Origin of the sequence: Flavobacterium sp., assembly GCF_046155325.1 — a bacterium.
Classification (GTDB): domain Bacteria; phylum Bacteroidota; class Bacteroidia; order Flavobacteriales; family Flavobacteriaceae; genus Flavobacterium.
In genome coordinates, this window is record NZ_JBJXDQ010000123.1 from 1 (window position 1) to 49,831 (window position 49,831).

Sequence of the window (49,831 nt, forward strand, 5' to 3'; positions counted from 1 at the left end):
ACCGAAGCAATCGGGTTGTAGATTAGGAGTTAGAAGTTGTTTTATATGACAATAAATTGGAATGGGCACAGAATGCAATTCTGCGCTATCCATAACGAGAGGGTTTTTATATCCGAGCGATCTGGGTGGTGCTGTAATTCAGGAAGGTGTTTGGGATCAAGCTGGCCCAAATAACGTACAAGCTATTAGGTTTAGTAGTTATGGCAGTATTATAGGTGCTTTGTATTTTAAAAAATAAATACTCTTAAAGCAATAGGTCTTGTAGCAACTAAAAAAAAATAGTTTTTATTTAATTATACCTAAGAAACTCATCCAATATTAACAATTTTGGCATTTAATAACGGTTTAGAAAATTACAAATATTTAGTCAGTTAGAAAATCAAGTTTTTTAGAAAAAAATAAAATTTAATTTTGATGATACTAAATTCATGCAAAACGAAATAATAGCTTTGCTAAAAATAACTGAAAATTTAAGAGACAAATACAAACTTGGTTTTCCTTTAGATGGTCGGTTGGTTGGAGACATTGGGGAAGCATTAGTAAAAAAATATTTTAATGTTGATCTACATCCGCAAAACAATCCTTGTTATGATTGTTATGAAATAGATACCAAGCGTCAAATACAAGTAAAAGCAAGTATGAAATATAATTTTTCATATTCGTTTAAATTCAATCCGGAGTATTTTATAGCAGTTCACATCAATGAAGATGCCACTTTAGAAGTTATCTATAATGGACCAGGTCAATTGATAAAAGATTACATAATTGATAGGGGCTTAAAAGACTATAATAAAACTTGGTATCCTTTGAGTATTGGAGTTTTAAAAAAGCTCAATGAAAAAGTTTTAGAAGACCAAAAAATAAAAACAAGAATAGGTTAATATAATTTATAAGGTAACAATCATAAAATTAAATATTTTGTCAAGTATATGACTTCGTTTACTTGACATATATAATAATTATATATCTTTGTCATCTAATTATAGAGCATGACTATTTCAAGAAAAATAGAAGACAAAGTTAAAAACCTGCCAATAGGTACTACATTCACCTATCAGACACTTTCTGTTAAGGCTGATGAGTATGCCGCTACTGCAAAAGCATTAGAGCGTTTAATAAAAAAAGAGGTGATAAAACGGGTTTCAACTGGAGTATTCTATAAACCCAAGCAAACCATTTTTGGCGAACTAATGCCCAGAGAAGAAGAACTATTAAAAAACTATTTATTCGATAACGACAAAAGAATTGCCTACATAACAGGTTTAAGTTTATACAACAAACTAGGTTTAACAACCCAAGTGCCAAAAACAATTAAAATCGCCAGTCGGGATAAACGAATTTTTGCTTCCATAGGAAATATAAAAGGTAAACCGGTTAAAAGTTATATTGATGTTTCGGATAAAAACTACTACATATTAGAAATTTTAGATGCACTAAAAGATTTTAAGCAAATCCCTGATATGGATAAAAAATCAGGATTATTACTTTTAGCAGATAGAATCAAAAAATGGGAGAAAAAAGATAAAACGTTACTAATAAAATACGGTCTAAAATACCCACCTCGGGTTCGTGCTATCTTAGGGGCAATACTAGAAAATTTTATAACTTCTGAAGACGTAAAACCATTAAAGGAGAGCCTGAATCCGTTGTCTCAGTATGAATACAATATTGCAGAAACTATTTTACCCAATGCAAAAAACTGGAATATAATATGACACTACACGAAAATAAAGAACTTTACAATGATGCTATACTGGCAACAGCGCAGCAAAAAGGAATTCCAGAAATTTATATTGAAAAAGATTACTGGGTTACATTAGCTCTCAACCGTATTTTCACAGCAGATATTGGGAAAGAAGCCGTCTTCAAAGGAGGAACAGCACTATCAAAATGCTACAACATTATTGAACGCTTTTCAGAAGATATTGATATGGTTATTCTAAGAAATAATACAGAAACAGGCAATCAGTTAAAAGCCAAAATCAAGAAAATTTCCAATATAGTAGCGGAAACTTTACCCGAAATAGAAGTCGATGGAATTACCAATAAAATGGGAATGATTCGAAAAACGGCACACAGCTATCAAAAAACCTTTGAGGGTGCATTTGGTCAAGTACGTGATATTATTATTGTAGAATCTACTTGGCTAGGTAGTTTTGAGCCATACACTACAGCAACAGTTTCTTCTTTTGTTACCGAAATGATGAAGGCTAATAATCAAGAAGCATTAATTGAAGAATACAAACTTAATCCTTTTGAAGTGCAGGTATTAAGTCTGGTACGCACGCTCTGTGAAAAAATTATGAGCTTAATGCGATTTTCATTTACCAATGACCCAATTACCGATTTGAATAATAAAATCCGTCACGTATATGACATTGATAAATTACTGGATAATAAAGAAGTCAATACTTTTTTTAATTCTCCTGGACTTGATAAGCTCTTACTAATAGTGGCAAATGATGATGTAATAAGCTTTAAGAACAATAATAGTTGGCTTGATAATCATCCTGCTACAGCAATGATTTATGCAGATATTGAAAATACATGGAGCCAAATGCGAAATACCTATAATACTACTTTTAAGGAACTAGTCTATGGAGAATTACCCACTGAAGAAAAAATGACTAGAACTTTAAAAACAGTCTACGATAGAATTGTATCCGTAAATTGGATAATTAACAAATAACAATATACTTGTGCGTACCATTTTGATTTATAAAATAGTAATCTATTTTATAAATTTCATTAAGTAAATTCAATGTTGATTCAGAACTATTTGATGCTACTTGGGAAGAGTGCCTTTTAAATTTAGTACCAAGCTGGTCACAAAAAGGTACCAAGCTAGAAAGTCTTGATTGGCCTAAAAATCAGCCTATCGATAAAGAAGAAATTAAAAAAGTACCAACCTAATCCACAAAAAAATTAGGTACATAATTGCTATTTTATCATTAGTTGCCGAGCCTCTATCATTAGATGACATTATGAATGCTGCTGGCTATACAAACAAAAAAACATTCAGAGACAATTATCTAAAACCATTAGAGCAATTATAATGGATTGAAAAAACAAACCCTAAAATTCCAACAGCACCAGACCAAAAATATAGACTAACAATAAGTGGTAAAATGTTTTTAGGAAATCAAGAATAAATAATAATAATCTCATTCAGCTATCCAATAACTGTCATTGTGAGGAGGAATCGACGAAACAATCTCAAGTATTCCTAAACTCAAATATTTGTTTGCTTCCTTTCGCTAATTACGTTTTCAATAGCGAGAGAAATCTTTTTCGTTCGGTGGTAAATAGGACGTTTTAAATTTCAAATGGCACTCCTTTGCCAACACTCCAAAAAAAATCACTGGCACAGTTTTTAGAAAAAACACATACGCTTCGCAACTTGCGCCAGTAATTTTTTTTCCCAAGCTTACCCGATGGCTCGGATATATATAATCATCTAATGTTCGATAGCGCAGAATTGCATTCTGTGCCCAAAAACGAGAGCAAAAAAATATGAAAATAACCGAACCAATCGGGTTGTAGATTAGGAGTTAGAAGTTGTTTTATATGACAATAAATTGGAATGGGCACAGAATGCAATTCTGCGCTATCCATAACGAGAGGGTTTTTATATCCGAGCGATCTGGGTAAAGGGATAATACAAAGTATTAAAGTTCCATCTATTCCAGCAGAAGCTATTCATTTAGCAATGACTTTTTAATTGTAATGTTATTTATATGTGTAATACCAACAGACTCATAAAAACTACTCAATGAAGCATCGAAAGATATATTTAACTCGAATTAGAAGCAAAGGCAACAGGTAAGGTTGTTTTGACTTATTGCCGTTTTCGGTTAATCGAAAGTTTTTTCACGAACTGACGTTGGAAGTAATAGCAAAAAAAATCGAAATTCACATTTATTCCGTCCTAAATTTATATATTTGTACGTATAAACATTTTACCTTATGAATACTAAACTCACATTAAAGCTTGACCAAGAGATAATTGAAAAAGCTAAACATTATGCGTCTGAAAAAAAATTAAGCTTATCTCGAATTATAGAAAATTACCTTAATTCTTTGACTTCAGATAAAACAAATAATGACATACAAATTTCGCCGTTCGTAAAAAGTCTTTCATCAGGAATTAAAATTCCAGCTGATTATGATTATAAAAAAGATCGTGCTGATTATTTAGAACAAAAATACAAATGAGCAGGATATTTTTAGATACCAACGTAATATTAGATTTGTTGGGAGAAAGAGTTCCTTTTTTTGATTCTATTGCTAAGGTTGCTACCTTGGCTGACCAAAAAAAGCTTACTCTAATTGTCTCACCTCTTTCATTCACGACTATAGATTATGTTTTGAATAAATATGAAACTGCCAAATCTGTTCTGAATAAACTTCGAAAATTTAAAATAATCTGTGAGGTCTGTGAGGTTAACGAAGAAACAATTGACAAAGCGTTGAATTCGAATTTCAAAGATTTTGAAGATGCTGTTCAATATTTTACTGCTTTACAATCTAACTGCTCAATAATTATAACTAGAAACGGAAAAGATTTTAAGAATTCTACAATTCCAATTATGACAGCTGAGGAATATTTAAGTAGCCTTATATAATTTGAAAAATAATTATTAAATCATGAGTTGTCCTGAAAAAGGTTGACTCGATAAATACAAATCCCCACCATCTCAAAGCGGCGGAACGTCAAACTGTTTAAAAACCTCAACAAAAACCTCAACAAAAATAGAACTAATTAGTTTTTACAGAAGCATTAAATAATGACAATTGATGAAATATCTCTTACTTTTACTAACCGTTAGCTTATTCAACAAATCAAACATGGACGAGATTTATAATTTTTCAATTGATACTAATGTTAAAGAATGGCGCGTTGTCAACGATGGTGTTATGGGTGGCGTTTCTTCAAGTTCCTTGAGGCTTTCTGCTGCTGGACATGGGCAATTTTCAGGTCATGTGTCACTGGCAAACAACGGCGGGTTTGCCTCGATGCATTGGAACAAATCCATACCACTTACCCAAGAAAAAAAGTATATCGTTTTGCGTGTCAAAGGCGATGGAAAGTCTTATGAATTACGTTTAAAGGGGGCAGTTTCTCAGTCTGAGTCTTATGTACACCCATTTGCTACTTCAACAGAATGGGAAACTATCAAGTTACCCATCGCCGCATTTTATCCTCAATTCAGAGGGCGCAAATTAGATATCCTAAATTTTAATTTTGAGAGTATTGAACAATTGAGTTTTTTGATAGCTAACAAACAAGAAGAAGATTTCGAATTGCTCATTGATTGGATTGGTTTGGAGTAATACTATTTTGGTTTTAAAACCATTTAGTGTAAACTTCAAGCAAGCTCGAAATCACTCCTTAACAAGCTTAACCGTAACCGTAGTTGTATCTTTTATTCTTAGAAAATAAACCCCATTAGGCAAAGCCGATACATCTTGTTTTTCGATCATCGAACCGCTATAAATCAACTGTCCAAAACTAGAATACAGTTCGTACTGTTCGTTTCCAGAAGTGGATTTTAATTGTATGGTTGAGTGAAACGGATTAGGAAATACTAGATTTTTATTTTCTTCAAAACTTTCGGTATTTAAATATAGAGCGTTGCAATAAGTAGCAGCCCCAACTAAAGTTGTCATTTCGTTGCAAAGTGCTGTGTAATTTGCCGTTTGCTCAGTATTCAAACTTCTAGTAAGCAAGTTGTTACTTTCGTTTGGGTCCGTGGTTAGGTTGAAAAATTTCTCGGTACCATTATCAAATTTAAGCAGTTTATAATCTGTGTTTCGCATCGTTTTACCATCACCCGCAACAGGGGTAACCTTAAAAATTTCGGTAAATGCAGTTGATCTTGAACTTGTGGCTGTGTTTAAAAGAATAGGCATTAAACTTTTGCTATCTACTATTGTTGAAGAAATTTGACTTTGCCAGTTGGTGTCACCAAAAAGTTCTAAAACCGTAGCAAATATATCGACTGAATTTACCAAGGCAGTACTAATCCTGTTTGGGTTGACAACGTCTGGGCCAGAAATTATAAACGGAACGCTAACCCCACCCTGATAAATGCTTCCTTTTGATGGATTTGTTTGTGCAACATTAGTATCATCGCCATTATCGCCAATAAAAATTATGGTAGTATTATTCCATTTTCCAGAACTGATTAAATAGTCAAAAAATCGTCCAATTTCGGTGTCCATAGCTTCAGTCATTGCCTGAAAATAAGGAACCGGATTTGCATTAATATCGGTTTGAGTTCCTGATAAATTATTGAGATTGGCAAACAAACTAGTAGGAGGCAAATGATATGGCGTATGTGGCGCATTGAATGCCAGTTGCAAATAAAATGGTTTTGTCGACGGCTGGCTACTCAAATACGAAATGGCATTATTTACATTCTCGGTAGTGGCATAGTTGGTACAGGTTGTTTTAGTGCCATTGGTTATTTTTGTCCAGTTGAAAAATGCATCAATAGTTTGTCCTAAACCTCCGGTAAGGCTCCCTTCAAAATGATCAAAACCTAGAGTAATAGGATAATTATAGGCAGTAGACGCGAATGAAGTCAAGTGCCATTTTCCGATACAGGCTTTTGAAATTCCACCAGGCGAATACAGATTTAATACTTTCGGAATTGTATTTTCGGTTAGGTTTAATTTTGGATTGTTGCCATCAACCACATCGCCAACACCTGTTCTAAAACTATACCTTCCGGTTAATATACCAGCACGAGTAGGCGAACACAAAGGGTTAGACCACATGTTGTTAAAAAGAACGCCTCGGGCTAAAAGCCGTTTTACATTGGGTAATTTCACCACTTTAGGCGAATGATCAGAGTACATATCGCAGTAATCTTTGCCTAAATCATCGGCGATAATTAAAATTACATTTTTTTGAGCGTAATTGGAAAAACTTATTAGAGAAAATAAGAAGACCGTTGTTATTTTTCTAAGCATTTCTGGTAGTGATTTTAAATCTATTCAGAATAAATTGCGTTTTTGACTACTAACCGATACAAAGGTTTAATCAAATATAAAACTAACAATTCAATTTTTAGATTTTTTAAGTAATAAACTTAATGACAATTACAGTCGTCACCGCAGTTTTTGTCTGATTTTTTCTTTTTGAGAAAGAATTTTTTAAACAAAAAAGCAATTGCAATTCCAAGTGCACTAAAGCTTAATATTTCTTGGTACATAGTTATTAATTTTAAAAATAAATGCCGCCGCCAATGCCAATTAAATTATAAACTGGTGATGCAATCTTTAATCGATTATAACTCAAACTTCCAAAAAAGTTTTTGCGAAAGTATTTCCCTTTCAATTCCAAACTATTTGCTGGATTCTGATTTATTGACGACCATTTTGTATCTATAGAAACACTTACATTATGCTGCAAAAAATAGGTCGCATTGACTCCATAAGAAAACCCAGCTTTGTCAACACCACTTCCTACATAACTGGCGCCAAAAGTCCAGCCTAAATTAAAATTGGGTAAGCGAACCCGATCATACGCCAAATTGAAATAGAATAATGAAATGCGATCCGTTTGATTGGTAAATAAATTTTTGTCAAATAGTTCAAAATAATCAGTTTTGAAATATATTTTTTTAGATGGTCTTATGGTTACTTCCAAGTGATTACCGTCAAATGAATTCCCTCCTGAAAGATACTGATTTTCTAGATCAAGTCTGAAATTTTTGGTCCTCAAAGAATCAGTCTTAGAATAATTTCCTCTGCCATTTTGAGAAAAAGGATGCGAATTGAGATTATAGCCTAAATGATTTTCGGTTGTGTAATCACCAACCAATCCATATTTAAAAACGCCAAAGGTGACATACCCAAAAAGTTCTAAGAATAAACCAATGTTATCGGAATCAGTAAAACTAGAATTTGAATCGGTTGATTTTCCAACAATTTTTGAACTTTTGGATTTGGTTGAGTTTAATTCATTTTTAGATTTATCGATGGCTTGAGCATTCAATGCTAAATTACTCAAAAATAACAAAATTAAGAAAAGACAGATTTTTTTCATTACAGTTTGCATTCAATAATTACGCTAAAATTATTTTAAAACCTGAAAAGCAATCAAAGCTACTAGATATGCAAATCCGCTCATGAAAATCAACTGTCCCAAAGGCCATTTCCAAGAATTGGTTTCTTTTTTCGTGACGGCAAGTGTACTGGCACATTGCATCGCAAAAGCATAAAATAACAATAAGGATATTCCCGAAGCAAAATTAAATATTTTTTCGCCAGTTTGGGGATTAACCTCTGCAGCCATTTTATTTTTTATAGTATCATCGTTATCATTATTTCCCACGCTATAAATCGTAGCCAATGTCCCCACAAAAACCTCTCTTGCCGCAAACGAACTGATGATAGCAATACCAATTTTCCAATCGTAACCCAAAGGTGATATTACAGGCTCAATTGTTTTTCCCATCACGCCAATAAAGGAGTTTTCTAATTTAAAGGCTGCAATTTTATTGTTTAAATCCGCATCAGAAACTGTACTGTTTGCTGTTTTAGACTTGATGATACTTTCGGCGTTATTGAATTCTTTGCCAGGGCCATACGAAGCCATAAACCATAAAACAATAGAAATAGATAGGATAATTTTACCCGCTCCAAAAACAAAATCTTTCGTTTTTTCGATAACATTTATCGAAACGTTTTTGAACATTGGTAATTTATAATTGGGCATTTCGACCACAAAAAAAGTTTTGCAATTGAGTTTAAGGGCCTTGTTCAGGATATAAGCTGATAAAATGGCCATACCAAAACCCAAAAGATACAACAGCATCAAGGTCATTCCCTGCATATTGATGATTCCTAAAACGCGCTCATCAGGAATTACTAACCCAATGATAATGGCATAAACCGGCAATCTAGCCGAGCAAGTAGTAAATGGTGTAACCAAAATAGTAATTAATCGTTCTTTCCAGTTTTCGATATTTCGGGTCGCCATAATCGCAGGAATAGCACAGGCGGTTCCAGAAATTAAAGGCACAACACTTTTGCCCGAAAGACCAAATTTTCGCATGATTTTATCCATCAAAAAAACCACCCGACTCATATACCCACTTTCTTCGAGAATGGAAATAAACAAGAATAAAAAGGCGATTTGGGGAATAAAAATCAATATTCCACCAATGCCAGGAATAATTCCCTGCGAAATTAAATTGGTAAAACTACCTGCGGGTAACTTTTCGTTTGCAAAGGAACTTAATTGAGCAAAAGCTGTATCGATATAATCCATAGGGATTTTTGACCATTCAAAAATAGATTGGAAAATTCCGAATAAGATGAAAAAGAAAATCACATATCCCCAAAATTTATGGGTTAGAATTCGATCGAGTTTACTTCTGAAATCTTTGGCAATAGAGAGATCGATTTTTTGACCTTCTTTGAGTACTTCATTAATAAACTGATAGCGTTTGATAGTTTCTTTTTGTTGTAAGCGTTTTAAATCAGAATGCGATTTGGTATAGGTTCCCCGAATTTCATTTCGCTCTAAATTCAAGAAATTCACATCCTGTGTGATGACTAACCATAATTTATACAATAGTTGATTAGGAAATGTTTTTTTGAGATTGGCAAAATAATCCTCGTCAATACTAGAAGCGTTTACACAAGGCTCTTTTGAGAGGGATTTATAATTGATGATGAGTTGCTTTAAAGCTTCGATTCCAACTCCTTTTCGAGAACTGATTAAAGCAATTTTAGTCTTCAAATGGTATTCGAGATGCGGAATATCTAATGAAATTCCTTTGTATTGCATTCTGTCCGACATATTAATGACCAAAATAGTCGGGATTTCTAAGTCTTTTATTTGGGTGAAAAGCAATAAATTTCGCTTCAAATTTTCGACTTCGGAAACCACTAATGCTACATCGGGAAAGAGTTTGTCGTTTTTGTTGAGTAATAATTCAATTACCACACTTTCGTCAATAGAACTAGCATTTAGGCTGTAAGTTCCGGGTAAATCTAAGATATTGGCTTTTATGGTATTCGATAATTTGCAAAAACCTATTTTCTTTTCAACAGTAATCCCTGGATAATTTCCCACCTGTTGGTTCAAACCCGTAAGTTGGTTAAATACCGATGTTTTTCCAGTATTTGGATTTCCTATTAATGCAACATTGATATTTTCCTTACTCATTACAAGGTCCTTTTTTTCATTGTCGCCGATTTTTTTTGGTTAATCATTTCGATTTCGATTTCTCGGGCAGTTTCCATCCGAATGGCAAGGTGTGAGCCATTGATGTTTAAATACAAAGGATCACCAAAGGGTGCAATTTGAATTAATTCGACCGTGTTTCCGGGCAAACAACCCATTTCGAGTAATTTTAATGGAATCGATTCAACATCAAAATCTTTGATTATCGCTAAATCTCCTTTTTTTAGGCTGGCTATGGTAGGTTGCAAATCTTATTTAGATTGAATTAAGATTACAAAAGTACAGATAAAAAAGAAATATTGAATGACTATTATCAGGTTTACTATTTTATTTTATCCTCACAAAGCCACTTAATATCCTCGATTAATCGGGTGATTTCTTCTTTTTTTGTACCGTCATAAAAACCGCGAACTCTTTTTTTGGTGTCAACCAATACAAAGTTTTCGGTGTGCACCATATCATACAATTCGTCTGGTTTCCCTTGTTTTACGGCCAAAAATGATTTTCGAGCCATGGCATAAATCGCTTTTTTGTCGCCTGTAACTAAGTTCCATTTAGTATCATTTACCCCATTTAATTTGGCGTATTCTTTCAAAACCGAAACACTATCCACATCGGGCATCACGGTAAACGAAAGTATTTTTACCTTTGGATTATCCAGAAATGCTTTTTGTACATCGACTAGATTCGTGGTCATTTTTGGGCAAATCGAGCCACAAGTGGTGAAGAAAAAATCGGCTACATAAACCTTATCCTCATAGTCTTTTTGAGTAATTATTTTACCATTTTGATTGGTAAAAGAAAAATCAGCAATAGTATGGTATTTGCTTTTGTATTGCATGGTCGAATCAACCAATTCCGGATTGACATCGGCAGGATTAAAAATAGGCAACGACTTTGCTGGTTTTAATGCTCTGTAAAACAAGAAAATTGTAATAGCAGAAAAAGCCAACAGTCCAATAAAAAATTTTCGGTATTTGTATAAAAGCGAGCGCATAGATTTTTTTTGAGATACAAAATAACAAGATTTAAAGCGATTTTAAAGACAATATTATCTTAAATTTTCTCCCTCTGTTTTAGCCTTTCGGATAGAGTAGTTTACCAAATACAATCCGCATAAAGTAATGATTCCGCCTACAGCAATGAAGAAAGTTAAAGGTTCACCAAAAATAAGTGTACCAAACAATACTGCTACAATAGGATTTATATAAGCATAAATACTACTTATTTCTGGCGGCAATTTTTGCAACGCATAGATAAACGCAATATATGTAAATACCGAACCCACGATGACTAAATACCCAATCGCCCACCAGGAGTGAGCTGGAATAGTAGTGATGCTTACACCAGTATCAGTAGCTTCGGTAATCATTAATATAAAGGTACTCGAAATTACCATTTGCAATCCTAGACCCAAATAAGGATTAAAACTTGCCGCCTTTTTTTTTGTATACAAAGAGCCAAAAGCCCAAGTAATGGTTGAAAATAACGAAAGGAAAATGCCAAATCTAAAATCAGGATTTATAAAATCAGCCAAATGCTCGTAGAAAATAAAACAAATCCCTCCAAAACTTACCATCATCCCCAAAATAGACAATCGGTTTATTTTTTCGCCTCTAAAAAGCATAATTATCACAATCCAAAGCGGAAATATAGCACCAATAATAGCCCCCAAACCGCTACTGATATATTTTACACCCCAAGTACTCAATCCGTTGCTAAACACAAAATTTAGAACACTTAGGATCAATATGGTTTTCCATTGTTTTCCTTTGGGCCAAGGTGTTTTTTTGAACAAAAAATAAGAAACATATATAATTCCGCCAATGCCTTGTCTGATTCCAGCCAATTGAAAAGCAGGCATGTGTTTGACCCCTTCTTTTGAGGCTATCCAAGTAGTGCCCCAAAAAAAACTTACCCAACATAAGGCGAGAATAGGCAATCCAATACTGTTAATTTTGGATAAAAAGGCATTTTGAATTCGGGCTCTCACGTTATAAATTGGGTTTTGAAAAGGTATATCCTAAAATATTTTCGATTTTTGAGCTCAAAATTATTTTGCCAAAAATACGAAAATGACTTTTGTTTTAAATTAAATTAACACAATCTTATTTCAAAAGGGTTCATCTTTATAAATATGATATCTTTGTGAGTAAACCTAAATATTCTAAAAAATTAAAAAAATTTTTATGAAAAGACTAGTTTTTTTGACTTCTGCAATTCTTGGACTTTCATCATCTCAAGCGCAAATTGCTCCGGCGAAAAAAGATCTTGGTATTAATGTGTCGTTTATGGATACAAAAGTAAAACCAAATGATGATTTTTTCCGATTTGTAAATGGTACATGGCTTGACAAAACTGAAATTCCTGCTGACAAGACCAGTTGGGGAAGTTTTAATGAATTGCGTCAAAAAACGGATAAAGATGCTTTAGAGATTTTGGCGGAAGCCTCAAAAAATCCCAAATACAAATCCAATACTGATCAAGGGAAAGCCATAAATTTGTATAAAACCATTATGGATACTGTCGGTAGAAACAAGCAAGGATTGTCGCCACTAAAACCGTATTTAGCAAAAATTAATGCTGTAAAAAATACCAAGGATTTACAGGCATTGATGATTGAAATGGATCCTATTGGAGGCATTGGGTTTTTTGGTATTGGTATTGGTTCAGATGCCAAAAACAGCAACAGAAACGTGATAAATGTTGGTCCCGGAAGTGTAGGTTTGCCAGACCGTGATTATTATGTATCAGACGACAAGGATTCTAAAGAAAAGAGAGATAAATATGTTTTGCATGTCGCTAAAATGCTTCAATTATTGGGTGAAAAACCAGCTCAAGCAAAAGTAGATGCAGATAAAATATTGGCATTAGAAACTGTAATGTCGAAACCAAGATTTGATAGAGTGGAAAGAAGAGACCGACGAAAATCATACAATCCGATGACGGTTGCTGATTTGCAAAAACTGACTCCTTCTGTTGATTGGAAAATTTATATGACGAAAATTGGTTTAACAAAAGCAGATTCGCTGATTGTTTCGCAACCTAAATATATGGCTGCTTTGGAAACTATTTTCAAAGAAAATAAAGTAGAGGACTGGAAGGCTTATATGCGTTGGACTTTGTTAAGTAGATCATCAGGGAGATTGTCAACTTCTCTTGAAACTGCGAACTGGGAGTTTTATGGCAAAGCACTCACGGGAGCCTTACAACAAAGACCACGTGACGAAAGTGCTTTGCAAGTAATTAACGGTGCTACAGGCGAAGCATTGGGGAAATTATATGTAGAGAAAAAATTTCCGGCTGAGGCTAAAGCCAAAGCGGAAAAAATGATTAAGAATGTCTTTCTAGCTTTCGAAAATCGAATCAATAATTTGCCTTGGATGTCAGCAGAAACAAGAGTTAGTGCCATTGCAAAATTACATAAATCCCAAATTAAAATTGGTTATCCCGACAAATGGAAAGATTATTCAGCCTTGACTTTAAAGAGTCCAGAAGAAGGAGGAACTTTTTTTGAAAATTCAATGAATATTTCGCGTTGGAGAAACAAACAAGATATCGACAAACTCTATAAGCCTGTCGATAAAACAGAATGGGGAATGTCGCCACAAACGGTAAATGCATATTACAATCCTTCTTATAATGAAATAGTATTTCCAGCGGCAATTTTGCAACCGCCATTTTATAACTACCAAGCGGATGAAGCGGTAAATTATGGTGGAATTGGAGCCGTGATTGGTCACGAAATCTCCCATGGATTTGACGATTCAGGAGCACGATATGATGCTGATGGAAACCTGAAAGATTGGTGGACAGCAGAGGACCAAAAACAATTTGCAGCTTTGACCGGAGCACTTGCTGATCAATACAGTGCTTTGCAACCTTTGCCAGGAACTTTCGTTGACGGAAAATTCACTTTAGGCGAAAACATTGGTGATTTAGGTGGAATAAATGCCGCTTACGATGGATTACAACTTTATTTAAAGGAAAATGGCAACCCAGGATTAATCGATGGGTATACGCCAGAACAACGTTTCTTTATTTCTTGGGCCACAGTTTGGAGAACAAAAATGCGTGACGAAACGATAAAAAGCAGCGTAAAAACCGATCCGCATTCGCCAGGAATGTATCGTGCTTATGTGCCGTTGCAAAATGTAGATTCCTTTTATGAAGCATTTAATCTCAAACCGGGAGACGGAATGTATCTTGCTCCTGAAAAACGTGTGAAAATCTGGTAGAAAAAACAATTTATACTCGTTATTTCAGGAGGTGATTTTTGTAAGGCATAGATGAAGACAATAGAGATTAGGTCTAAACCAACTAACCCAGCACAAGGCGAGAATAGGCAATCCAACACCGTTAATTTTGGATAAAAAAGCATTTTTGGTTTTGGCAATCACGCTATAAATTGGGTTTTAAAAAGGAATATCCTAAAACTGTTTCGACTTTGGCACTCAAAATTGTTTTGCCAAAAGTAGGACTTTCCAAATTAAACTGAGGCAATTCAAGTCCTAAATCAATCGCTTTTTGGGTGTAATATTCCTCTCGACTTGGGTGGAAAGGTGCCACAGCATTAAAGGTTTCGCCCCACACTTCTAACTCCCGAAGTTTCGGGACAGTGTGACAAATAATCTCCAGAATGATGCCTATACAATCCACTTGATGAATCAAATTGATGGGTGCTTTTGGATTTTCGAGGTTTCTTTTTCCAGCCAAAAACGGAATCGGATGGCGGTCGTCGCCAATTAAACCTCCAAAACGTAAAATAGTAGTTTTAAAGTTGGAATTGCTTTGCAAAAGTTGTTCGACCTGCACTAATTGTTTGCCGCTTTCGGTTTCAGGATTCAAAGTAGAATCTTCTGTCACACTGAGCGCAGTCGAAGTGTCGCCATACACCGATGTTGAACTGACAAACAAGACTTTTTCGATAGCCGATTTTTCTATAAATGGGATTATATTTTTAATCTTTTCAACGAATGTCTTCCTGAGCGCAGTCGAAGGATCAGCTCCTGAACCACGAAGTTTGGGCGGAATATCAATAATCAAAATCTCGGAATTTTCTAGAAAACCGTTTAGGTCCCCTTCGGTTTTATCTTCGGAAAGCGCAATTAAATAAGGCTGAATTCCAGCGTTTTCTAATATTGAAAGTTTATCTGTAGAAGTAGTCGAACCCTTTACCGAAAAACCTTTTTCTATCAAGCCTTTCGCCAAAGGCAATCCCAACCAACCGCAACCCAAGATACTTATTTGTTTCATATTTGTTTTTTGTCTTTTTTCTTCTTTTTGCCACAGATTAAAACGGATTTTTAAATGCGGTCACAATTTGTGACTGCATAATCGATTCAATAAAATAACAAATCTGTGAGCATCCGTATAATCTGTCTCATCCGTGCCCCATTTTTACTATTTCAGAACGTCTAGCGGATCGATAAAAATTTTCAAATTCCCTTTTTGACCAGCATATAATAATCCCCTTCTAAAAGGCGATAGCCTTGATCGTAAACAAAATGGTAGGTGTTTCCGGTATTGGTATTTAAAATAGAAGTAAAAAATTCAAAATCGAAACCCTTACTCAATAGTTTTGATTTGGTAGTTTTTGACTTTTCCTCAGGATTCAATTCGGAAAGAATGCGGTAATTCTTGCGCAACTTGTTATTGACATTGCGCATAAAATTGGTGCTGTCTTTGTTTATTTTGTTGTTATAGGCGTTGCGGCAACCGTCGCTACAAAATTTTTTGTCTTCGCGACCTACAATTTTATCGCCACATTCTAAGCAGGTTTTGTTCATGGTTTTGTTTTCTTAAAATTTACCTTTGTGTAATATTGCTTGTTCAATGTGCGCCAAATGATGGTTACAATGCCAAGCATAAATCCCAATTACCTCGTCCAAAGAGGATATTTTGTTGTTTGCGGGATGAATAAATTTTTTCTTTAATTCTTTTTCTTTAAAGCTCTTTAAAAGCAAAGTCCATCGAGAATGTAAGCCTTCAATTATTTGAATAGATGGGAAAATATGTTCTGAATTGCCATCTGAGAGTTCGGCCCATTTTGCTTCCTCGTAGGGTTTTATTGTTGGAGTGTCTTCGGTCAAAGCGAGTTTAAATCGAATAAAACTATTGATGTGACTGTCGGCGCAATGATGCACCACTTGTTTTATAGTCCAGCCTTTTGGACGGTATTTCCAGTTTAATTCTTCTACGGAAAGGGTTTTGGTTATTTCTTTTATTTTAGATGGAAAATTTTCAATGACTTCAATCCAGATCTTTATATCATTTTCTGATATTGAATCTGGCTTTTTAAATTTACCTATAGGAAATTTTAGTTTTTCTAGATTAAAATCGTTTTCCATCATTTCTTTGTTAATTCTTTATAATCCAATCAAATATATAAAAAATTTTCCATTTACAAACGGTTACAATTAGTTACAACCGAAAGTAAGTAGTTATCTACCGAATAAAATTTTAGAGTCATCGCATCTTTGCCCTGTTGATTTGAACGAGTCATTCAACAAAACATATACTAACAATTTAAATATTACACGCCATGAATGCATTAAAAAACAGAGTACAGTTAATTGGACACGTAGGACAAGATCCAGAAATCAAAAATCTTGATGGAGGAAAAAAAGTAGCTAATTTTACTATCGCCACAAACGACAGTTACAAAAACGAAAATGGAGAAAAAGTAGAACAAACCGAATGGCACAAAGTGGTTGCCTGGGGAAAAACGGCCGAAATAATCGAAAAATACGTTACTAAAGGGAAAGAAATTGCCATTGAAGGCAAACTAACCCATAGAAGTTATGATGATAAAAATGGTGAAAAACGATACATCACCGAAGTGGTAGCCAATGATGTGCTTTTGTTAGGAAAGTAAAATTATTGATTAATTTACAATCGCAGTTTGCAACATTATTTTGTTTGTAAACTGCGATTTTTTTATTTATTCAATTTTACAAGTGATAAAACTTCTGTAATATTTGCAAAGGAATAAAAGTTGTCATGTTCGATCTTGTGATCAATTCTTTCGTGGGCCCAAGTGGTATGAAACGGAATATGAACGGCGTGTCCGCCAATAGCCAAAACTGGCAAAACATCTGATTTCAGCGAGTTGCCAATCATAAAAAACTCTTCTGCTTGAATATCCAAGCGTTTAATCAAATCTGAATAATCTTTTTCTTGCTTGTCTGCCATCACTTCGATATGGTGAAAATAATGTCCCAAACCAGAATTATGTAATTTTCGGCGTTGGTCTAATAAATCGCCTTTTGTGGCAACAACCAACTTATAATTTCCATGTAATGCTTTTAATGTTTCTTCCACGCCGTCTAATAAAATTATCGGTTTATCGAGTAATTCCTTCCCGTATTCGATAATTTTTTGGATGACCTCAACAGAAATAGTGTTGTTCGAAATTCGCATCGCCGCCTCAATCATCGAAAGAATGTAGGCTTTGATACCGTAACCGTAGATTTCTAAATTGTCGATTTCGATTTTAAAAAGTTCTTGCGAAATTCCTTGATGCGACAAATAATCTTCCATCAAACCACAGAATTTTTGTTCCGTTTCTAGAAAATAGGTTTCGTTGACAAACAAAGTGTCATCGGCGTCGAAAGCAATTACTTTGAGGTTCATTTTAATATTTTTTAAACACGAATTTCACAAATTTTCACAAATTAAATCTGTGAAAATTTGTGAAATTTGTGTTATATAATTTTTTTTAATTTATCGTCTCTCCATTCGCAACTCCATCCGCATCTGGATTTACAAAAACCAATTTTCCTTCTGTATTGTTGGTCATCAAAATCATTCCCTGACTTTCCACGCCACGAAGGTTTCTTGGGGCTAAATTAATTAAAACCGTCACACGTTTTCCGATGATTTCCTCAGGCGAAAAACTCTCCGCAATTCCAGAAACGATGGTGCGAACATCAAGTCCAGTATCGACTTTCAAAATTAAAAGTTTATTTGCTTTTGGCATTTTCTCAGCTTCTAGAATCGTTCCAACACGCAAATCCATTTTGGCAAAATCATCAAACTGAATTAATTCTTTTTGTGGTTCCATAATTTTATTTTCAGCTTTGTTAGCAGTTTTTGTAGCTTCTAATTTGTCCATTTGTTTTTGAATTTCTTCGTCTTCAATTTTGGCGAAAAGCAATTCGGCCTCGCCAATTTTGTGTCCCGAAGGAATCAATTCAGAATTTTCGGAAACTGTTTTCCAATCAATTTTACTCTCTATTTTCAGAATTCTTGAAAGTTTAGTGGCTGTAAAAGGCAAGAACGGTTCGCAAAGAGAACTCAATGCTGCTGCAATTTGCAAGGCTACATACATCTGTGTTTGCACGCGTTCTGGATTGTCTTTTATTACTTTCCAAGGCTCTTCGTCAGCCAAATATTTATTCCCCAAACGGGCAACATTCATCAATTCGCCCAAAGCTTCACGGAATCTATATCGTTCTACAGAACTTGAAATAACTGCAGGATAGGCTTTTAATTCGGTTAAAACCTCGTTATCATAATCACTAAAGTTGTAATTTCTACCAGTAGCTTGCTCCCCCTTTGGGGGCTGGGGGGCTGGAACAATTCCCTCGTAATATTTATTGGTTAAAACCACTACGCGATTTATAAAATTACCAAAAATAGCCACTAATTCATTATTATTTCTCGCCTGAAAATCTTTCCAAGTAAAATCATTATCCTTAGTTTCTGGTGCATTCGATGTCAAAGAATAGCGCAAAACATCTTGCTGATTTGGGAATTCTTCTAAATATTCGTGCAACCAAACGGCCCAGTTTTTAGACGTAGATAATTTATTTCCTTCCAAGTTCAAAAACTCGTTTGCTGGAACATTATCGGGTAAAATATAACTTCCTTCAGCCTTTAACATCGCTGGAAAAATGATGCAATGAAAAACAATATTGTCTTTCCCGATGAAATGAACCAGTTTTGTATCCTGATCTTTCCAGTACGGCTCCCAATCTTTTCCTTCTCTTGCAGCCCATTCTTTCGATGAAGAAATATAGCCAATCGGCGCATCAAACCACACATATAATTTTTTTCCTTCGGCACCTTCAACCGGAACATCAATTCCCCAATCAAGGTCACGGGTTACGGCGCGAGGTTCTAAACCGCCGTCAATCCACGATTTTACTTGTCCGTAAACATTGGGTTTCCAGTCATTTTTATGTCCAATGAGAATCCATTCTCTCAAAAATTCATCGTATCTATCCAAAGGCAAAAACCAGTGTTTCGTCGATTTCATTACTGGAATTTCTCCCGTAATGGTTGATTTTGGATTAATCAAATCGGTAGCGTTTAATGTAGAACCACATTTTTCACATTGATCGCCATAGGCTTCTTCGTGTCCGCATTTTGGACAAGTCCCAACAACAAAACGATCTGCCAAAAATTGATCTGCTTTGGCATCATACAATTGCTCGGTCACTTCTTCGATAAAATCGCCTTTGTCGTATAATGTTCTAAAAAATTCCGAAGCGGTATCGTGGTGAATTTTAGCCGAAGTTCTAGAATAATTATCGAATGAAATTCCAAAATCCGAGAACGATTTTCGGATAATTCCATCATATTTATCGATTACTTCCTGAGGCGTAACCCCTTCTTTCTTGGCTTTCATCGAAATCGCCACACCATGTTCGTCGCTTCCGCAAACAAACAAAACGTCTCTTCCTTGCAATCTTAAATATCTGGAATAAATATCCGAAGGCACGTAAACACCTGCTAAGTGGCCAATGTGAATGGGTCCGTTTGTATAAGGCAATGCAGCCGTAATGGTATATCTTTTTGGATTCTGTAACATAATAGAATTTAATGAGCTGCAAAAATAAGATTTTTTATGGTAGGGACAAGTCGCGACTTGTCCGTACTTAAGTGAAAAATTCGTTTTGTGATTTTTATTTGGAGCTATTTCCCGCTATCCGTTACAATCTTTTGCTTTTTAAAGAAAAAAGCAAAAGGATTTCCACTGCTATCGGGGCTAGGGTATTTGTAGTTTCAATGGGGTTTCATTTTAATTTAATCCGTCTCTTTGTTTATATTTGTAAACAATAAATTATTGTAAAATATGCCAAAAGGACCTGACAAAAACACTAAAAATAAGGCTTTACATACCAAATTACTAAAACGAAAAAACTCTAAAATTCAAGAAGAGAAAAAAGAAAAAGCATTACGTTTAAAAGCTTTAGTAACAAAAATAAATCAGAAAAAGAGCAGTGACGATTTAAAAAAATAGGATTCCTAGATTGGTTAGTGAAGACTTTAAAACATAAAAAATTTACCTCAATGTGACAAAGTCCAAATATATTTTACAATCTTTGACCTTTAAAAACATTAATATGAGCAAAACAAAACTAACGATCAATAAAAACGGATCAATAAAAGTAGAAGGTGATTTTGAAATAATGGATCAAGATGGCAATGTTTATGGCCTAGAAGGAAGAACAGCATTGGGACTTTGTCGTTGTGGATTATCATCCAACAAACCATTTTGCGATGGTTCGCACCGTAATAATTTTGAATGTGATTCAAAAGCATTTGACTTACCACCATTGAAATCTAAATAAAGAAAAGGGTTCAACTTATATTTTAAAAGCTACATTTTAATTGATGTAGCTTTTTTATTTACTCGAATTTTTTGAAGCTTCCAGCCTTCAAAAGACTGGAAGCTTTGGAATCGAAATCTTAAAAACTTTGTCTCAATAGTATCAAACATTTACTTAAATTTGCGTTCTTTAAAGAGTTAAAAAAAAATCAGGATATGTTACAAATTGCATTTATTAGAGAAAATCAAGAAAAAGTAATCACCGCTTTGGCAAAAAGAAATATCGATGCCACCGCCGTTGTTCAAGAAGTGGTAGAACTAGACGAACGACGTCGCGCTACGCAAGTGGCTTTGGACGAAATTTTATCCGAATCTAATAAATTGTCCAAGGACATTGGAGAATTGATGAAAGGCGGCGAAAAATCAAAAGCCGCTATTCTCAAAGAAAAAACAGTGCTGCTCAAAGAAAAAAGCAAAGCTTTAGCTGAAAAAGCGGATATTCTTGCTGCAGAACTTCTAGAAAAACTATATACTTTACCTAATCTTCCCGCCGATATCGTGCCTTTTGGAAAAACTCCAGAGGAAAACCTGAACGTTTTCGAAGAAGGCGAAATTCCAGCTTTGCACGAAGGCGCGCAACCGCACTGGGATTTGGTAAAAAAATACGACATTATTGATTTCGAATTAGGCAATAAAATAACAGGTGCAGGATTTCCGGTTTACAAAGGAAAAGGAGCCAAATTACAGCGTGCCTTAATCAATTATTTTTTGGATAAAAATACAGCTGCAGGTTACAACGAAGTTCAAGTTCCGCACATGGTCAACGAAGCTTCGGCTTATGGAACGGGACAATTGCCGGACAAAGAAGGGCAAATGTACCACGACGCCACCGATGATTTGTACTTGATTCCAACAGCAGAAGTTCCGGTAACGAATTTGTTTCGGGATGTAATTTTAAGCGAAAACGAATTGCCTGTTTTAACCACCGCTTACACGCCTTGTTTCCGTCGGGAAGCGGGTTCTTATGGCGCTCACGTTCGGGGTCTGAACCGTTTGCACCAGTTTGACAAAGTCGAAATCGTGCGAGTGGAACATCCTGATAAGTCTTATGAAGCCTTGGAAGGAATGGTAGCTCACGTAAAAAGTATTTTGCAAGAATTGAAATTACCTTACCGAATATTGCGTCTTTGTGGTGGCGATATGGGTTTCACATCCGCTTTGACCTATGATTTCGAAGTGTATTCTACAGCACAAGAGCGTTGGTTAGAAATCAGTTCGGTTTCTAATTTTGAGACCTTTCAAGCGAATCGTTTGAAATTACGTTTCAAAGATAAAGACGGAAAAAACCAATTGGCACACACACTAAACGGAAGTTCATTGGCTTTGCCAAGAGTTCTAGCCGGAATTTTAGAAAATTACCAAACCGCGGAAGGCATTGTAATTCCTGAGGTTTTGCGAAGCTATTGCGGGTTTGATATTATTGACTAAATAATTAAACATATAAGTCATATAAGTTGGTCTGAGATTTTTTAAGACTGTTTTAAAAAACTTATATGACTTATATGGTTGATAAAACAAAGAATCAATGAAAAAACTCTTTCTACATATCGCCCTGTTTTCCTCCTTAGTTTGTTTCTCGCAAAATGAGCAATTGGCGCAATATTATTTTGACAAAGGCGATTTCGAAAAAGCCAAGATTAGTTTCGAAGAATTATTAAAATCATCTCCTCAAAACCCGCAGTATTTTCAAAAAACTATTGAGTGTTACCAGCAATTACAGCAATTTGGCATTGCCGAAAAAGCCATTCAATCACGACTAGTCAAATACAAACAAGCCAATCTTTTGGTCGAATTGGGGTATAATTTTCAGTTGCAAAAAAATGAAATTGCCGCCAAAAAGCAGTACGAGGAAGCCATAGAAATGATTAAAAAAAATCCAAACGAGGTGTATAACATTTCAAATATTTTCGAAAGAAAAGTGTTGTTAGATTATGCTTTAAAGTCTTACCAAACGGCAGTTCAACTAGTGCCAACTTTTAATTTTAATTATCAAATCGCCTTGCTTTATGGCCAACTCGGAAAAATGGAAATGATGATTTCTACTTTCCTAAACGAGGCTTTTGCTAATCCACAAAATTCAATACAAATTCAAACTCAACTAGCTCGATTTATTACTGACGATGGCGATGCTAATTTTAATGAAGCCCTAAGGAAAGAACTTATTTTAAGAACCCAAAAAAGTCAAGATATCTTTTGGAACCAATATTTGAGTTGGTTTTATGTACAACAAAAGGAATTTAGTAAAGCCTTTATTCAAGAAAAATCCATATACAAACGCAATCCCGAAACTCTTGATGGCTTTGTCAATTTAGGTGATCTTGCTATTGAGGAAGGAGACAATGAAATAGCCAAAGAAATTTTTGAATTTATACTCGAAAACACGAAAGACCTAGATTTGATTATTCAATCACAAAGCTATTTGATGAAAATGAAAATAGAAAAGGCTTCTGAAAAAGATTTTTCGGCTATCAATTCGGAATTAACCAATTTATTGAAGCAATATGAAGTATCTCAGTTAACACTATCATTGCAACTGATTCAGGCGCATTTTGTTGCATTTAATTTAAAAAAAGCTGAGGAAGGAAAAAGTATTATTACGAAGGCACTCGAGTTACAATTGAATGATTATGAAGTTGCAAAAACCAAAATGGAATTAGCAGATATATTACTTTTAGACGAAAAGTACAATCAGGCTTTACTCTATTATTCCCAAATTGAAGAGAATTTAAAAAACGACGTTGTGGCTCATGAAGCGAGTTTAAAAGCGGCTAAAACCAGTTATTTTCAAGGTGATTTTGTTTGGGCTTTAAAGCAGTTTAAGGAGTTGAAAGCGGCAAGTACTCAATTGATTGCTAATGATGCGTTAGAATATTTTTTATTAATTAATGACAATACCGTTGCCGATTCAACTCAAACTGCCTTGAAACAATTTGCCAAAGGCGATTTTTTGTTATATCAAAACAGAAATCAAGAAGCGATTGTCCAGTTTCAAGCAATTTTGAAAAGCTTTAAAACTAAAGAAATTGAAGCGGTAACGATGTTGCGTTTAGGAAAAATATACGAAAATAGGGGAGAAACTGCTTTGGCTTTAAGCCAATATCAAAGCATAATTACACAACATAGTGACGGAATTTATATTGACGAAGCCCTATTTTTTTCGGCAGAAATATACATTAAATTGCAACAAGCCGAATTGGCAAAACCACTTTATGAGAAAATAATCTTTAATCATCAAGATAGTATTTATTTTATTGAAGCTCGAAAGAAATATAGGCAATTGCGAGGCGATATAGCCCCCTAACCCCCGAAGGGGGAATTTCGAGTTGGTATTTATGGTGAATTGTTAATAAAAAATAAATTTAATCTTTAACCCTACTTACCCCTAGTAGGATTTCCCCCTTCGGGGGTTAGGGGGCTGATATGATTATTTACAACGTAACCACTAATATACACGAAAGCGTTCATGACCAATGGATGATTTGGATGCAACATAAACACATACCAGAAGTTTTAGCTACTGGAAAATTCTCTTCGGCTCGCATGGTTAGAGTTTTAATAGAAGAAGAAATGGGAGGGACAACCTATTCGGTTCAATATACAACCGATAGTAAAGCGACGTTAGAGCAATATTATCAAGAAGATGCACCAAAATTGCGAAAGGAAGGAGCTAAATTGTTTGGAGAAAAAATGCTTACATTTAGAACCGAGTTGGAAGTGATTTCGGAATATTAAAAAGTGTACCGTTGGGAAATAATTAGCCACAAATAACACGGATTGAACAGATTTGAACAGATCTTTAATATTGATATTCAGAAAAAAATCCGTGACGATTAGTAAAATCTGCTTCATCTGTGTTCCATTTGAATACAACATTAAAATTATAGAAAACAATAAATAACTTTTGCGCCTTCGCGGCTTTGCGGTTAAAAAAATAGTATGGAAAAAGTAAAAGCAAAAAAGCACCTCGGGCAACATTTTCTAAAAGATGAAAGCATCGCTAAGGCTATTGCAGACACTTTGAATCTTGAAGGCTATGAAGAAGTTTTAGAAATTGGGCCAGGGATGGGGGTTTTGACAAAGTATTTGTTAGACAAGCCCATTACGACTTATGTAATTGAAATCGACTCTGAATCGGTCGATTATCTGAACGAAAATTATCCAAAATTACATGAAAAAATAATCTCAAAAGATTTCTTAAAATACAATATAAAAGAGATTTTTGAGGATAGACAATTTGGCATAATTGGAAATTTTCCATACAATATTTCGACACAAATTGTATTTAAAACATTAGAATATAAAGACCAAATTCCAGAATTCGCAGGGATGTTCCAGAAAGAAGTTGCCGAAAGAATTTGCGAAAAGAAAGGAACCAAAGCCTATGGTATTCTCTCTGTTTTAGTGCAAGCTTTTTATGAAGCTGAATATCTTTTTACAGTAGACGAAAACGTGTTTATTCCGCCACCCAAAGTAAAATCTGGGGTGTTACGATTAAGGAGAAAGCATGATTACAGTTTGCCTTGCGGTGAAAAGCTCTTTTTTACGGTGGTAAAAACTGCTTTTCAACAACGAAGAAAAACATTGAGAAATAGTTTAAAAACATTAAATTTGTCCGATAATTTGAGAGAAGATGAAATTTTTAATCTTCGACCCGAACAACTTAGTGTTCAACAATTTATAGCATTGACCCAAAAAATAGAAGCCGATGGAGTTTAAAATCAGCAAGAATTTTTTTAAGGAATTAAAGAAATTCATTAAAGCCAAAAACAAAGTAGAATTAGATATTTTACTTAAGGATATGCACCATGCTGATATTGCTGAAATTCTTGAAAAACTGAATTTTAGAAATGCTATTTATCTATTTAAAGTATTAGATTCTGAGAAAACAGCCGAAGTTTTACTAGAACTGGACGAAGATTTAAGGGAAAAAATATTAAACCGACTTTCGCCAAAAGAAATCGCAGAAGAGCTTGACGAGCTTGAGACTAATGATGCTGCCGATATTATTGCAGAACTTTCCCAGAGTTTAAAACAGGAGGTAATTTCTGAGCTTCAAGATGAAGAACACGCCAAAGACATTGTTGATTTGTTGCGTTATCCTGAGAATACTGCTGGAGGTTTAATGCACAAAGAGCTAGTAAAAGTCAATGAAAACTGGAATGTATTGAATTGCATGAAAGAAATGAGAATTCAAGCAAAAAACATTTCAAGGGTACATTCGATATATGTAGTTGATGACGAAAATCTTTTATTAGGAAGACTCTCTTTAAAAGATTTATTGACAACATCCACAAAAACACCCATTAGAGAAGTTTATATTAAAAAATTGAATTTTGTAAATATCGAAACCGAAGATGTAGAGGTGGCTCGTATTATGCAAAAATATGATCTTGAGGCCATTCCCGTAATTGATGAGTTAGGTCGATTAGTAGGTCGAATTACCATTGATGATATTGTGGATGTAATCAAAGATGAAGCAAACGAGGATTACCAATTAGCGGCAGGTATCTCACAAGATGTAGAAGCCGATGACAGTATTATGGAGCTTACTAAAGCACGTTTACCATGGTTGGTTTTGGCACTTTTAGGAGGTTTTGTTTCGGTAAAAGTGCTTGGATTATTTGGCGGTGCCATGGAACAACACGGTAATCTTTTCTTTTTCACACCGCTTATTGCCGCGATGGCAGGAAATGTTGGCGTACAATCGTCGGCAATTATTGTGCAAGGTTTGGCCAACGGAACCCTAAGTGGTTCTTTGTTCAATAGATTAATAAAAGAAGTATCGCTCAGTTTATTTAACGGAGTCATTTTGGCAAGTATTTTATTCTTAGGAAGTCATTTTCTCTTAAACGTAGAGTTTATTATAGGTATTATTGTTACTATTGCCTTAGTTTCGGTAATTATTATCGCATCCCTTATAGGAACATTTGTACCATTATTGCTGGATAAATTCGATATAGATCCCGCATTGGCAACAGGCCCTTTTATTACCACAAGCAATGATATTTTTGGTATTCTTATTTATTTTACAATAGCAAGATTTATTTTAGGATTTTAAAAAAGCAAAAAATGAAAGTACACATCATCGGAGGAGGAAACCTTGGCGTTTCAATAGCATTAGGATTAGCTAAGTTTTCGAAGGACAATCAAATTACAATAACCCGAAGAAACACTTCGACTATCCTACATTTAGAAAAATTAGGGATTACGGTTTCAACGGATAATAAACACCAAATCCAAGAAGCAGATATTATCATACTGACTATAAAACCGTATCAAGTTACCACAGTTTTAACCGAAATTTTACCAGTAGTTACTAATAAAATTATTGCTTCTGGAGTAAGTGGGTTGTCTATTGAAGCCTTACAAAGCAAGATAGGAGAATCGAATAGTGCCATCAGGATCATGCCTAATATTGCTTCTCAATTTGGGGCATCAGCAACCTGTATTGCATTTAACGAAAAAGATAAAGACAATGCTCAAAAAGTAGTTACCTTGTTTCAAGATTTAGGGACAGCTCCCATTATTGACGAAAAATTAATGGATGCTGCTACAGTTTTGGCAGCTAGTGGAACTGCTTTTGCCTTGCGCTATATTCGGGCTTCGATGCAAGCCGGAATCGAAATAGGATTTGATTGGCAAACGGCATTAGCTATTTCTGCACAAACCGTAAAAGGGGCAGCCGAAATGATTCTAGAAGAAAACATTCATCCTGAACAACTAATTGACCGGGTAACCACACCTCAAGGCTGTACTATTGCTGGTTTGAACGAAATGGAAACACACGGTTTCAGTTCTTCATTAGTTCGTGGAATTAAAGCCGCTTTAAAGAAAATCAAGGGGTAAATAATATTTAGATTGCAGTTTTTAGTTTACAGTTTGCATATCCTCTTAAAATGAATAATCTCATATTTACAAACACAAAATCTGAAATCTGAAATCTGAAATCTGAAATCTTTATTTTGAACACCACCATAAAAATCCTCCATATCGATAGCAATCATCCATTATTAATGGAGCAATTGCAACATGCAGGATTTACCAACCACGAGGATTTTACTTCTTCGAAAGAAGTAATCGAAGCCAAAATTCATGATTATCAAGGCATTGTTATTCGAAGTCGATTCAAAATTGACAAAACCTTTTTAGACAAAGCTACCAATTTGAAATTCATTGCCCGAGTGGGTGCGGGTTTAGAAAGTATCGATTGCGATTATGCTTTATCCAAAAATATCCAACTTATTGCTGCTCCAGAGGGCAATCGTAATGCTGTGGCTGAACATACTTTAGGGATGATTTTATCTCTTTTTAATAATTTGAATTTAGCTGATAATGAAATAAAATCAGGATATTGGAATCGAGAAAGCAACCGTGGTCACGAACTCAACGGGAAAACCGTGAGCATCATTGGTTATGGAAATATGGGAAAATCCTTTGCCAAAAAACTGAAAGGTTTTGAGGTTGAAGTATTGTGTTATGATATTCAGGAAAACGTTGGCGATAGCAATGCTCGACAAGTTTCCCTCGAAGAATTACAACAAAAAACCGATGTTTTGAGTTTGCATATTCCTTGTACACCAGAAACAGATAAAATGATTAATACTGATTTTATCAATGCTTTTGCCAAATCTTTTTGGATAATTAATACTTCGAGAGGGAATAATGTTGTAACAGCCGATTTAGTTACTGCTCTAAAATCGGGCAAAATTCTTGGTGCTGGTTTAGATGTATTGGAATATGAAAAATTATCTTTTGAAAACCTATTTGTGTCATCCCGAGAGCAGTCGAGGGAACTTCCAGAGGCTTTTCAATATTTATTAGATGCTAAAAAGGTGATTCTGAGTCCGCATATTGCAGGTTGGACATTTGAAAGCCACGAACGATTGGCGCAAGTAATCGCGGATAAGATTAAAGAAAAATACAATAATTAGTTCTTTAATGCTTCCAGCCTTTTAAAGGCTGGAAGCATTACTATTAGTCACCTTCTTTTTCAGCTAATTTTCGTTCTAGTTCAGCCTGAAATTCTTCCATTACGGGTTTTACGGTACTCTCAGGAATATCGGCTATTCGAATGTACATTAACCCATCGACTGCGTTATTAAATAAAGGATCTACATTAAAAGCAACTACTCGTGCGTTTTGTTTGATGTATTTTTTGATTAATACAGGCAAACGCAAGTTACCAGGCTCTAGTTCGTCAATGATTTTATCAAACTTATTCAAATCAGCTTCGGCTTCATCAAATATAAAGTCTTTATCGGCATCTTTTAGTTTTACTTTGAACGCTTTCTTAGGATGAATATACTGCGCAATATAAGGGTCATAAAAGTTGGATTTCATGAATTCTATCATCAAGGACTTTGAAAAATCAGAAAATTGATTGCTAATACTAACTCCGCCGAGTAAGAATTTGTGTTCGGGATAACGCAGCGTAATGTGAATAATCCCTTTCCATAATAAGAAAAGAGGCATGGGCTTTTGTTGGTATTCTTTGATGATAAAGGCACGCCCCATTTCGATTGAGCGCTCAAGCATATCATGCAATTCTGTCTCAAATCTAAAAAGATCATTCAAATAAAAACCTTCTATTCCATATTTCGGAAAAATTTCAGAACCCAAACCCATTCTATAGGCACCAGCCACTTTTTTTGCATTATCATCCCATAAAAACATGTGGCGATAATGCTTGTCGAAGCTGTCAATATCAATTGATTCATTGGTTCCTTCGCCAACTTCTCTAAAAGTAATTTCACGCAAACGTCCTATCTCATGGAGTATATTGGGTATTTCAATTGCTTTGGCAAAAAACACCTCATAGTTCTTACTTTGCAATAATCTGCTATCGTTTTCTCGCAAAGCATTTATTTCATTAAGCATGTTGTCTTGGCATGCCGCAGTAACAATTTCTTTTGGGTTTTTAGGAAGTTTTAAAGTAGGTGTTTGTAGAAATGGCGTTTCTTTTTCGAAAGGATTCGCTAGCATATAGGTTTTCTTTCTTAAAAATTCTGAATAGTCATCAATTGTTACATATTCATTTTGTTCCGCTACCGAAATTGCTTTTCCAATTCGAACCTTCACAACTCTATTTTTCTGACTAAAAACTTCCGAAGGTAATTTAGCAGTTCGCATTGTATCTCCAATTTTAGAAAGCATATAAAACAACCAACTATTTTTAGCATGAAAATAAATTGGAACAACGGGAACTTGAGCCTTTCTAATTACTTTTATAGCCCCTTCTTCCCATGCTTTGTCTACAACCAGTTTGCCGTCTTTGTAGGTTGAAACTTCGCCTGCAGGAAACATTCCTAGTGGTTTTCCGTCACATAAATGCCTTAGGGTTTCCTTGATTCCAACCACACTAGATTTGGCATCTTTGTGATTTTCGAAAGGATTTACAGGCATAATGTATTTTTTGACGGGCTCAATTCTGTGCAAAAGAAAATTAGCAATAATTTTGAAATTAGGTTCTCTTTCGAGCATCAATTTCAATAACAAAACTCCATCTATTCCCCCTAGAGGATGATTGGAAATTGTGATATATGCTCCTTCTTTAGGCAAACGTTTTAAGTCTTCTTCGGGAATTTCGAACTTGATTTGTAAGTCGTCTAATATACCATTCAAAAAATCTAAATCTTTTAAATGTTTGTTTCGATTATATACTTTGTTTAAAGTTGAAATTTTAAGTACTTTCATAAGCATCCAGCCCAAAAAAGTACCCAAAACGCCATATTTGTCAGCTTTAATTACTTTTGCAACTTCTTTTGCGGTTACTAAACCCATTTATTTTTGTTTATTGAACATAAACAAAGATAGCAAAAAACTCCATTTTCTTTCTTTTAAAGCTATCTATCTTTATTCTTTTTTATTACATTTGAAACACAAAAAAATAAGAATGAAAATCATTTCCTATAATGTAAACGGAATTCGTGCTGCTATTTCTAAAGGTTTAATAACCTGGATGCAACAAGTAAATCCGGATGTAATTTGCCTTCAAGAAATAAAGGCTACCCCTGAACAAATCCCACTTTTAGATTTCGAATTAGCCGGTTACCCATTTCATTATTGGTTTCCAGCCACAAAAAAAGGCTACAGTGGTGTTGCGATTTTGTCAAAAACCGAGCCTAATAAAGTGGTTTACGGAACAGGTATCGAACACATGGATTTTGAAGGAAGAAATATTCGTGTTGATTTCGAAACCTGTTCTGTGATGAGTTTGTATTTGCCATCAGGTACAAACAGTGAAAGATTAGACCATAAGTTCATGTACATGGATGACTTTCAAGATTACATAAACGGACTTAAAAAAGAAATTCCAAACCTCGTGATTTGTGGCGATTACAATATTTGCCATGAGGCTATAGACATTCACGACCCCATTAGAAATAAAAAAGTTTCAGGGTTTTTGCCCGAAGAAAGAGCTTGGCTAGACGTCTTTTTGAATAATGGATTTATTGATAGTTTTCGCTTCTTGAATAAGGAACCTAATAATTATACTTGGTGGACAATGCGATTCCCTTCGGCACGACTAGAAAACAAAGGCTGGCGTATCGATTATTGTTTAGTTAGTGAACCTTTAAAACAAAAAATAAAAAGAGCCGTTATATTGCCAGAAGCCAAACACTCTGACCATTGTCCGATTTTGGTAGAAATTGAATAAATAAACTATGTCCGGGCAGAGACCCATAGGTATTAGCAAAATAACAGCCACATATTCACAGATTTTTAATTTTTTTTTAATCTGTGAATATGTGGCAAAAAAAGCGGATGCAAAGCCTCGAGGAATTAACCCTAAAGAGATTAAAACTAATCCATCTTTGATTTTAAAACCCAGAATGGTTTGAAAATTAATAACAAAAAAAATTAAAAATGATAAAAAAAATTTCCCTTGCACTACTAATTCTAGCACTTTCGACGTCTTGTGTTTCTAAAAAAATATACAATGATTTAGAGAAAAAATATGCCGAATTAAAAAAAGATTACAGAAGCATCGAAGATGAAAATGCCGATTTACTTAAAGCTAAAACAGCTTTAGAATTGGATAAAACAGCTTTAAATTTAGATTTAGAAAAATTAAAATCTGAAATCAACAAATGGCAATCGGATTTTGATGCCGCCACCAAAAAACAGGATGCTTTACAAGATGCTTATGCTGCGTTAGAAAAAAACAGTAATGAGGCTTTGAAAGCTAATTTGGCTAAAAATAGAGAGTTGTTAGAACAATTAGAAGCCAAAGAAAAATCATTAGCTATAGAACAAGAGCGATTAAACGCAAGTAGCAAAAGACTAAACGAATTAGAAGATTTGATTGCTGCTAAGGAAACTAGCATGCGAAAACTAAAAGAAACACTTTCGAACGCTTTGAATGGTTTTGAAGGAAAAGGCTTGACAGTGGAACAAAAAAACGGAAAAGTATACGTGTCTATGGAAAACAAATTGCTTTTCAAATCAGGTAGTTGGGCGGTAAGTTCCGAAGGAAAAAATGCCGTTGTAGAAGTAGGTAAAGTATTGGGCGATAACCCCGACATTTCTGTACTTATTGAAGGACATACCGATGACGATCCTTTTGGAGGATCAGGTGCTATCGAGGACAACTGGGATTTGTCAACTAAAAGAGCCACTGCAATTGTTGCAATTTTGAGCGAAAACAAAAAAGTGAATAAAGAAAATCTTACCGCGGCCGGTAGAGGCGAATTTTCACCTTTGGCGAGTAATTCCAGTGCAGAAGGAAAAGCTAAAAACCGTAGAATCGAAATTATTTTGACTCCAAGATTGGATGCAATTGCGGATATGTTGAAGGATATAAATTAAAGATTTAGATAGTACCTTTAAGAAAATATTGACAACTAGCACTCCAATATTGATACAACTAATGGAGTTCTAGTGTCAATAGTTAGTTGAATAATTGTTGACTATTCCATGTTAAATTGTTTCAGAATAATCTAAATCAACAGAAAAAGTTTCTTTTAATTTAGATAATGAAAACAAAGAAATTATTGATAACATAGTACCTACTACCATCCCTGAAAAAAGAATGTTTCCCTCAAAAATTGTATCTCTAAAATACGAATAGATAAAAATAATTAATGGAAGTGATCCCCGGACAAAATTGGGAGCCGTTGTAGTAACTGTTGCTCTAATATTCGTTCCAAATTGCTCCGCTGCAATAGTTACAAATAAAACCCAATATCCTACAGAAACACCCATTAAAAAGCATAAAAGGTAGAAGGAGTAAGAAGAGATACCAAAACTATTTAAATAAACAAAAACCATTATTAAATTAAAAACCAAAAAGTAACACATTATTTTTTTACGACTTTTCACCCATTGACTTAATAAACCACTTGCAATATCACCAAAAACCAATCCAGAATAGCAAAAAGCTATTGCTTTACCAGCCTCGATTGTATCAGCCTCTTGAATCCCTAAGGCTTTCGCAAATTCAGGAGAGAAAGTGATTAATATTCCTACCAAGAACCAAAGTGGCATACCAATAAGAATACAATTTAGGAACTTAAAAAATCGTTTTTTACTAGTAAATAAAGACAAGAAATCTCCTTTCTTTTCATAGGTTTCTTGTGATTTTTTAAACATTCCTGATTCCGTAATACTTATTCGTAGAAATAACAATAAAATACCTAATACTCCGCCAGCATAATAACACAAACGCCAGTCTTGAAAGATTTGATATACTAAATAAGCGGCAACAGCTCCTGAAACGCCTACTGAGGCAACAATCATAGTGCCGTAACCTCTTTTTTCTTTTGGCAAAGATTCTGCTACTAAGGTTATTCCCGCTCCTAATTCTCCAGCAAGACCTATTCCTGCAATTAATCTCCAAAAGGCATAACCATCGACCGTAGTCACCATTCCATTGGCTATATTGGCAATCGAGTAAATCAAGATAGAGCCAAATAATACTGATATTCTTCCTTTTTTATCTCCTAAAACTCCCCATAAAATCCCTCCAAATAACATCCCAAACATTTGCATACTGATGAGGTATTCCCCCTGATTACGTATGGCATCTCCAGTTATACCTAAGTCTTTTAAACTATCTGTTCGTACAATACCAAAAAGTAATAAATCGTATATATCAACGAAATAGCCAAGGGCAGCTACAATAACTGCCGCATTTAGAACTGATGTTGGTTTTGAGTTTTGTGTTAAGGAACTAATAGCCATATGATAAAGTAAGTGATTAAACTTTAGAAAAAAAACAACAAATATACATTATTCTAAAAAATCAGGGCGGATTTTAGAATAGCTATAAAATCAGACCATTGGTGTAAAATAACAAGTCCTCAATAATAGATACCGCTTTTTAGACAAAAACATATAATACCAATTAGACATATAAATTAGTCTAATTAATTTTTGTCACATCGAGCGCAGTCGTATAATGGATAACTTTGCAGCGCAAACAATAAGGAGTGCTGAAAAACAAATTCAAGGTACTGGTACAAAAGAAAAATTGGAGGCTTATACTAAATTTATAAAGACTACATCAGCTGAAATTTCTAAATCGATTGTAAATATAGAAACACCTTAAATCTATAGTAATCATTTCACACAGATGAAATAAAAGACCTCATTGTGTTTTATGAAACCCTCACTGGAAAGAAAACACTACTCTAAACGCATCAAATAACAAAAGAGTTGATGACAGCATTATACGAAGTGCATATGCCTGATTTTCAACAAAAAATTAAAAAAAAATTACAACACTTGAATAGTAAATTATGGCGAGAAGCCTATCGTGTAAAACCGGAACAAGTGACGGTTTATAAGGGAGAATTTAGTCGAACTAAAAAAGCAGTAAAAATTAAAAAAGACAAAAATTCAAAAGAAACCTATGTAACATTTGCCGTGCCTATTTATGAAAACAAATGGTGGATCTTTGGCAATTATTTATTTAATGAAGTTTGGGCTTTAATCCGACTTGGTTTACTTGTAAAAAATCAACCAAACAACTCACTCGCCACATCCTCAATTTTCGCCACTAACCTGATTTTTATTACAGTGTTTTTCAAAGCAATTTTATTGTATTTAGACACAAAAATGGTCGAGAATCCTAATTTTTCGGCTTCTTGAATGCGTTGGTCTACACGGTTTACCGGTCTAATTTCGCCTGAAAGCCCGACTTCGCCAGCAAAACAAAAATCTTTGTTCACCGGTATATCTTCATTTGAGGATAAAATAGCAGCCACGACAGCCAAATCAATGGCAGGATCATCAACAGAAATTCCGCCTGTTACGTTCAGGAAAACATCTTTGGCGCCAAGCCTGAAACCAGCTCTTTTTTCTAAAACTGCCAAAATCATATTTAATCTTTTCGCATTATAACCTGTTGTGCTGCGTTGAGGAGTTCCATAAACGGCGGTACTAACTAAAGATTGTATTTCGATCATCAACGGACGCATTCCTTCAAGTGTGGAGGCAATGGCAGTTCCTGATAATTCCTCGTCCTTGTGCGAAATCAATATTTCGGAAGGATTTGAAACTTCGCGCAAACCGTTGCCAAGCATTTCATAAATTCCGATTTCGGCAGTGGAACCAAAACGGTTTTTTAGCGAACGCAAAATACGATATACGTGATTTCGATCGCCTTCGAATTGCAAAACGGTGTCGACCATGTGCTCCAGAATTTTAGGACCAGCAATGTTTCCGTCTTTGGTAATGTGACCAATAAGAATTACAGGAATATTGGTTTCTTTGGCAAATTTTATCAGTTCGGCAGTGGTTTCTCGAATTTGAGAAATGCTTCCCGGCGTTGATTCGATATAATCGGTATGTAGCGTTTGAATGGAATCGATAATGACGATTTCGGGTTCGATAGCTTCAATTTGTTTGAATATATTTTGAGTTTTTGTTTCGGTAAGAATATAGCAATTATCGCCGTTTGGAGTAATTCTTTCGGCACGCATTTTTATTTGTTTTTGGCTTTCTTCGCCCGAAACATATAAAGTTTTATAAGGTAATTTTAAAGAAATTTGCAACAGCAAGGTGCTTTTTCCAATGCCGGGTTCGCCGCCCAAAAGGATTAAAGAACCTGGAACAATCCCGCCGCCAAGCACTCGGTTGAGTTCGCCATCAGTAGTGTCCATTCGGATTTCTTGAGAAGAGTCAATCTCATTAATAAGCAATGGTTTGGCTACTCTTTTAGAATCAGAAGTCGTCGGTTTCCAACTAGATTTTTCTTCTTTTTGAATAATTTCCTCCACAATGGTATTCCATTCTTTGCAAGAATTGCATTGGCCTTGCCATTTAGAATATTGGGCGCCACAGTTTTGGCAAAAAAAAGAGGTTTTAACTTTTGACATTATTTTTCAACTAAATTAAATCCAAATTTAAGCTAAAGAATATTCAAAAAAAAGAAATTAATTTTATTATAAAATGCCAGGAGTTTAAGTAGTCAATTTTCTGCCGCAAAGGCACGAAGGCACAAATTTCAAATTAAAGGAACAGTTTATAAACTTATTTCCCTTTGTGGCTTTGCGACTTTGTGGCAATATTTTTTGTAAAAGAATTTAAAAAGCGTTCCGTTTTTAAAAAAGAACAACTTTATTTAGGTCAAAGAATTGTCTTTATCGTTGGGGAAAATAATCCAGGGTTTGAAAGTTTTAGCTTCTTCAAAATCAAGGGTTCCATAAGACATAATAATGATAATATCGTCTTTTTGCACTTTTCGGGCAGCGGGACCGTTAAGGTTTATTTCGCCAGAATTTGGCAATCCTTTAATAGCATAAGTTTCAAAACGTTCCCCGTTATTGATGTTTACTATCGATACTTTTTCGCCTTCAATGATATTAGATGCTTCCATTAACGCTTCGTCAATAGTTATACTGCCAATATAATTTAAATCGGCTCCCGTTACTTTAACGCGGTGAATTTTTGATTTTAAAACTTGAATTTGCATGATGCAAAATTAATTAATTTAATGGAATAGTATCTATTAATCGAATGTTGTTTACATAAACAGCTATAAAAGCGCGGTATTTTTTAGCTTTACTTTTTCGTGTGCAGGGCACTAGTGTTTTTTCGTCTGCTATTTGAAAATAATCTAGCTTAAAATTTGGATTTTTTTCAAATGATTTTTGAACCCATTTTGTGATTTCTAAGGCGCTCTCTTTTTCGAATTTAACCTTAGTAGTAATCAATGTTTTATATAGTATTGCAGCTTCTTGTTTTTCTTGAAATGATAAAAGTGCGTTTCTAGAACTCATTGCTAAATTATTAGGCTCTCTAAGAATGGGACAGCCTTTAATGGTAACTTTTAGATTATATTTAGCTACCAATTTTTTTATAATTTGCAATTGCTGAAAATCTTTCTCCCCAAAGTAAGCAACTGTAGGATTTACAATTTCGAATAATCTTTTCACTATTGTACCTACACCATTAAAATGTCCGGGTCTAAATTTACCTTCCATCTGATTCTCTAAATCATCAAAATCAAACAAATCAGATTTTGTATTCCCATTGTAAATATTGTCTATAGTGGGTGCAAATACTATAATGTTTGGATCTAAAATCGTTATCTTATGAATGTCATCTTCAAGGGTTCTTGGATATTTTGCTAAATCTTCAGGATTGTTAAATTGTGTAGGATTTACAAAAATACTCACCACTGTAATCTCATTTTCAGACAAAGATTTTTGCATTAATGACAAATGTCCTTGATGTAATGCGCCCATAGTTGGGACAAACCCGATTGAGGTAAGCGTAGTTGAATTAGATTTTAAATACCCTATTAAATCGGTATTTGTATTGAAAACTAGCATGACAGATTTGTTGAAATTGACTGCAAACTTAATATTTTAGTCTATAACTGCATAAATTTTTGTAATTTTGCGTGGTTTTTATTACCAATAATCAAAGTAATTCTATATATGGAAGATAAGAAAATATTGTATGTATCATCTGAGGTGGTGCCTTATCTAGCTGAAAATGAGGTGTCTTCGATGTCTTATGAAGTGCCAAAAATGATTAATAATCAAGGTGGACAAATAAGAATTTTCATGCCAAGGTATGGTAATATTAACGAAAGAAGACATCAATTGCATGAAGTAATTCGACTTTCTGGAATGAATTTGGTTGTCAATGATTTAGATATGCCGCTAATCATCAAAGTAGCTTCTATACCAAAAGAAAGAATACAAGTATATTTTATTGATAATGACGAATATTTTAAACGCAAAGCAACATTTACCGATGAAGATGGAGTTATGTTTGCTGATAATGATGAGAGAGCTATTTTCTTTGCAAAAGGGGTGGTTGAAACTGTAAAAAAACTAAACTGGGTTCCCGATATTATTCATGTACATGGATGGATGGCAGCAATGTTGCCTATTTACATGAAACATTATTATAAAAATGAAGCCTTGTTTTCTGAGACAAAAATTGTCACCTCAGTTTATAGTCAATCTTTCGATGGAAATTTAGATATAGAGATGATGAATAAGGTGTTGTTTGATGGTATCCCGAATGATGCGGTTTTAGACCTTAAAACTCCTGATTATGAGAGTATCATAAAAGCAACTATTCTTCATTCAGATGCTGTAATCATTGCATCGGAAAATGTATCTTCAAGTTTAACAAAATTTATAGAATCTTCGGGCAAACCTTTTTTACCTTTCGTCCCGAAAGAAAAATTCGCTGAGGCGTATACTAATTTCTATAAAAACACGGTTCTTTAAAATTAAACTTTTATATCTTACATGCATACTAATTCATATTTTAAGCAAATTTTATTTCTTATTAGCATCATTTTTTTCGCTTCATGCGATAAAGATTATAATGAAATAGGAGCTGATATAATAAATCAAAATAATTTTGAGTTTACTATTGACAGCTTAAGTACCGTAGAGGCAACTTGGAAAAAGATAGGCGCTATTGCTTCTAATAATTTAGATATTAATTCTTTGGGAGTTTTAGATAATAGTGTATTTGGTCAAACAACGGCAAATTATGCCACGCAAGTTCAACTTGCAAGTATAAATCCATCAATAGATGTTAATTTAGGTCAGAATGTAGAAAGTGTTACACTTTATATCCCTTATTTTTCCACAAAAACAGCTACTGACTCTAATGGAATATCTACCTATACATTAGATTCTATATATGGGAATAAAACATCCAAAATCAAATTAAGTATTTACGAAAATAAATTTTTATTAGGAAATTTAAATACAGAAGGGTATCCTGCACCTCTTGCGGATCCAAGCTACCTCCAATTTTATTACACAAGTCAAAATAATGTTTTTAATGATAATAAAGGAAAACTTTTGTATGAAAGTAATGATTTTATTTTCAGCCCAATTGAATTAGTAGATACGCCAGCAGTTGGAACTACTCCTGCTGCCTATAAGGCTCCTGGTATGCTGTTGAATTTAGATAAAACTTTTTTCCAGGATTTGCTATTTAATGCAAATTCTAGTTATAATTTATCAAGCAGTGTTTTTGAAAATTATTTCAAAGGCTTATATTTCAATGTAGAAAAAACAGAAGCTACAGGAGTATTGGCCATGATGAATTTTAAAAAAGGAACAATAGTTGTAAAATATAAAGAAAAAACGTCTTCAACTGTTGAAACATTGGTCGATAAATCCATCACTTTAAATCTTACAGGAAACTCTGTAAATCTATTAAATAATGAGCCTAGCATTGCACCAAATTCTTATTCCAGTCCGCAAGCAGATAGACTTTATTTAAGAGGAGGAGAAGGTAGTGTAGCCACAATCGATTTTTTTAATCCTGGGGTTGATGATGTATCTTATAACAGATCTACTAAAACAATTGACCTAACAAAAGGTAATGCAATTCCGGATGAATTAGACTATATCAAAGAACAAGGATGGTTAATAAACGAAGCTAGTTTGACTTTTTATGTAGATCAAACTTTAATGGCTAACGCAACGGCTGAACCAACGAATATATTTTTGTATGATATAAATAATCAACGAATTATTTCCGCTGGTGTTATCGAGACGGATGCTTCTAAAAAGGGTATTAAATACAAAGTTAATATTACGGATTATATTAGAGGTCTTGTTTTGAATGATAATGTATACGTAAAATTAGGGGTTTCGGTTGCGCAATCATTATCTAATGCCAACTTCAAAAAAGTTAAAGCTGCTCCTAACTATAGTGTATGGAGTAATTCTTCTACAACAACAATCTATAAAAACTCTTTTTTCTTTCCTGAGTCCTCTGTTATGAATCCTTTGGGAACCATTCTTTATGGGAGTAATCAAACCGTTCCTGAGGGTAAAAGATTGAAACTCAAAATACGATTTACAAAACCTAATTAACTCAAAATTATGTGTGGAATTGTTGGATATATTGGTTACAGAGAAGCATACCCTATTGTTATAAAAGGCCTGAAAAGACTTGAATATCGAGGGTATGATAGTGCAGGTGTTATGTTGTATGGCGGAAGTAAAATGAAACTTGCCAAAACAAAAGGGAAAGTCTCAGATCTTGAAGAAAAGTCTAAAAGTATTGATACAAGCGGAACAATCGGAATTGGACACACGCGTTGGGCAACCCATGGGGTTCCTAATGATGTAAACTCTCATCCACACATTTCTAACTCTGGTGATTTGTCGATAATTCATAACGGAATCATAGAAAACTATGCGCCATTGAAAATGGAATTAGTAAAAAGAGGCTACGTTTTTCATTCCGATACAGATACCGAAGTTTTAGTAAATCTAATTGAAGAAATTCAGATAAAAGAAAACTTGAAATTAGGCAAGGCTGTTCAAGTTGCCTTAAACCAAGTTGTAGGAGCGTATGCTATTGCTGTTTTTGATAAAAAAAACCCTGACGAAATTGTTGTAGCCCGATTAGGGAGTCCATTAGCCATAGGAATAGGTGAGGGGGAATATTTTATAGCCTCTGATGCCTCTCCTTTTATAGAATATACATCGAATGCAGTGTATTTAGAAGATGGAGAAATAGCTATTATAAGGTTGCATAAACCTATGAAAGTTAGAAAAATTAAAGATGACACCTTAGTTGATCCCTATATTCAAGAACTCCAAATGAATTTGGAGCAAATTGAAAAAGGAGGATACGATCACTTTATGCTGAAAGAAATTTTCGAACAGCCAAGTGTAATTAAAGACACGTATCGAGGAAGACTGAATGCCAACCAAGGAATAATTAAAATGTCGGGGGTTGAGGATAACTTGGAGAAATTTCTCAATGCCGATAGAATTATTATTATTGCTTGCGGTACTTCATGGCATGCAGGCTTGGTAGCGGAATATGTTTTTGAAGAGTTCACTCGAATTCCAGTTGAGGTAGAATATGCTTCGGAATTTAGATACAGAAACCCTATAATAAATAGCAAGGATGTTGTTATAGCCATATCTCAATCGGGAGAAACTGCCGATACAATGGCGGCTATAAAATTAGCTAAAGAAAAAGGAGCCTTTGTTTTTGGAGTTTGTAATGTGGTGGGTTCGTCTATTTCTAGAGAAAGTCACGCTGGTGCCTACACCCATGCTGGTCCTGAAATAGGAGTTGCATCGACCAAAGCATTTACGACCCAAATTACGGTTTTAACGATGATAGCCTTGCGCTTGGCAAAAGCTAAAGGTACCTTATCACATACTCAATTTCATAAGTATTTATTAGAACTCGAAATCATACCAGAAAAAGTAAAAGAAGCTTTAGAAACCAACGATAAAGCAAAAGAAATTGCTTCGGTTTTCAAAGACTCACATAACTGTTTGTATTTAGGGAGAGGGTATAACTTTCCAGTAGCTTTAGAAGGGGCATTAAAACTAAAAGAAATCTCTTATATTCATGCTGAAGGATATCCAGCTGCAGAAATGAAACATGGCCCTATTGCTTTAATTGACGAGCATATGCCAGTAGTTATTATTGCGCCAAAGCAAGGGCATTATGATAAAATAGTAAGTAATATTCAAGAAATTAAATCTCGAAGTGGGATAATTGTTGCCATTGTAACCAAAGGGGATATACAAGTTCGTGAATTGGCAGATTACATTATTGAAATACCAGAAACTTCGGATGCTTTATCCCCATTAATCACTACAATTCCATTGCAATTATTATCCTATCACATTGCTGTAATGAGAAAATGTAATGTAGATCAACCTAGAAATTTGGCAAAATCGGTTACTGTAGAATAATTAGTATAAAAGTTTATTAACAAAAAGGCGAGATTTATTCTCGCTTTTTTTATGTTACTTTTTTAAGCTTTTTACAATAATTTAAGAAGATTTTACTATGTACGCATAGTATTTTTAAACTTTGCATTAAAATAATAAGAAATCTACAAAATTTTTATATTTCATTATTGCCAACATATTTTAAATTAATTGTTTATATCTAAAATTAGCAGTTAATATTTTTCGGATTTAAAATAATAATTGTACTTTAGTATCAATTAACCAACAAAACATAACCAAATGAAGATGTATTATTTAATTATGTCATTGTTATTTTGTAGCCTTACTTTTGCACAAAATTCAATTTCAGGGTCAGTTACAAACAGTAACAACCAACCTATTTCTGGAGCCAACATTAAAGTGCTTGGCGATGCTGTAAGCACAGTGTCAGACAATGATGGAAAATTTATTTTAAAAACATCAAAAACACTCCCCTTTGTAATTGAAATTACTGCCGTTGGAAATGAATCCAAAAAAGTAAGCATTACATCAAACAATCAAAAAGTTAACGTAAGTCTTTCAGAAGAGGAAACGAAACTTAATGAAGTTGTAATTTCTGCTTCAAGAACACCCGAAAGAATTAGAGAATCCCCTGTAACTATCGAAAGATTTACAATCAAGGATGTCAAAAAAGCAGCGGCTCCTTCTTTTTATGACGGATTAGAAAATCTAAAGGAAGTGCAAATGAACACCAGTAGTTTGTCGTTCAAATCGATTAATACCCGTGGTTTTGCTACAGTTGCCAACACTAGATTTTTGCAATTAGTAGACGGAATGGATAATTCCTCTCCATTATTAAACTTTGTATTAGGAAACTTAATTGGAGTTTCTGAAATCGATGTGCAAAGTGTAGAATTATTGCCTGGAGCTTCTTCCGCACTTTATGGCGCCAATGCTTTTAATGGAATCTTATTCATGACGAGTCAAAGTCCCTTTACGAGTCAAGGAATTACTGCCTATGCAAAATATGGTAATACAAGTCAAAAAGCAGCAGGAACGAATGATTTTTATGATTATGGAGTAAGAGTAGCCAAAGCTTTTTCTCCTCATTTTGCTGCCAAAGCCAATTTTACTTTCATGAAAGGCACCGATTGGTATGCTACTAACTATAATGATTTATATGTTTCAGGTATAGATAGAAGTAATCCTAGTTATAATGGTATAAATGTATATGGAGACGAAGCTTTTTTAAACTTAAAAAACAGAAATGCTTTTGGATCATCTGGATACAACTTATTGCCAAATGTTGATATCACTCGAACAGGATACAACGAAACTGATCTTACCGAAAGCTTAGTAAAAAATGCTAAAATTGATTTCTCATTGCATTTCAAACCATGGGCAAATACTGAAAGCTTGAAGGATGTTGAATTTATTTGGCAATCTAAATTTGGTTTTGGAAATTCAGTCTATCAAGGAGCTAGTCGATACAACCTAAATGGGTTTTTTATGCAACAGCATAAAATTGAGTTCAAAGGAAAAAACTTCTTTGTTAGAGGGTATACAACAACTGAAGATGGTGGAGAATCATACGATATGACTTTTACCGCATTAAACATTAACAGAGCTTGGAAATCAGATGCTGCTTGGTTTGGACAATATGGTGCTGCTTATGGTGCTGCTAGTGTTGGAGCTGTTCCAGGCATTGGAACACTTCCATCTCAAGCCCATGCCTATGCAAGAAGCGTTGCTGATACGGGAAGATTAATTCCAGGAACACCAGAATTCAAAGCGGCATTTAACAGAGTAATTGCTGACCCCAATGTGCTTACCGGATCTAAATTAGTGGATAACTCACATATCTATCATTCAGATGCGAATTATAATTTTAGAGACATTATTAAACCCGTTGAAATTCAAGTGGGGGGTTCTTACAGACTCTATGATTTAAACTCATTTGGTCGAATTTACACCGATGATATAGGCAGTATTCAATATAATGAATATGGTATTTATACCCAAGCTCAGAAAAAGTTAATGGATGATAAACTAAAATTAACGGCTTCTATTCGATATGATAAAGCTCAAAACTTCGCCGGCAGTTATTCGCCTAGAGTATCTTTTGTTTATGCATTAGACGAACAAAAAAACCACAATTTAAGAGGGTCATTTCAAACCGGTTTCCGTAATCCAACTACTCAAGACCAATATATAGGCTTTGATGTTGGAAGTAGAGTATTATTAGGATCAGCTCCTGATAATTTAACTCGATTTACCGAAACTTTACCTATTTCTGCTGCTGGAGTTGCTGCTGGAAATGCAGCTACTAAAACAATTAATGGAGAAGGAGCTTATTTTAATTCTTTCACCGAAACATCATATAAAGCTTTTGATGCAGCTTATAGATCAGGACCACCAGCGGGTTTAGCTGCTGCTGCTGGATTATTAGTAAAAACAAATGCTCCATTAGTAAAACCAGAACAAGTTAAAGCGTTTGATTTAGGATACAGAGGAAGCATCAAAGGATTTGTATTAGACATCAATGGATATTATAACATTTATAATGATTTTATAGGTGGGTTTAATGTTATTAATCCTCTTTATGGAACAGCTGAAACGGCTCCTACAAATGTTGCAAATAATTCGGCTGCCGCAGCTCTTGTTAATAGAGATATTAGAACTTTTCAAGTATATACCAATACAAGTCTAAAGGTAACTTCACTAGGATTTGGTTTAGGATTATCTAAAAAAGTGTATAAAAACTTTGAACTAAGTGCCAATTACAACTATGCGCAGTTTGATTTTGATAAAGCAAAAGACCCAGACTTCGAAGCTAGTTTTAATACCCCAAAACACAGAGTAAAAGCATCTTTAGGGAATGATAAATTATTCAAAAACTTTGGTGCTTCTGTAAGCGGAAGATGGAACACAGAATACAGATGGGAATCTACCTTTGCCGATGGTACTATTGAATCAGCCACTGTAATTGACGTTCAAGCCAATTATAGCATTGCTGCTATGAAATCTATTTTCAAAATAGGAGCTACAAACATAGGCGGAAAAGAATACGGACAAGTATTAGGAGCAGGACTTATCGGACAGCAATATTTTGTTTCTTGGACTATCACCCCTTAAGTAAACCAATAATAATTTAAATTTAAAATATCATGATAAAAAATATAAAATGGCTATTATTGGTTTCGTTAACCTTTATAGCTTGTAATGATGATGAAGCGACTGTTACTTATGATTCAACAGACGGATTACCACTTACGGCAGGAACAGCCGATTTTACAAAATACGTAGCCTTAGGCGATTCTTTTGCAGCGGGGTATTCAGACGGAGCCTTATTTATTGAGGGGCAAAATGGAGCTTATCCTAACATTTTAGCACAACAGTTTGCTCTTGTAGGCGGAGGGACATTTACTACGCCTCTAATGGCGGATAACATAGGTGGCTTTTCTTTAGGTGGTGTACAAATCCCGTCATTTGGACCAAGATTATATTTTAATGGTGCATCACCAGTTACAGTTTCTGGAATTTCAGGAACTTCAATTTCAGATAAATTGACAGGAAGTTTTAACAACATGGGTATTCCTGGGGCAAAAAGCTTTCATTTAGACTTTGTTGGTTATGGTAGCAGTGCAGGAAACCCCTATTTTGCTCGATTTGCTTCTACCCCAGGCGCAACGGTTGTTACAGATGCCTTAGCGCAAAACCCTACTTTCTTTTCGTTATGGATTGGGGGTAATGATGTACTTGGCTATGCTTTGTCTGGTGGCGATGGTACAAACCCTATAACTCCAACAGCTACATTTAATGGCGTATATAATTCGATAATTTCAAAAATGACGGCAGGAGGTCGCGAAGGAGTTGTAGCGAATATCCCCTATGTTGGTTCTTTACCTCATTTTACAACGGTTCCTCACAATCCAGTTCCGCTTGATGCTACAACTGTTACTCAACTTAATAGTCTGGCAGCTTATGGTGCTTACAACGCTGGTATAACTCAAGCTTTTGCCTATTTAGTAGCTAATAACTTAATTAGTAGAGCTAATGCTGATGCAGAAATAGCAAAAAGAACTATTACTTTTCGTGCAGGTGCTGGTAATGCTGTTGTAATTATGGATGAATACCTTACAAATTTAACAGGTATTAATCCAGCATTGGTAAGTATGAGACAGGCAACTGCGGAAGATTTAATTGTTTTGCCAGCAAGTTCATTCATAGGAACTACTGTTGGAGGTGATCCTACAAAAGTGAATGGGGTTTCAGTTCCGTTAGCAGATAAATGGGTGCTTTCTAAAAATGAAATATTAGAAACTAAAGTGGCATCGGACGCCTATAATGCAATTATTCAAGCAGCAGCAACTTCAAATAATCTAGCATTTGTTGATGCTAAATCATTAATGATTCAATTATCAACAACAGGAATTACAGCAAATAATTACACTTTGAATACAGCATTTGCAACTGGCGGTGCTTTTTCGCTTGATGGATTTCATCCAACACCAAGAGGATACGCATTGATTTCAAATGAATTTATTAAAGCGATTAATGCCAAATATGGTTCTAATTTGAACGGTGTTAATTTGGGCGATTATAGAATATTATTCCCTAGAGACGCAGCCAATTTTTAAAAAGTAGTTCGCTTAAAAACAAAAAACCAATTCCTTAAATGGAGTTGGTTTTTTGTTTTATGAGTATTTCTCTTGATTAATTATCGTTTTACAAACAATCCTGCAAAATCAAGTTTATTTTTTTACAAAAAAGTATTGATTTTTATATTTTAAAAAATTACCTTTGCGCACTGAAAAAGCATCAAGTTGATTTCTTTCGATTTGATGTAATTCACAAACCTGAATAGCTATTTAATACACACATAAGTAATGTCAAAAGTAATAGGAAAAGTTGCCCAAATCATCGGACCAGTTGTCGATGTAGTTTTCAACGGAAAAGATGTTGAACTTCCAAAAATTTATGATTCATTAGAAATCACAAAAAAAGACGGAACATTATTAGTTCTTGAAGTACAATCTCACATCGGTGAAAATACCGTTCGTACCATCTCAATGGATTCAACAGACGGTTTGAGCAGAGGATATGAAGTAGTTGGAACAGGGAACCCAATCAAAATGCCAATTGGAGCGGATGTTTACGGACGTTTGTTCAACGTAATTGGTGATGCAATTGATGGTCTTGGAAACTTACCAAAAGATGGCGAAAACGGAATGTCTATTCACCGTCAAGCACCAAGATTTGAAGATTTGTCAACTTCATCAGAAGTTTTATTCACAGGGATTAAAGTAATCGATTTAATTGAGCCTTACTCAAAAGGGGGTAAAATTGGATTGTTTGGTGGTGCTGGTGTTGGTAAAACAGTATTGATTCAAGAGTTGATTAACAATATAGCAAAAGGTCACGGTGGACTTTCTGTATTCGCAGGAGTAGGAGAAAGAACACGTGAAGGAAATGACTTGCTTCGTGAGATGTTAGAGTCAGGAATTATAAAATACGGAGAGGAATTTATGCACTCTATGGAAAATGGAGGATGGGATTTATCTAAAGTGGATATGATGGGAATGAGAGAGTCAAAAGCTACTTTCGTTTTCGGACAAATGAATGAACCTCCTGGAGCTCGTGCTCGTGTGGCCTTGTCTGGATTGTCTATTGCAGAATATTTCCGTGATGGTGCAGGAACAGATCAAGGAAAAGACGTTCTTTTCTTCGTTGATAACATCTTCCGTTTTACACAAGCAGGTTCTGAGGTTTCGGCACTTTTAGGTCGTATGCCTTCTGCGGTGGGTTACCAACCAACATTGGCTACCGAAATGGGAGCGATGCAAGAACGTATCACCTCTACAAACAAAGGTTCTATCACATCTGTACAAGCGGTTTACGTTCCTGCAGATGATTTAACCGATCCAGCTCCAGCAACTACATTTGCTCACCTTGATGCTACAACAGTATTGTCTCGTAAAATTGCTGAGCTAGGTATTTATCCAGCGGTAGATCCATTGGATTCAACTTCTAGAATTTTGACTCCACAAATTATTGGTGAAGAGCATTATAACTGTGCACAAAGAGTAAAAGAAATTCTTCAAAAATACAAACAATTGCAAGATATTATCGCGATTCTTGGTATGGAAGAACTTTCTGAAGAAGATAAATTATCAGTTTCAAGAGCAAGACGTGTGCAACGTTTCTTATCACAACCTTTCCACGTTGCTGAGCAATTTACAGGATTAAAAGGAGTTTTGGTTGACATTAAAGACACCATCAAAGGATTTAACATGATCATTGATGGAGAATTAGACCACTTGCCAGAAGCAGCCTTCAACCTTAAAGGAACTATTGAAGACGCTATCGAAGCAGGAGAAAAAATGTTGGCGGAAGCCTAATATTCAATGGCTTTAGGCTTAAAGCTTAAAGCATAAAGCATAAAAAATGATTTTAGAAATAGTATCCCCAGAAGCAAAATTATTTTCAGGAGAAGTAACTTCGGTTTCTCTTCCGGGAGTAGATGGACACTTCCAAATGCTGAATAATCACGCACCAATTGTTTCCATCCTCCAAAAAGGAATTGTAAAAATTACAGCTCCAAGTTTCAAGTTTAGTAAAGAATCAGAAGGGTTATTTACAAAAATAAATGATCAAAATGTTACTATTGCGATTCAATCTGGAACTATCGAAATGAAAGACAATAAAGTAATTGTTTTAGCCGACTAAAGCGATTCACTATATAAACCAAAGAGTCATACAGCAATGTGTGACTTTTTTTTTAAAGTCTCCAGCCTTCTAAAGACTGGAAGCTTTAGATTTTTAGTTCAATTTTTTTTCTAACTTTGCGTTTATGATGTTTCCAAAAAATCTCTCCGCAAAACTCGAAACTCGCAAGCAAAACAACGCTTTGCGCAAATTATCTCTACCTAACGATTTAATTGACTTTGCTTCTAATGATTACATTGGGTTCTCTAAAAACAAAGCCATTTTTGATGCAACACACCAGTATTTAATTGATAATAAAATCACCCAAAACGGTGCGACAGGTTCCCGGCTACTAACAGGAAATCACAAAATCTATCAAGAAGCTGAAACTTATATCGCAAAATTCCATCAAACGGAAAGCGCCTTGATTTTCAATTCGGGTTACGATGCTAATGTGGGTTTTTTCAGTTCTGTTCCCCAAAAAGGCAATTTGATTTTGTATGATGAATTATGCCACGCTTCTATTCGAGACGGAATCCAACTTTCGAATGCAAAAGCTTATAAATTTCAGCACAATGATTTTGAGGATTTGGAGAAAAAAATTACGAATTACAAATTACAAATTACAAATCAAGAAATTTATATTGTAACGGAATCCGTTTTTTCTATGGATGGCGACACACCCAACCTCGAAGAACTAGCAAAGATTTCTAATAAATACAAGTGTCATTTGGTAATCGACGAGGCTCATGCACTAGGCGTTTTCGGTCATCCCGAAGTCTCGGGAGGCGAAGGTTTAGTGCAACTATTGGGTTTGCAAGAACAAGTTTTCGCCCGAATAATGACTTTCGGAAAAGGATTGGGTTGTCACGGTGCGGCGATTTTAGGTTCGCTAGAATTGAAGGATTATCTCGTTAATTTTGCACGAAGTTTTATTTATACTACGGGACTTTCTCCGCATTCCGTGGCTACTATTATTATTGCATACCAACATTTACAAACAGAGAAAAGAAGCATCGAACAACTTAGGGAAAACATCATTCATTTCAATCAAGAAAAGACTCTTTTGGGATTGAAACCGATGTTTGTAAGAAGTAAATCTGCCATTCAAAGTGCTATAATTCCAGGAAACCAAAATGTAAAATTCATAGCCAATCAAAT

The 49,831-nt window shown here is 34.7% G+C and carries 46 protein-coding genes; 30 read left to right on the forward strand and 16 right to left on the reverse strand.

The window, feature by feature from the left end; translation table 11 throughout:
• Positions 1-61 precede the first annotated feature (61 nt).
• The 8 genes from ACKVOD_RS08435 to ACKVOD_RS08470 all read left to right on the forward strand — a co-directional run bounded on the left by ACKVOD_RS08435 (position 62) and on the right by ACKVOD_RS08470 (position 5,334).
• Positions 62-238, forward strand: a complete 177-nt coding sequence (locus ACKVOD_RS08435) for a hypothetical protein (RefSeq protein ID WP_409209029.1) — start codon at positions 62-64, stop codon at positions 236-238.
• A gap of 190 nt (positions 239-428) precedes the next feature.
• Positions 429-881: a DUF6998 domain-containing protein gene (locus ACKVOD_RS08440; RefSeq protein WP_409209030.1), complete on the forward strand. Its 453-nt coding sequence runs from the start codon at positions 429-431 to the stop codon at positions 879-881.
• Between the two features lie 108 nt (positions 882-989).
• Positions 990-1,715: a DUF6088 family protein gene (locus ACKVOD_RS08445; RefSeq protein WP_409209031.1), complete on the forward strand. Its 726-nt coding sequence runs from the start codon at positions 990-992 to the stop codon at positions 1,713-1,715.
• The gene (locus tag ACKVOD_RS08450; protein WP_409209032.1) at positions 1,712-2,689 is read left to right on the forward strand and encodes a nucleotidyl transferase AbiEii/AbiGii toxin family protein; all 978 of its coding nucleotides are present in this window, start codon (positions 1,712-1,714) and stop codon (positions 2,687-2,689) included. The genes ACKVOD_RS08445 and ACKVOD_RS08450 overlap by 4 nt, the downstream gene beginning before the upstream one ends.
• Positions 2,690-3,583: 894 nt before the next feature.
• The gene (locus ACKVOD_RS08455; protein ID WP_409209033.1) at positions 3,584-3,721 is read left to right on the forward strand and encodes a hypothetical protein; all 138 of its coding nucleotides are present in this window, start codon (positions 3,584-3,586) and stop codon (positions 3,719-3,721) included.
• A 245-nt stretch (positions 3,722-3,966) separates the two neighbouring features.
• Positions 3,967-4,215 carry a DUF6364 family protein gene (locus ACKVOD_RS08460; protein WP_409209034.1) on the forward strand — a complete coding sequence of 83 codons (249 nt, stop codon included), beginning with the start codon at positions 3,967-3,969 and terminating at the stop codon, positions 4,213-4,215.
• Positions 4,212-4,625 carry a type II toxin-antitoxin system VapC family toxin gene (locus tag ACKVOD_RS08465; RefSeq protein ID WP_409209035.1) on the forward strand — a complete coding sequence of 138 codons (414 nt, stop codon included), beginning with the start codon at positions 4,212-4,214 and terminating at the stop codon, positions 4,623-4,625. Before ACKVOD_RS08460 ends, ACKVOD_RS08465 begins: the two co-directional genes overlap by 4 nt.
• Positions 4,626-4,797: 172 nt before the next feature.
• Positions 4,798-5,334 (forward strand): CIA30 family protein, encoded by a 537-nt coding sequence (locus ACKVOD_RS08470; protein ID WP_409209036.1) that lies wholly within the window; start codon positions 4,798-4,800, stop codon positions 5,332-5,334.
• A gap of 51 nt (positions 5,335-5,385) precedes the next feature.
• On the opposite strand, the gene ACKVOD_RS08475 is transcribed toward ACKVOD_RS08470, so the two are convergent.
• The 6 genes from ACKVOD_RS08475 to ACKVOD_RS08500 form a co-directional block, all read right to left on the reverse strand.
• On the reverse strand, positions 5,386-6,978 hold the full coding sequence (locus tag ACKVOD_RS08475) for a sulfatase-like hydrolase/transferase (protein WP_409209037.1): 1,593 nt from the start codon (positions 6,976-6,978) through the stop codon (positions 5,386-5,388).
• A gap of 253 nt (positions 6,979-7,231) precedes the next feature.
• On the reverse strand, positions 7,232-8,056 hold the full coding sequence (locus ACKVOD_RS08480; RefSeq protein ID WP_409209038.1) for a hypothetical protein: 825 nt from the start codon (positions 8,054-8,056) through the stop codon (positions 7,232-7,234).
• Between the two features lie 30 nt (positions 8,057-8,086).
• Positions 8,087-10,186: a ferrous iron transport protein B gene (feoB, locus tag ACKVOD_RS08485; protein ID WP_409209039.1), complete on the reverse strand. Its 2,100-nt coding sequence runs from the start codon at positions 10,184-10,186 to the stop codon at positions 8,087-8,089.
• A complete protein-coding gene (locus ACKVOD_RS08490) occupies positions 10,186-10,452 on the reverse strand; it encodes a ferrous iron transport protein A (RefSeq protein ID WP_409209040.1) in 267 nt (88 codons plus the stop codon). The genes feoB and ACKVOD_RS08490 overlap by 1 nt, the downstream gene beginning before the upstream one ends.
• Positions 10,453-10,526: 74 nt before the next feature.
• Positions 10,527-11,201, reverse strand: coding sequence for an SCO family protein (locus ACKVOD_RS08495; RefSeq protein ID WP_409209041.1), 675 nt, complete (start codon positions 11,199-11,201; stop codon positions 10,527-10,529).
• A 54-nt stretch (positions 11,202-11,255) separates the two neighbouring features.
• A complete protein-coding gene (locus ACKVOD_RS08500) occupies positions 11,256-12,197 on the reverse strand; it encodes a DMT family transporter (protein WP_409209042.1) in 942 nt (313 codons plus the stop codon).
• A 196-nt stretch (positions 12,198-12,393) separates the two neighbouring features.
• Here ACKVOD_RS08500 and ACKVOD_RS08505 point away from each other — a divergent pair, with 196 nt between their 5' ends.
• On the forward strand, positions 12,394-14,442 hold the full coding sequence (locus tag ACKVOD_RS08505; RefSeq protein ID WP_409209043.1) for a M13 family metallopeptidase: 2,049 nt from the start codon (positions 12,394-12,396) through the stop codon (positions 14,440-14,442).
• A 163-nt stretch (positions 14,443-14,605) separates the two neighbouring features.
• Here ACKVOD_RS08505 and ACKVOD_RS08510 read toward each other — a convergent pair whose 3' ends face one another.
• The 3 genes from ACKVOD_RS08510 to ACKVOD_RS08520 form a co-directional block, all read right to left on the reverse strand.
• Positions 14,606-15,460: an SDR family oxidoreductase gene (locus ACKVOD_RS08510; RefSeq protein ID WP_409209044.1), complete on the reverse strand. Its 855-nt coding sequence runs from the start codon at positions 15,458-15,460 to the stop codon at positions 14,606-14,608.
• A gap of 182 nt (positions 15,461-15,642) precedes the next feature.
• The gene (locus ACKVOD_RS08515; protein WP_409209045.1) at positions 15,643-15,993 is read right to left on the reverse strand and encodes a hypothetical protein; all 351 of its coding nucleotides are present in this window, start codon (positions 15,991-15,993) and stop codon (positions 15,643-15,645) included.
• Positions 15,994-16,005: 12 nt separating this feature from the next.
• Complete coding sequence (locus ACKVOD_RS08520) at positions 16,006-16,554, reverse strand: YfiT family bacillithiol transferase (protein WP_409209046.1); 549 nt, start codon at positions 16,552-16,554, stop codon at positions 16,006-16,008.
• A 194-nt stretch (positions 16,555-16,748) separates the two neighbouring features.
• On the opposite strand from ACKVOD_RS08520, the gene ACKVOD_RS08525 reads away from it, so the two are divergent.
• Positions 16,749-17,081, forward strand: a complete 333-nt coding sequence (locus ACKVOD_RS08525; protein ID WP_409209047.1) for a single-stranded DNA-binding protein — start codon at positions 16,749-16,751, stop codon at positions 17,079-17,081.
• A 62-nt stretch (positions 17,082-17,143) separates the two neighbouring features.
• On the opposite strand, the gene ACKVOD_RS08530 is transcribed toward ACKVOD_RS08525, so the two are convergent.
• The gene (locus ACKVOD_RS08530) at positions 17,144-17,839 is read right to left on the reverse strand and encodes an HAD family hydrolase (RefSeq protein WP_409209048.1); all 696 of its coding nucleotides are present in this window, start codon (positions 17,837-17,839) and stop codon (positions 17,144-17,146) included.
• Positions 17,840-17,924: 85 nt separating this feature from the next.
• Positions 17,925-20,021, reverse strand: a complete 2,097-nt coding sequence (gene metG / locus ACKVOD_RS08535) for a methionine--tRNA ligase (protein WP_409209049.1) — start codon at positions 20,019-20,021, stop codon at positions 17,925-17,927.
• A gap of 264 nt (positions 20,022-20,285) precedes the next feature.
• Here metG and ACKVOD_RS08540 point away from each other — a divergent pair, with 264 nt between their 5' ends.
• From ACKVOD_RS08540 to ACKVOD_RS08580, 9 genes are all read left to right on the forward strand, one after another.
• Positions 20,286-20,453, forward strand: a complete 168-nt coding sequence (locus tag ACKVOD_RS08540; protein WP_409209050.1) for a hypothetical protein — start codon at positions 20,286-20,288, stop codon at positions 20,451-20,453.
• Positions 20,454-20,556: 103 nt separating this feature from the next.
• Positions 20,557-20,784, forward strand: coding sequence for a CDGSH iron-sulfur domain-containing protein (locus ACKVOD_RS08545; RefSeq protein ID WP_409209051.1), 228 nt, complete (start codon positions 20,557-20,559; stop codon positions 20,782-20,784).
• Positions 20,785-20,978: 194 nt separating this feature from the next.
• Positions 20,979-22,250, forward strand: a complete 1,272-nt coding sequence (gene serS, locus ACKVOD_RS08550) for a serine--tRNA ligase (protein ID WP_409209052.1) — start codon at positions 20,979-20,981, stop codon at positions 22,248-22,250.
• Positions 22,251-22,347: 97 nt separating this feature from the next.
• A complete protein-coding gene (locus ACKVOD_RS08555) occupies positions 22,348-24,123 on the forward strand; it encodes a tetratricopeptide repeat protein (RefSeq protein ID WP_409209053.1) in 1,776 nt (591 codons plus the stop codon).
• 119 nt (positions 24,124-24,242) lie between these two features.
• Entirely contained in the window at positions 24,243-24,554 is a 312-nt protein-coding gene (locus ACKVOD_RS08560) for a DUF4286 family protein (RefSeq protein WP_409209054.1), read from the forward strand.
• A gap of 204 nt (positions 24,555-24,758) precedes the next feature.
• On the forward strand, positions 24,759-25,538 hold the full coding sequence (gene rsmA, locus ACKVOD_RS08565; protein ID WP_409209055.1) for a 16S rRNA (adenine(1518)-N(6)/adenine(1519)-N(6))-dimethyltransferase RsmA: 780 nt from the start codon (positions 24,759-24,761) through the stop codon (positions 25,536-25,538).
• Positions 25,528-26,880: a magnesium transporter gene (gene mgtE / locus ACKVOD_RS08570; protein WP_409209056.1), complete on the forward strand. Its 1,353-nt coding sequence runs from the start codon at positions 25,528-25,530 to the stop codon at positions 26,878-26,880. Before rsmA ends, mgtE begins: the two co-directional genes overlap by 11 nt.
• 11 nt (positions 26,881-26,891) lie before the next feature.
• On the forward strand, positions 26,892-27,668 hold the full coding sequence (proC, locus tag ACKVOD_RS08575; protein ID WP_409209057.1) for a pyrroline-5-carboxylate reductase: 777 nt from the start codon (positions 26,892-26,894) through the stop codon (positions 27,666-27,668).
• Between the two features lie 167 nt (positions 27,669-27,835).
• The gene (locus tag ACKVOD_RS08580) at positions 27,836-28,753 is read left to right on the forward strand and encodes a 2-hydroxyacid dehydrogenase (RefSeq protein ID WP_409209074.1); all 918 of its coding nucleotides are present in this window, start codon (positions 27,836-27,838) and stop codon (positions 28,751-28,753) included.
• Between the two features lie 43 nt (positions 28,754-28,796).
• Here ACKVOD_RS08580 and ACKVOD_RS08585 read toward each other — a convergent pair whose 3' ends face one another.
• Positions 28,797-30,602 (reverse strand): GNAT family N-acyltransferase, encoded by a 1,806-nt coding sequence (locus ACKVOD_RS08585; RefSeq protein ID WP_409209058.1) that lies wholly within the window; start codon positions 30,600-30,602, stop codon positions 28,797-28,799.
• A gap of 112 nt (positions 30,603-30,714) precedes the next feature.
• On the opposite strand from ACKVOD_RS08585, the gene ACKVOD_RS08590 reads away from it, so the two are divergent.
• Both ACKVOD_RS08590 and ACKVOD_RS08595 read left to right on the forward strand, forming a co-directional pair.
• A complete protein-coding gene (locus ACKVOD_RS08590; protein ID WP_409209059.1) occupies positions 30,715-31,479 on the forward strand; it encodes an exodeoxyribonuclease III in 765 nt (254 codons plus the stop codon).
• A gap of 209 nt (positions 31,480-31,688) precedes the next feature.
• Positions 31,689-32,630 carry an OmpA family protein gene (locus ACKVOD_RS08595; RefSeq protein ID WP_409209060.1) on the forward strand — a complete coding sequence of 314 codons (942 nt, stop codon included), beginning with the start codon at positions 31,689-31,691 and terminating at the stop codon, positions 32,628-32,630.
• A gap of 111 nt (positions 32,631-32,741) precedes the next feature.
• On the opposite strand, the gene ACKVOD_RS08600 is transcribed toward ACKVOD_RS08595, so the two are convergent.
• A complete protein-coding gene (locus ACKVOD_RS08600) occupies positions 32,742-34,004 on the reverse strand; it encodes an MFS transporter (RefSeq protein WP_409209061.1) in 1,263 nt (420 codons plus the stop codon).
• Between the two features lie 217 nt (positions 34,005-34,221).
• Here ACKVOD_RS08600 and ACKVOD_RS08605 point away from each other — a divergent pair, with 217 nt between their 5' ends.
• The gene (locus ACKVOD_RS08605; RefSeq protein ID WP_409209062.1) at positions 34,222-34,371 is read left to right on the forward strand and encodes a hypothetical protein; all 150 of its coding nucleotides are present in this window, start codon (positions 34,222-34,224) and stop codon (positions 34,369-34,371) included.
• Positions 34,372-34,780: 409 nt separating this feature from the next.
• Here the strand turns inward: ACKVOD_RS08605 and radA are convergent, their stop codons facing one another.
• From radA to panC, 3 genes are all read right to left on the reverse strand, one after another.
• Positions 34,781-36,142, reverse strand: a complete 1,362-nt coding sequence (gene radA, locus ACKVOD_RS08610) for a DNA repair protein RadA (RefSeq protein WP_409209063.1) — start codon at positions 36,140-36,142, stop codon at positions 34,781-34,783.
• Between the two features lie 245 nt (positions 36,143-36,387).
• Positions 36,388-36,738, reverse strand: coding sequence for an aspartate 1-decarboxylase (gene panD, locus ACKVOD_RS08615; RefSeq protein ID WP_409209064.1), 351 nt, complete (start codon positions 36,736-36,738; stop codon positions 36,388-36,390).
• A 13-nt stretch (positions 36,739-36,751) separates the two neighbouring features.
• Entirely contained in the window at positions 36,752-37,600 is an 849-nt protein-coding gene (panC, locus tag ACKVOD_RS08620) for a pantoate--beta-alanine ligase (protein ID WP_409209065.1), read from the reverse strand.
• Between the two features lie 108 nt (positions 37,601-37,708).
• Here panC and ACKVOD_RS08625 point away from each other — a divergent pair, with 108 nt between their 5' ends.
• The 8 genes from ACKVOD_RS08625 to ACKVOD_RS08660 form a co-directional block, all read left to right on the forward strand.
• Positions 37,709-38,515: a glycogen/starch synthase gene (locus tag ACKVOD_RS08625; protein ID WP_409209066.1), complete on the forward strand. Its 807-nt coding sequence runs from the start codon at positions 37,709-37,711 to the stop codon at positions 38,513-38,515.
• A gap of 21 nt (positions 38,516-38,536) precedes the next feature.
• Complete coding sequence (locus tag ACKVOD_RS08630; protein ID WP_409209067.1) at positions 38,537-40,129, forward strand: DUF4270 domain-containing protein; 1,593 nt, start codon at positions 38,537-38,539, stop codon at positions 40,127-40,129.
• A gap of 9 nt (positions 40,130-40,138) precedes the next feature.
• Positions 40,139-41,983: a glutamine--fructose-6-phosphate transaminase (isomerizing) gene (gene glmS / locus ACKVOD_RS08635; protein WP_409209068.1), complete on the forward strand. Its 1,845-nt coding sequence runs from the start codon at positions 40,139-40,141 to the stop codon at positions 41,981-41,983.
• Positions 41,984-42,262: 279 nt separating this feature from the next.
• Positions 42,263-45,097, forward strand: coding sequence for a TonB-dependent receptor domain-containing protein (locus ACKVOD_RS08640; protein WP_409209069.1), 2,835 nt, complete (start codon positions 42,263-42,265; stop codon positions 45,095-45,097).
• Between the two features lie 32 nt (positions 45,098-45,129).
• Positions 45,130-46,602 (forward strand): SGNH/GDSL hydrolase family protein, encoded by a 1,473-nt coding sequence (locus ACKVOD_RS08645; protein ID WP_409209070.1) that lies wholly within the window; start codon positions 45,130-45,132, stop codon positions 46,600-46,602.
• 249 nt (positions 46,603-46,851) lie between these two features.
• Positions 46,852-48,363, forward strand: coding sequence for a F0F1 ATP synthase subunit beta (atpD, locus tag ACKVOD_RS08650; RefSeq protein WP_409209071.1), 1,512 nt, complete (start codon positions 46,852-46,854; stop codon positions 48,361-48,363).
• Between the two features lie 46 nt (positions 48,364-48,409).
• The gene (locus tag ACKVOD_RS08655; protein ID WP_409209072.1) at positions 48,410-48,691 is read left to right on the forward strand and encodes a F0F1 ATP synthase subunit epsilon; all 282 of its coding nucleotides are present in this window, start codon (positions 48,410-48,412) and stop codon (positions 48,689-48,691) included.
• A 124-nt stretch (positions 48,692-48,815) separates the two neighbouring features.
• Positions 48,816-49,831: aminotransferase class I/II-fold pyridoxal phosphate-dependent enzyme (locus ACKVOD_RS08660; RefSeq protein ID WP_409209073.1), on the forward strand; the 1,016-nt coding region annotated here is incomplete at its 3' end.

What these genes read in the sequence shown, in the direction of transcription:
- ACKVOD_RS08435 (WP_409209029.1), top strand. Translation starts at nt 62, where the DNA reads ATGGGCACAGAATGCAATTCTGCGCTATCCATAACGAGAGGGTTTTTA.
- ACKVOD_RS08440 (WP_409209030.1), top strand. Translation starts at nt 429, where the DNA reads ATGCAAAACGAAATAATAGCTTTGCTAAAAATAACTGAAAATTTAAGA.
- ACKVOD_RS08445 (WP_409209031.1), top strand. Translation starts at nt 990, where the DNA reads ATGACTATTTCAAGAAAAATAGAAGACAAAGTTAAAAACCTGCCAATA.
- ACKVOD_RS08450 (WP_409209032.1), top strand. Translation starts at nt 1,712, where the DNA reads ATGACACTACACGAAAATAAAGAACTTTACAATGATGCTATACTGGCA.
- ACKVOD_RS08455 (WP_409209033.1), top strand. Translation starts at nt 3,584, where the DNA reads ATGGGCACAGAATGCAATTCTGCGCTATCCATAACGAGAGGGTTTTTA.
- ACKVOD_RS08460 (WP_409209034.1), top strand. Translation starts at nt 3,967, where the DNA reads ATGAATACTAAACTCACATTAAAGCTTGACCAAGAGATAATTGAAAAA.
- ACKVOD_RS08465 (WP_409209035.1), top strand. Translation starts at nt 4,212, where the DNA reads ATGAGCAGGATATTTTTAGATACCAACGTAATATTAGATTTGTTGGGA.
- ACKVOD_RS08470 (WP_409209036.1), top strand. Translation starts at nt 4,798, where the DNA reads ATGAAATATCTCTTACTTTTACTAACCGTTAGCTTATTCAACAAATCA.
- ACKVOD_RS08475 (WP_409209037.1), bottom strand. Translation starts at nt 6,978, where the DNA reads ATGCTTAGAAAAATAACAACGGTCTTCTTATTTTCTCTAATAAGTTTT.
- ACKVOD_RS08480 (WP_409209038.1), bottom strand. Translation starts at nt 8,056, where the DNA reads ATGAAAAAAATCTGTCTTTTCTTAATTTTGTTATTTTTGAGTAATTTA.
- feoB (WP_409209039.1), bottom strand. Translation starts at nt 10,186, where the DNA reads ATGAGTAAGGAAAATATCAATGTTGCATTAATAGGAAATCCAAATACT.
- ACKVOD_RS08495 (WP_409209041.1), bottom strand. Translation starts at nt 11,201, where the DNA reads ATGCGCTCGCTTTTATACAAATACCGAAAATTTTTTATTGGACTGTTG.
- ACKVOD_RS08505 (WP_409209043.1), top strand. Translation starts at nt 12,394, where the DNA reads ATGAAAAGACTAGTTTTTTTGACTTCTGCAATTCTTGGACTTTCATCA.
- ACKVOD_RS08510 (WP_409209044.1), bottom strand. Translation starts at nt 15,460, where the DNA reads ATGAAACAAATAAGTATCTTGGGTTGCGGTTGGTTGGGATTGCCTTTG.
- ACKVOD_RS08515 (WP_409209045.1), bottom strand. Translation starts at nt 15,993, where the DNA reads ATGAACAAAACCTGCTTAGAATGTGGCGATAAAATTGTAGGTCGCGAA.
- ACKVOD_RS08520 (WP_409209046.1), bottom strand. Translation starts at nt 16,554, where the DNA reads ATGGAAAACGATTTTAATCTAGAAAAACTAAAATTTCCTATAGGTAAA.
- ACKVOD_RS08525 (WP_409209047.1), top strand. Translation starts at nt 16,749, where the DNA reads ATGAATGCATTAAAAAACAGAGTACAGTTAATTGGACACGTAGGACAA.
- ACKVOD_RS08530 (WP_409209048.1), bottom strand. Translation starts at nt 17,839, where the DNA reads ATGAACCTCAAAGTAATTGCTTTCGACGCCGATGACACTTTGTTTGTC.
- metG (WP_409209049.1), bottom strand. Translation starts at nt 20,021, where the DNA reads ATGTTACAGAATCCAAAAAGATATACCATTACGGCTGCATTGCCTTAT.
- ACKVOD_RS08540 (WP_409209050.1), top strand. Translation starts at nt 20,286, where the DNA reads ATGCCAAAAGGACCTGACAAAAACACTAAAAATAAGGCTTTACATACC.
- ACKVOD_RS08545 (WP_409209051.1), top strand. Translation starts at nt 20,557, where the DNA reads ATGAGCAAAACAAAACTAACGATCAATAAAAACGGATCAATAAAAGTA.
- serS (WP_409209052.1), top strand. Translation starts at nt 20,979, where the DNA reads ATGTTACAAATTGCATTTATTAGAGAAAATCAAGAAAAAGTAATCACC.
- ACKVOD_RS08555 (WP_409209053.1), top strand. Translation starts at nt 22,348, where the DNA reads ATGAAAAAACTCTTTCTACATATCGCCCTGTTTTCCTCCTTAGTTTGT.
- ACKVOD_RS08560 (WP_409209054.1), top strand. Translation starts at nt 24,243, where the DNA reads ATGATTATTTACAACGTAACCACTAATATACACGAAAGCGTTCATGAC.
- rsmA (WP_409209055.1), top strand. Translation starts at nt 24,759, where the DNA reads ATGGAAAAAGTAAAAGCAAAAAAGCACCTCGGGCAACATTTTCTAAAA.
- mgtE (WP_409209056.1), top strand. Translation starts at nt 25,528, where the DNA reads ATGGAGTTTAAAATCAGCAAGAATTTTTTTAAGGAATTAAAGAAATTC.
- proC (WP_409209057.1), top strand. Translation starts at nt 26,892, where the DNA reads ATGAAAGTACACATCATCGGAGGAGGAAACCTTGGCGTTTCAATAGCA.
- ACKVOD_RS08580 (WP_409209074.1), top strand. Translation starts at nt 27,836, where the DNA reads ATGGAGCAATTGCAACATGCAGGATTTACCAACCACGAGGATTTTACT.
- ACKVOD_RS08585 (WP_409209058.1), bottom strand. Translation starts at nt 30,602, where the DNA reads ATGGGTTTAGTAACCGCAAAAGAAGTTGCAAAAGTAATTAAAGCTGAC.
- ACKVOD_RS08590 (WP_409209059.1), top strand. Translation starts at nt 30,715, where the DNA reads ATGAAAATCATTTCCTATAATGTAAACGGAATTCGTGCTGCTATTTCT.
- ACKVOD_RS08595 (WP_409209060.1), top strand. Translation starts at nt 31,689, where the DNA reads ATGATAAAAAAAATTTCCCTTGCACTACTAATTCTAGCACTTTCGACG.
- ACKVOD_RS08600 (WP_409209061.1), bottom strand. Translation starts at nt 34,004, where the DNA reads ATGGCTATTAGTTCCTTAACACAAAACTCAAAACCAACATCAGTTCTA.
- ACKVOD_RS08605 (WP_409209062.1), top strand. Translation starts at nt 34,222, where the DNA reads ATGGATAACTTTGCAGCGCAAACAATAAGGAGTGCTGAAAAACAAATT.
- radA (WP_409209063.1), bottom strand. Translation starts at nt 36,142, where the DNA reads ATGTCAAAAGTTAAAACCTCTTTTTTTTGCCAAAACTGTGGCGCCCAA.
- panD (WP_409209064.1), bottom strand. Translation starts at nt 36,738, where the DNA reads ATGCAAATTCAAGTTTTAAAATCAAAAATTCACCGCGTTAAAGTAACG.
- panC (WP_409209065.1), bottom strand. Translation starts at nt 37,600, where the DNA reads ATGCTAGTTTTCAATACAAATACCGATTTAATAGGGTATTTAAAATCT.
- ACKVOD_RS08625 (WP_409209066.1), top strand. Translation starts at nt 37,709, where the DNA reads ATGGAAGATAAGAAAATATTGTATGTATCATCTGAGGTGGTGCCTTAT.
- ACKVOD_RS08630 (WP_409209067.1), top strand. Translation starts at nt 38,537, where the DNA reads ATGCATACTAATTCATATTTTAAGCAAATTTTATTTCTTATTAGCATC.
- glmS (WP_409209068.1), top strand. Translation starts at nt 40,139, where the DNA reads ATGTGTGGAATTGTTGGATATATTGGTTACAGAGAAGCATACCCTATT.
- ACKVOD_RS08640 (WP_409209069.1), top strand. Translation starts at nt 42,263, where the DNA reads ATGAAGATGTATTATTTAATTATGTCATTGTTATTTTGTAGCCTTACT.
- ACKVOD_RS08645 (WP_409209070.1), top strand. Translation starts at nt 45,130, where the DNA reads ATGATAAAAAATATAAAATGGCTATTATTGGTTTCGTTAACCTTTATA.
- atpD (WP_409209071.1), top strand. Translation starts at nt 46,852, where the DNA reads ATGTCAAAAGTAATAGGAAAAGTTGCCCAAATCATCGGACCAGTTGTC.
- ACKVOD_RS08655 (WP_409209072.1), top strand. Translation starts at nt 48,410, where the DNA reads ATGATTTTAGAAATAGTATCCCCAGAAGCAAAATTATTTTCAGGAGAA.